We start from the raw sequence: 57,671 nt of genomic DNA on the forward strand, positions 1-57,671 counted from the left end.
CAATTTATTTAATCGTTAACTCCAAATCAAGGGATATGAAATCCTGCGAATAAGCGAGCATTCGAGAGAAAATCGTATTTAACTGAGGGAGTTCAACAAGAAAAAAATGACCGCCGTAGCGATCATATCATCCTGAATAAAAGCCCCCTTTACTTTAAGTACATTTATTCACAATCTTTGATTTTTCGACTTTCATTTCATACATCGGAATCCCATTCTCTCGGAATTCTTTTGTAATTGTAAAACCTGATTTTTCATAGCATCTAATAGCACGCCCATTATCTTTACGAACTTCCAACACCATTGATGGAGCTCTATGCTTGGCGAATACTTTGTCGACAAAATATTTTGTAATTTCGGTTCCCAGACCTTTGGAATATAGACTCTCATCACCAATTAAAATAGCGTACTCTACATATTCGTTTTTCTTCTTTAAGCTTACTCTTCCAGCAGCTTTACCATCAACAAGGATAAGGTAATAGTCTGCGTTTGGGCGGTTAAGCTTTTCTTCCCAATAAGTAACCAATTCATCCAACGTGTAAGGTTTAAAAGATTTTGCGTTTGCCGTGTAGTGGAGTTCTTCATTATTGTACCAACTAAGTAGTGACGGCATATCACTCATTTTCATGTGCCTAGTTACCCAATTCATGCAATCACCTCGCTATCATTTTTAAATAATTTCCTCTCTCATGTTTAAATACTTGACGTTTTGGATTCTTCATTGTTGATCGATAACGGATTTTTAGAAATTAATAAATTAAGTCCGAATAACGCTTTAATTACAACATCTAAATAGGCAAATACGGAAAATGAAACGGATGGCATCCATATTCCTGCCAAGGCATTTATGGATATTAGTAAAGCTAATGGGAGCATAATTTTCCCATGTACAATGCTAAATGGTATGAAATGAATCCCGATGGCTAAAAAAGCAGATAACCATATCATTCGGTAATTGTTAGTGGCAAAGTAATGCCCCCCCAATCCAACTAAAAGGATAAACATTAAAATTATTGATACAAAAGTCATATTTTTTTGAAATTTGCTCGGTTTCCCATATGATAGACGTTTGTATATTCTTCGGTTCCCAAGAATCAGGATAAACCCTAAAAAATAACCAAAATCAAATAATTTCATATTAATTTTTTGTGATCCGCCCAAAATAGTACCAATTAAAATCACAACAGAAACCCATAGGAGCCAAAGCCCACATACACGCTTTGATAAATATGAAAATTGTTCACCTTTTACATAACCAAATTTTTCGAGTATCATTTTTTACCCCCTAGTTTTCTTTCCCGATACTTCTAATATAAAGTAGTTGGAATATTTATGTAAATCATTTGTTTCGATAAAAAAGGGGCTTACTGCCATAAACTAATCCGTCAGTTATGAGGTGAATGTCAATTACACATCAAATAAAAGCCAATTAGCAATAATTTTAACCAGACATCTCTTATAAAAAAGTCCATAAGTTAGGTCAAGCTCTTAAACTGTCCTGCTCGCCCAACAAGAAAAAAGACCGCAGCCATCATTTGCCGCAATCCCATATGTAACTATAGCACCCAGTTAGCTTAAGTATTTTATTTCACAATCTTTGCTTTAATAATAAAATTGGTTGCCACAACAACCATTATCTATTCAGATAACGTCCATAATAATAAATAATTATCGATGGGTCTGCACTCTTTGTGATCCACCATTCCACCGTTCCTACAAAAGATGTCACAACAAATTGAAGTATAACCTCTTCATTCAATTCTCGATTTATCACTTTTGTTGTGTCAATATCATTTTTAATTTCTTCGATGAGAAGTTCTTGGAAGCGACTACGAAAATAAGAGGCTTGACTACTTGAGTGGTTACGATTTCGGCTTTAGTTGTCTTGAGTTTCTCGACCAATTTATTCGGAGTAATCATTTCCGCAATTATGTACGGTATTGGTTTCGGTTCCGCACAACCTTCTCTTCAAGCCGCAACCCTACGTCTTGTCAGCTCTCAACGTACAGGTGTAGCCAATGCTTCTTATTCTACTGGTGCCGACCTCGGAATCGGGCTAGGTGCTATTATATTAGGTTGGGTTTCTCAATACTCGAATTTCCATGTTTTGTTCACGGTCAGTGCTGTGTCAGTCACGCTTTCCCTCTTGATGTCCACTTTTTTTGTGAAACGTTCGTTGAAAAACAAAGACTTTAGCCCTCAGAACACTGGTTCTCTAGCTTCCAAATCAGGTTGACCTAGCCATTTTAATATCTGCTTTGGTAGTGCCCATGCTAAAAATAGTGCAAAAAAAGCCGATTTTCCTTCGTTAGTGGGATAATTGGCTTTTTCTACTATAACTTTGTGAAGGAATATACTTAAAGTAACCTGACCAGTTACTTCAATAAGAAAAAAGGCATTACCGTTGTTACAGTAATGCACCCGTTAGCTTAAGTATATTTTTTCACAAACTTTTCGATGAACCCTTTTTATCTGAACAGGTAAACTATTTAATTGTAAAACTCCATATGTGTTTTTTCCTTTTTATAATAATCCAGCCTGTCTTGTAAAGTACCCGTATGAAATTCAAACTTATGACCATCAGGGTCTGTAAAGTAAAGGGATTTTTTATCTTTTTCGTCTCTTGGACGACCTGAAAGAATGTGTACATTCAATTCCTCAAGTTTACGGTACATATCATCAAACTTAGCTTCTTCTATTGAAAACGCAATATGAGTGTATGACTGGCTGATTTCATTACGGGGAATATCTTTTTCTTCATTAAGGGCAAGCCATATACCATTCAAATCAAAATAGGCAGTGCTTCTACCCTTCACTAACAACTTTGCATCAAACACATTTTTATAAAACTCTATCGATTTCTGTAAATTAGACACAGAAAATAAAAAATGATTAAGACCTTTTACCGACATAATAACACCTCAAAAGTTGGCTTTTTGATAATCCAATCATACAAAGGAAACGAATTTTATTGAAGTATTCTGCCTCTTTAGTTCAACAAGCAAAAATGACCGCCGCAGCGATCATTGCCAGAAAACGGTCTTTCACTCACGCACCCGTTTGTTAAGTGCGTTTCTTCACAATATCAAGGAAAAGAGGGTTTGATTATTTTAATTTATTATTAACTAAATTCTCCCAGTCCTCAAATGACAACTTATCCGTAATATGGTTTAATTCATTTGGAACGTCAACATAGCACATCAATTCTAAACTATTTCCATCTGGGTCATTAAAATATACCGATGCATTTCCTTGATTTGGTCTTATAAATGGTTCTATTGATGTTCTTCTTCCAAATGGTACAGGTTCAACTTGGATGGATTCAAGCCATTTTAAAGACTCTTTTAAATCCTGATATGTGACTCTAAATGCAATATGCCTTAAAGAAGGATGGTATGGAGTTTGGTATTCCTTTCCTTCCCACAATCCCAACCAGCTTTTTCCCTCTTCTATCCAAAAGAATGCAGTGTCTTCATTACGCCAAGCTAATTTCAAACCTAATTTTCGGTAAAATTCAATTGAAACTTCTAAATTTTTCACAGGTAAATGTGCTTCATAAAGCCCCTTTATCATTTCTCCCATCTCCTATATATACAAATCATGTACTTTAACATTTTATTTTTAAAAAATATCTTCTTCAACAATCCTGCTTCATTACATCAATAACGTTATAAAAAAAGACTGCCGAAACAGTCCTTATGTTGCGAAATACGAAAGAATCCATTTGTTTTATTTAAAGATGGTTTGAATGGTTTGAATTATCGTAGGAATTAAACCCAAAATTGTTCCTATCACTTCACAAACAATTATGATAGTTACTCTTTTAACCCATTTATTTGACGTTTCTTCAGACATATTTTGTTCTTTATCCAATATTTTAACTTCCCTTTTGATTTGATATAATTGGAACAACCCAAATAGGATAAAGATAAGACCAATACAAGCAACAATTTGATTCCATTTCATTAAAATCCGTCTCCTAATCCTGCAATATTTTATTGTTATTTTTCTTTTAGCACTATCCTGCTACGTTATCTGAAAAGACAAAACCACCAAATTGCATGGTAGCTGGATCTTTTATACGTTTCATTCGATAGCCTTAATCAAGTTAATAGTTAATTTTTTTTGATGAAGGGTAAATCAGAAAAAGCTGAACCGAGTGATATAGCGAAAGGCAAAAATAAAACCTTTTGAAAATTTATTTCTGATGGTTTTTTAAAGTAGTAATAAATCAAACCGAGACAACTAATTAGGACAAAGCTAATAATGAATTTATATAATCTTTTTCTTATATCTACCCATTCAATTTTACTTAAATTTAATATCGTTCCAATTACGAAATAAAAAACAAATAATACAAGAAAAATCAAATAGCCAAGTACAAATTTAGTGGCAAATGAATTATCAATGTTTTTATAAATTATAAATAATGTAAGGATTAACCCAACAATTCCTAACGTATACATTAAAATTGCAAAAAGGTTTTTCTTCATTGAATAACCGCCTTCATTTTTTGTCTTCCAAACTCCATTTTCTCAAAATTCTACTTACTTTATCTACTGGGAATTATTACTTATTTAACTAACCTGCCAGATAGTTTAAGAACAACATTTCACAATCTTTCTCGTAGAAAAAGAAAAGGGCGACCTTCTTGTTGAAGAATCGCACTCGTAACTAAAAGCAGAAAAATTTTAAATACCCGAATTGACTAAATGCGAGAATAATCCTACCAAACCTGTAACAATTGCAATGCTTAAAAAAGCAATCGTATATTTCTTCCTATTCAGATTAAATATCGAAACTATAACACCAAGAGATAGAAGTACAACAGTTAAAACGATGTCTTTAGCAAAATACATATAATTTAGTACCCCTAAAATCACCAAAATCAAAGGCAACAAATTTATGAAAAACTTCATTCTATATCCCCCCCAATATCTCTCCTTATAATAACATAATTATCCAAATGTCAATTAAACCTTATTAAAGTAACCTGTCAGTTACTTCAATAAGAAGAAAAAGACCGCCGAAGCGATCATACTTGAGCAAAAGCCCCCCTCCGTTACTTTAAGAAGATTGAAGCGAATATAACTCCAATAATAATTACAAGAATAAGAATGCCCGTACCTTTCCAACCTAAACTGCCTACTAAATCCACAAGACCTCCACTGTTTGCTCTATTAAATGCATCGTTCAAACTACCTGTCGGATTTTTTTTAAATTCTTCTTTTCTTAATCTCTCTCTTTTTTGTTCAGGAGTTTCTTGGTTTCCTCGCACTTAAACACCCCCAAAATAAATTATTATTCTTCATATTTTACCATAAAAAACCAATCACTTGTTTAACTATTCTGCATAGTTAGTACAATAAAAAAACGGGATCGCCGCAGCCATCCCATCTTTAACATCATTGTAGAAGTAATGCATCTTAGTTTACTTACACTTATTGATATTACTTCTTAATATTGGTGGTCCTAATTTTTCATTCTTTGAGTTAGAAAGACGTCCTGCACTTTTACATTTTCCATCTTTGCTGTTATTTCATCAAATATTCCTGCCCAAGTCGGACTATCTATTTCTGGAGTAGGGTAAAGCCTGAAACGCCAACTAATTTCACTTGGTATAAAAGCGAATCCTTCATAACTGTCGTAATTGCCATAAGAGGAGGGCTTAGGAAGGTGAACTCCAAGAATACTTATATTAGTTCTAGCAAAATGGTCGCAATCGCACTTTGTAAATCAATGCAGTGCCCTTTGAATTTTCAAGTTTTTTATCAGTTGGTTCCAAGACCATACTGCAAGGGAAGGTTGATGCCTTTGATGGTAAAGGATAAATACAAAAAATTGAGATGCTAAATAAGCTTAAAATAAATCGTTTCATATTGGACCTCTAACATTTTTTTGTTTAATTTACCCTTATTTTGTTCTAAATATTGATACTCCTTCTTCAAGTAACCTGCCAGTTACTTCAATAAGAAGAAAAGAATCGCCGCATAACCCCATTTATTCACCTACTAAGCCATCACCATCTCGGTCGTCCATATATTTATAAAGCCATGAATCACGGGTAATAGGCATTTTAAAACCAGCAGCTTTAGCTTCAGCGATCGTAACTTGTCCATTATGATTGGTATCTACCTTACTAACATCTTCATCACTACTTACTGTTTCGTTTGCTGGTACATTGTTTGTTTTCGGAGACGTGCTGAACGTACCTGTCGTTTTCCCTAAATTTTTGTTCACTTCATCTGGATTTACATTATCAAATTCATCTGTAATGGTTCTACCTTGAATTTTGTATGTGAATTTATAATGGCTAGGAATTTGCGTCTGAGTATTTGGATATTGAATTACTGCTACGAAATCAGTACAACCTCCTGCATCTCGAATCACTTTTTCCATATAAGCTTGGTCGCCGTGTCGATTGAGAGTGCTGTCTTGAGGTGTAATGTTATATGCGTTAGATACTCCCCCAAGGGAGTCAGCAATCACATGTCCTTTATCCAAGGTTGGACTCTCAGTACCAGGAACATCTGCTTCATCAGAGTAATATCTACCTGATGATGTAACATGTTCAGTATTCGAATTTTGAAGTGTTATATTTTTTGCCTCAACACGAATTAACTGACCGTAATCATTTGTAAAAGCCCAATATTCTCTGTCGCCAAACCCGACATCAACTCTGACATTCGGCTGTCTATATCCTGACATATCTCCGCCATCTACTACAATGAGTTTATATTTACTGTAGTCAAAATCACCATTAATACTTGTTATCGCTGGTGTGCTAGTGGCAGGAACGCTTGGACTGACTTCGCCTTCACTAGTCGTTTTTTCGGTTTCATCGTCAAGTGTACTTTTTTTGACTTCAACAGTGGTTGCCTTCTTTTTGCTTACTTCTTGAGTTTTATTTATTTTGGTTTCTGTATTATTTTGTTGTGAACAACCAGTAAATAATATAAGTACCGAAAGGAGTGATAAAATAATCCCCCATGATGTTTGACCCCATTTTTGTTGCATATTGCACCCCTTTTTATAATTGAATTAGAATTACTTTACAATATTTATCTAGGTTAACAAAAAGCTTAGAAGAATTTTTGAGTAATAGCAAAGAAAAAATCTGTCATTGTAGAAATACCAATACTATTATACTGCTAAAATACTTCAAAAAACGAATAAATTTATATAAGATAAAAAGCGATGAGAATTTCAATCTCGTCGCTTTTTTCATGTTGATATTAGTTGTTTATCCACATATAACCTTTTTCTTATTAAGCCTTAAGTTTAAGGCTGAACATTAATCGTTATTGTTGGTTCTGGATTATCAAACGGAATGGTAGCTGATTTCTCATCTGTAACCAACAAAAAGTGTGCTTCACCGCCTTTATCAAACGTATAAGAGTTTCCTTTCCAAAGTCGGTCTGAATTTGATAGATTTAAAGGAGCACTATTATTCCATGCATCAGAATAGATTCCGATAATCCCTTGGTTAAATGCTTGTGTTGTTTTTTCATCCGCTGGAATAAAAGCGATGGTTTGTCCAACGCTCATGCTTAAGTAATCTTGACCTAATAAAACTATATCTCCGTTTGCATCCAATTTGAAATTTACTTGAACAGCACCATCAGGAGAAAGGTCAGATGATGATGTTTTAGAATCGACGAATTGTTCTCCTTGTAAAGATAACTGGTGTGTTCCAAATTGTTGATCACCGCTCAGTTTGATCGTGTTCCCCTCTTGTTTAAGGGCCATTTCGTTGATGTCGAATTTCCCCTTTAAAATACTTGCCCCACCGTCATCAATGGTCAAAGCTATTGCTTGCCCATAACCTGTACTTCCACCGCAGTCCGCTGCCACTACTGCAAGTGCTCGCTTTTGTGAGTTTGATTTGACCACTGCTATGGACTGGAATTCGTAATATGGGAAGTCTTTATTATCAGATAAAATACTTCCTGACCATTTTGTTTCCCAATTTCCAGAAACGTTGTCAAATTGCAATACAACCACTCTACCTTGAGTTTGCCATGCCCCTTGTCCTTTTTGTAATCCTGCCACAACTAAATCATGTTCGGATAATTTAATGGATTGATTCAATTTTAACACCCATCCAGGATAAAGCTTATCAATCGTGGATTGGTTAAACACTGCTGTTTTCTTTATAGAAGGTGCAGAGGTTTGACTTACCACTTTTTCGTTAGCAACATTTGAACTTTTTTGTGAAGAACTGGCTACATTGTTTTCGTTTTGAGAAAATTCGGTTGTTTTTGTTTCAGATTTTGCTGTTGCTTTATTTGTTTCCTTTGTTTGAGTAGATTTCCCTGTTTGATTTTTCACTTCACTCGTTGTATTCGAACAAGCCGTAACTAAGAAAAACATTAAACAGATAAATAGAATCTTCATTAACCTCATGACTGTGCACTCCTAAGAAAATATTTAAATATCAAAGATAACGATCAGTTTGAATATTGTTTGAAGCTATAACAAGTCGCTTTGATGTTTTAAAGTAACTCTCCCCTTTACAACTCTCTAATGTGTGTTTCCTTTTCGATTACCCTTCGCCATGTCCTGGGACATATGTATTTACAATATGTGTAACCATTGGCCCGTATTTAGCTTGCTGACTAGAAGGGTAAGTAATTTGCAAAACGTAATTAACTCCATCTTGAATGATTGATTTTTCATAAACGATATTATTAACGTCTTTATAGGAAACGACAAACCAATTACTTCCTAATTTTTGATAGGCAATGGAAATTTTTGCGTCATCAATTGCCTGTTGATATTCTGTTTGTATAGTTTCGTTGTCAAGAACAAAACTACCATAGGCCAAGATCTCACATTCCTCATTAGCGAATTGCCGACCATCATCATTAGTCGGTTCAGGACCCATTTTGAGGGTATCAGGGTATTGTACCGTAAACCCAAAACGCCCATTTTGATAGGTTTTATACTTAAAACCACCTGATGTTGTATTAGGATTTGAGGCTTGGGCACTCGATTTATTTGTAGCAGATGGATTTTGAATTGCATTTTGTGTTGAAGTTTGTTTGTTCTCATTATTTTTTACTTGATATAATAACTCTTCTGCTAGATTATTTTCCTTAATTAACGCATCTTTTCCCTTAGTTGTGTTCAGTAGTTCCTCTAAGATTTTTTGTGCGTCCTCAAATTTGCTTTGTTGAATTAATTGCTGAGCTTTAGTTATTTGATTCTCCGCTGCTTCTCTTTCTTCAATTTGGGATGTCTTGGCTTGTATTGCGGCTGCATTTTTCTTTGAAGTTTCAGCGTTATTATCTGATTTTCCTTGAGTTAGCTCCCCCTTAGTTGCTGTATTGCACCCAGCTAAAAGCAAGAATGATAGGGATATAGCAAACACTGGTTTTATTATAATTTTTTTCACTTTCTTTCCTCCTATTTTAGTGGACAGTTAGAGTCTCTGTTGTTGCTGAAGCTTTAACCGTCATGATGACTGGGTATGTCCAAGTAGTAGTTCTAGTCCCAACTTTCCATGTACATGTGATGTTGCCACTGCTATCTGCTGTTTGCGGATACCACCCAGCTGCTGTACTAAGACCTAAATTATAATCGACTTCTATTGCCCCCTCTTCTCTTGGAGTAGCTTTAATCGTTACTGAAGCATACTGCCCATGATTGACATTAAGTGAAGAACCTGTAACGGTAATAGAATCATCAGTTGCTGTTAGTTGTGTACATCTTTTTGATCTGTATTACTGTTTTCATCAACAGTGCTAGTTTGGTCTGTGGTACTGTCATCATTAACCGTACAGCTTGCAATAGTTGTATCATCTTTAAATGTGATTTGGTCATCCATGTCCATGGTATTAACGGATGAACATCAAATTCCGCTAATTTATATTTGTAGTTTTGTATTTTGTTATCTAGTGAACTATTATAAAACCCAATCTTTTGGACATTCTGTAGGAGTGTATTAAAGGAATCTTCGTTACTGCTTCCCAAATCCACCCAATAAAAAAACTACCTTGTTTCACAAATCTATTCATTATTTGAAACAGGTACTAATTTTTGCACTGCTAAAAATCCTTTCGTTTTCTTAAAGTCCATATTGTGTTCAAAGTTTGCCATTGAATCCGAACAATCAATGCGTTCCATGTTAAGACCTTCAATAACTTGCCTTTTAAAACGAACAGATAGGATACATGTTCTTGTTGTATTGCCCGTTTGGCTAGAAAACAAATCTTCAAAAGCATGAACGTAGACCTCTTTAACAGGTAACAAGGAGAACATGTCTCTTGCGATTCGAATGGCACAGCTACAAATATAATCTTGCTGTAAATCATAATACTTGGTTTTAGTCCATTCATTTAGTGAGATTTTCCCTGTTTGGGTTAATGATTTTTCTTTAAGTGGAATCATGGTTTCAGAATGAGCATCAAACTCAACTTCTATATAAGTTGGATCATCAGTAGAGAACTCAAACCCACTCCCAAATTCAGTTAAATCGCCTAATGGATCCATTTCTTGAATAACCCTAAAATATGTATCAATATCGCCTGCTAACACATTTGTTGAAAGTGCCGCTAGCTCTTTCCATTCTTCAAGATTCTTTAGGTCTTTCTCATGTGCATCCAACATTGCTTTTTGAAGCTTTTCTTTTACCTTTTCCTCTCGCTTAAATAGCCAATCGATAAATCCTGGTTTGTAGTCTATATAACGTCTAGTTGCCACTTTTTCTAAAGGTCCTACTGACTCTGTTCCGAATGGATGTGGAGTGTTTTTTATTTCCTGCCAATCCACTGGCTCATCGCACTCTTTGTGAATGGATGTTAATAGTTCAATTTGATTTTGAAAAAGCTCGAACTCAAGCTGATTCCTTTTTAATTCTTCTAATTTAGCTAATTCTTTTTGCCGTTGTTGCAGTTGCTGGCGTTGACTATAGGCTGTCGTTCTGTGATAGCCTTTGCTTGAACTTGAAGAAGAAGTTACATAGGAAATACCTGTACCAGGAATCCCAACACTCGTTGTCCTTCTTCCCTTACTGTTTACCGTATACCGCATCCCCTTTCCTCCGAAAGAAACGCTGGAGCTTTTACTGCCAACATTTACACGCACCCCTGGGGCAATCTTAAAACTTTTCCGATACCGAAATCCCATATTGAATCCCCCTCTTTTATCCTATAATCTATTATGGTTCTGTTGCCATTTGCTGTCAATTAGGTAAAATAGTAGAAGAGTTGTATTACAAAAGAATCATAGGTGAAACAAAAATTTGAGGTTTCGTTACTATCGAATTACTATTTGCCAAGTCATTTATTGATTTAACCCATCTTGGTTAAATAAATCCAAGTGTTGTTCAATATTATTATGGAAGAGACCCCTTACTTTTAGGTAATTTACCAGTTATTTCTTATATAATAAACATAGCATTTACTTTTACAAAGGAGATGTTTATTTGAAAAATAGGAGTACAAAAGGCAGTAAGAAAACCTTTATTGGGGTTTTAAGTACAATCGGGGTGTTTTTACTAGGTAAATTAAAATTTGTTTTAGTGATTTTTAAGATTCTTAAACTTCACACACTTTTAAGTATGCTAATTTCTCTAGGAACCTATGCCCTCATATTCGGATGGAAGTTTGCAGTAGCTCTTATTTATCTGTTGTTCGTTCATGAAATGGGCCATGCTTATGCTGCAAAAAGGATTAAACTGCCTGTTAGCCCAGCTGTGTTTATACCCTTCATGGGTGCAGTAATCGGCTTAAAGGAATTGCCCAAAAATGCAAAGGACGAGGGGTTTGTAGCATACATGGGCCCTTTATTTGGATTATTATCCTTTTTGCCTGCAATTCCCATGTATCTATATACAAATGAGCCCTTTTGGGGACTGCTGATTATTTTGGGTGCGATGATCAATTTATTTAATTTAATCCCTATAACTCCATTAGATGGCGGAAGAATTGCAGCAGGAATCAGTACTAAGCTATGGGGCTTAGGCATCATATTGTTACTTACCTATTCTGTTATCCATTTAAGTTTCATGGGGTTCTTCATCGTTATTATCGGATCTATGGAATGGTACAAAATATATAAAAAACAAAAAAGTTTAAATCATGACAAACGTGAAGTTCAACAACTTGAACAGTTGGTAGTCCAATTAAAGCAACAGGCCAATCATTTTGAGTCGGTTCAAGAAATTTTAAGAAAGGTCCTATGGAAAATTTCGAACCAGGAAATAAGTAAAATATTAAATACCCTGAATTCGGAAATTGAAAAAATGAAAAAGGACATTTACCTTCAACAATTAAATGGTACCCTTACTATTAGTCTACAGGATAGCAATGACAACCAGCTCATAAGTGGTATCCTCAGCCAGTTGGAGGAAAAAGTTTTAAAATTTAAAAAAGAGGTACAGAAGACGAAAAATTATTATAAAACAGATACGAGAACGAAATTACAATTATTTTTAATTTACATTGGTTTAGTTATTGGTCTTTCCATTAGTTATTTCTATGGGAATGAAATTCTTAGCAATCATCCAGAAATACAAAAGTTGCTGAATAGATAGATTAATAATTAGTTTGTCCAATGGAGTTTAAAGAAAAGGAAAACATTATAATAAAGGGAACTGTTCAATTATAGAACAGTTCCCTTTTATTATTAACATTTAAAATGCTCTATGATCCCTTTTTACCTTTAAACCAATTTGTTTGATTTTCCATTTCTTTTTGATACCTTATTAAATCCTGCCGATCTTTTAATATGGTAATAGCCTGTTCTAAAATCGTAAGTTTTTCTTTTTCTTTCTTTCGATAAAACTCACTTAACCAAAGTTCTGGTTTGACGAATTTCATTCCCTTAAAGGCAAAATCAATATCACATAAAGAAGATTTATTATCATCTAATTCATCGAATAGCAATTCCACTACAGCATCTTTATATCTAAGGAAGAATGGCAAAACTGTTACTTCGGCATCGAACATCCCTCCATGAACTGGTACAATTGTTTTATAAGGTTCACAAGCAAGCCTTTTTAGTATGATAGTTTCGGGAAGGTAGTGCTTTTTTCGTTTAGCTTTCATTCTTGTTTCCTCCGATTTTGTTACATTGGGATTTCCAATAAGTACTATTAAAATTTGTTTTAAGGACATATTGACTGTGATTCAAAAGCGATTCCTCAGATTGTCTTTACATGTCCAAGGCAATAACATTGGTAACAGTCTTCAAGTCAATGATAAACGTAGACTCATATTCGCCTAAGACCAAAATGGTTCGGCCTATTTCGTCAATGCTCTTAACTTGGCATAATGTTTTTGTAACCACTCCATGTTTTAAGGTTGTAACTTCAAGCCAGAAGCCAAGTAAAAGGCTTAATACACATAATGAATCAAATTCTTCTATTTTTGTTTTGTTTTGAATAGATTTGGTTCCACATGTTTGTGATTGGTCAGGAATGAAGATGAAGGCTGTCCGCTTCCTATTCCCTTGATTATTAATAGACAATTTCCCCATCTTCCTTTCTTAAGGATTATACAAACCCCACAAACAGAACGTACGTTCCACGTGAAACATATTTAGATAAGATAAGGGAATTATACACCTTACCTTATCTAGTATAGAATGGTATCGAGAAGTAGCCTTCAGAAAGAGATTGCACCTTTATGAGATGGGCTCCACTCCCTTGAAAGTATTGAACAATCCCTTACCTTTAGGGTGTGTTTTTAATAAAGGATCTTAGCGGTTGCTTCAATTGTCTTATCCCCTCGATACAATGAAACTAATTGAGGAGGTAGGCCATAACGAACCAGTTGGTATGTAAACCAATATCGTAGTGAATTCGGTGTTAACTTATGCTCAAGAAGAATTTGGGCTATGTCCACTTGGTTTGAGTCCTTTAAATTCTGAATCAGATAAGCTACTAATTTATCAAACCGTCGACAATACTCCTTTACCGTTAAAGCCTTTCCGTGTTGATCAATAAATAATGGATAGTATCCGTCTTCAGTCGTTTTTGACTTTAATCTTTCCATGTGCCAATCATGATAATGTTGTATCACTGGCAAAAACATTGGAAATACAACGGTACTACTATTAGTTTTCATATGGCCAGCATTAAAAACATCATTTCGCATTGGCACCAGTTGTTTAAAATTAATAATAAAGCTCGTCAATTTCCCATCCTCAATTTTGTATGTATACCCGTTGTCGTCATTTGGGCAATCGGCTTGTCTAATGTAGCAAAGTTCACCTGTTCTAACACCAGTGGTAAGTTGCAAACAAACAGGAAAACTAATATGGGGGTCATATACTTTGCTTAATTCTAAAAGTCTCCACATCACATCAGGCGGAATATCCATCAAAAATCTGCTTCTGTCCCCTCTTGGCATAATTTTTTTATTTGCTGGGTTCTTACGTTTTGTTACTGGTGTAAGATATTTATCATGCTTATGCTCAACTCCCCCGTTTAATATTGGTTTGCTAGTTTTTGAATTATTATTTTCCATTAATATCCTCTCCCTTGTTAATCGTTTATTTTTTGCGTTGAAACCTTATACTTTTGCCTCATTTGCCACATGAACTTTTCGTTTTGCCACAGTTTTTCGAACAATAAAACATCTGGAAGTAATGAAACAAATCCCCTCCTTTCTTTATAGGCTCTCAATTCTTTCATGTTGACGGACAACTTTTTTCATCAACATTTCAATCGTTAATTGTTGTGAAGTAACCTTTGTTTTATAAGCATTCAGCCGTTCGTTTAATTTCTTGTTTTCTTCGATTAGTTGTTCGTATGACAAATTTTCAAGCTCTTTGTTTGCTGGAACATTGGTTTCATTTTTTAATTCCTGATTAATTTCTTCTATCTCTCCAAGAAGTGATTGGTACCATTCATCCAAATATGCCTTTCTTTCCTTTGTATACAAACTCCGTTCTGACACATTTAAACTTTTGGCTATTTTCGTTACTACTTCCTCTTTGGTCAGTTTTTGAGTGAGGTAAATCCCTTTCTTTGCTTTTCTGTAAAATGTTCGTTTTAAGCTTGCTGCACTACGAGTCAAATCCGCATGACTAAACCTTTTATTAGCCACTGATAACACCACTTTTTAAAAATTCAGTTATTTGTGCAACTGAAGGGCTTGGAATTTTTTTATAGTACTTGCTAATGTACTGTTTTGCTTTTAAATACACTTCTTTTTCAATGGCCTTACATTCCTCGTCCGAAAAATTAAATTTTTGAAACAAAGTTTTAAACGTATCTTCAAGATCCTTTTCGATGCCATCTATCTTAGCTGGAAGCACTAATTTTTCCCTTTTATTCTTTGTCTTCTTTAAAATCGTTCCATTATGATGAGCGAAAACAATCCATCTAACAAGCTCTGCTTTATGTTCAAAAATCATGTTTTGTTCGGGTGAGTATTTATCACATTTATAGCATTTCAACGTGTGATGGAAGCATGTTACCTGTGCTTGGGCATTACAATTATGGGTTCGCATTGGGAATCCTTGTGGGATTTCTCCTTCTGGCTGTTGAAATAGATCGGAAAGTAATTCAATTTCTTTTAGCTCAGTTGAAAGTTTTTCAATAAAAGACTTTGCGGTTTCAACATCTTCTGCGACATCAACCACTAAGGAAGCCATCCCCAAAAAGGTATCCTCAGTGAGTGTTTTTACCTCCTCTTCTTCGGTGTTATTTGGAATGTCCTCAATAATAGCTTTAATCCCATATACACCTTCCTTAGCGATTCCTTCTAAGCTGTTAAGAATATCATGACCCGCTGTAAGAGTATAAGTGAATTGAGAATCCAAATTATCATGACCAAGTTTTTCGGCTATTTCTTCTTGAGAATAACCTTTCATCCGTAGATAAGTCGCACACATTCTTCTCAAATCATGAGCCGTGAAATATCTACCACCTGGAGGATTTTCGCCCCATATTTTTATTTGTAAACGCCTTAGATATTCCGTTATCGATTCTCCACGGAATGGAATATGGTTATCCGCAGCAGCTAGTAATCTTTTAACCTTTAAATCATCTCCACCTAAATAAAATTCAGAGTTAATTTCTATAGGGTCTCTAGGGGCTACGTGAAGCAATTGCTCTACCCATTTGTACGCCTCTTTAGAAATTTTTACAGTGTGCTCTTTTCCTGTTTTTGTTTTGTGAAAATGTAAAAAGTATTCACCGTATTTGTTACTCTTTAAAGCATTTTGCTTCAAAAGGGAAACTTCATGTGCTCTTTTTGCAGTTTCTAAGGCGAGTAGTGCTGCTCTTCTTTGCCTAAACTCCATGAGTTTATTATCCTCATGGTATGGGGACTGGTCATCAAGCAGCGTTTCGATTAATCTTACAGCTTGTTTGAAATCGATGTATTTCCCATACCTTTTATCACTTGTCCCTAATCTACCAGTTGGCATAACGTGTTTTTTGTTTACTTTTAAACTATTTTCAGCTGCATAAAAATCAAACCAACTGTTTATTGCCATAACATAAGATGAGAAAGAAGTTTTTTGATAGTCATCCTTTACATCAACAAAAGCATCCATTATTCTACCTTGCAGAACATCTTGAATCGTTAGTACCTCGTTCGGATAAAAATATTCCTCACACAGTATACGTAAATGCATACTGCGTCCATACCAAGTAGAACTTGAGAGCTTTTTATGCTCGATCGTCTCGGACTTACCATTTTCGTTATTGTATGTCTGAAGTTGTCCTTCGTTAACCCGATCTTTCATTTGCCCGAAAACATAATCTTTTATAGCTAGAGCAAGCTCTGACTTTAAGCCAGGAGAATCGTTCGACCAATTTTCCATTTCTAATTCAAATACGTTTTTAACTTCGTTTGAGGTAAAGAAAATGGGATTATTAACAGGAGATTTTTCTTCCTTCGATAGAAGGTAACTTAGTAACGTAATAGTTTTTAGTCTTCTAGCAGGACTTGTGATATTTTTACTTATGCTAACCACTTGATTGAGAACCTCTTCAGTTATAGGCTCATGACCTATCCCATCAATTAATCCGTAACCAGACATCCATAATCTTTCAACTAGGTCTTCAACCGCCATTTTATCCTCATTTACTATTTTTTCATCATTTTCATTTTCAGGATGCAATTTTAGATAATGTTTATCAAACATATCCGAAAACATTATAAAAATATTCAGATTCTCTAATTGAACTTCTCTTCGATTTCTCATGTTGATTGTGTATTCCAAAGGTAGGCGAAACCTTTGAAAGTAAGCTAATCTTGTTAAATAAGTTCTTAGGACTCTTTCCCTATTTGTTGGCTTCCTATCAAGTAAGCTTACAATATCAAATTTGTTTAACTGTCTAAAAGGGATATTAAACATTAACCGATCATGCTTTTTTGCTGTATAAATTGTAGTCCACTCTTCCACAGTAAAATGTTCCTGTACATACATTTTTATAGGCATTCCGTCTACAGTTACAATTTCCCCTTCATTCTTATGCAGTAACGCTAGCGTTTCCATCTTTTAACGCCTCCCTTATATCCTTATCGGAGAGTTTCAGTTGGACCATTTCCCATACCTTTTCTGGTTCCACTCCTAAGTCTGTGAGCCTTCTCTGAACAAGAGCTAGTTTTTTTATTGAATCCGCAGCTATTGGATTATCATCTGTATAATCTTTACTGTTCTGCACCAGATCTCGGTGTCTTAGAAAAAGTTTAGCTAACAAAGTAATAGCTTCCTCGATTTCTTCTCTTCTTAGGATGAAGTGATGACAACCCCAACATCGATAATAGCTTTCACAGCTCTCCTCAGTCATGCACCAGCCCATATCTCTTTTTCGTCCATACTGTTTTAAGAATGTCGAAAATTCCATTTCGGATGTTAAGGCATCAAACAACCTACTATCCTCAATCGATGGGTCGGACCACATTTCAATGATTCGCAAATAGAATTTCCCCGATAATTCCTTTTTTTCATAACCATCAATGATGGAAGAAACAAGAGTATTACGTGAGATTTTACTTTTAAGATAAGCCTCAGTTATTTTTTGTTCATGATGTCCCAAAACAAATTGGGTGGCTTTAATGTTTCTGGTTTTAACTTGTACGAACGTGGCGAGATAATGGCGAAAACCATGAGCACCAATATTAAATGATTTTCCTTCATTTTGAATCTTATAATCTTTAATTTCCTTTATTTTCGGTAGAATTTCTTCATGTAAAAATCTCCTAATAGGAGTGCCTGAAATGAGTCCATTAACCTCATCTTCTTGAAAAAGATGAATATAGGTTAGTTTGTTTCCTGGGTTTGTTATTGGTCTAAAACCTTTTTCAATGCACCTTTTCTTAAGCCGTTTTACTACTTCTATTCCGATTGGATCTAAGATAGGGTAATGGCCATGGATATTACCTGCTTTATCCCTATACTCCGAGGTTAGGCCCATGAAATTATCATTATTTATCATTGGCTTTAAGCAATCCACTGATAGATTATGGATAAAGTCAAATCGTACAGGGCATGAACCAGCAATTAACCAAAAGTCCCTACATAGGGATTCTTTTTCGCTTCTTGGCACAAAGTTATAACATTCTTCGATAATTCTTTCCGCCAATCCCTCGATTGGAAATGCGAGACCGTCACTATTTGCAGACTCCTTTTCTGAGGCACGATTTAGTTTTTTTGCTAGTTTGTCTGGAAAATCAAGAACAGTAGGAAATTCAGGAAACACATTTAATCCCCATTCAATAAAAAGACTTAATTCCCTAATGGCGTGATAAATAGTCGAAGATTTTTTGTATTTAGTCACTAAATAGTTGTAATACTTCCAAAAATCTGTTCTATCAAAACTAGAGAACTGAATCATTTGTTTATCGCTCATTTCTTCTAAAAAAGGAAGGAATACAGATAAAGACCAATTCTTTCTTGTCATAGTGCCTTTTTTAAAGTCTGCAGCTTTAAGATATTTTTGATAATCTCGAATTGGTTTCTCAAATTTGGGGAATTTAGCCGCTAGCTTATCCACAAAGTTTTGTTTGTACCTGGAGGTTATTGTTTTTTTGTTTGTATAACCAAAAGCAAACCTGATCTTTTGTATACTGTTTTTTGTAACATGCTTTTGTGTGAACGCCCAATCAATATCGCTATTTTTCAAGTCCTTATCAGTAAGTTCTTTAAAACTCTTATTCAACGTTATACAAATTTTTGCCATTGCTCCGACATAACCCTTACCAGAAAAAATCTCTTTTGCCTTTCGGAATTCATCATCGGTAATAAATTGATAATGCTTAGCGTAATCGATACATAACTTAGAAAAATTTGCATCAAATTTATACGCATGACCGTAGTAATCTAAGATCTTTTTTCTAAACTTAACATTTTTCATCAAACCCCTTTCAATTGCCCATGGCAAAATATAAGCAAAATCCTTTAATTGACTACTTTCGATTATTTTCTTTTTTTCTAAAGGCGTTTTAAGCCAGCTTTCCCCAGTCGGATACTCCTTTTTTAATTTTTCAATTAATCTTTTTAGTTGTAATTCAATCATTTTTTCCCTGCCTTCTGCTTTAGGGAATTCCTTTTCTTCAAGCCAATCGGTATTCAAAGCATTACACTCCTTTGTCGTTCCTAAAAGTGTCAATCATATCTTTTGCTGTGCTGTCTGTAGAATTATCATCTTTATCTGGTAGGTAATGGAGATAAATCTGTTTAGTTACTTTTTCATCTTTATGGCCCAGTAGCTTTGAAACGTCATAAATTGGTATACGCATAATTCGAATCAAATGAGTCGCAAAAAAATGGCGAAATGCATGCGGTGAAAACTTTTTATAATATTCTTCTGTCTCGGTTCCGTCAATAATGCTACGATATTTAGAAAAAATCGTACCTCCTGTCAAAGGTTGGCCTTTTGAATTATTGGAATTAGAATAAAACAAGAATTCGTGATCTAATCCCATTTCATCCATTACAATTTGCCTTTCTATGAGATGTTCAAGCAGTAAATTTGTTAGGTCATCTTGTGGAAATAGAAGTGGGATGGTCCGATTTATATTCGATTTAAATTGAGATTGGAAATTGGTTACTTCCCTAATCTCCACATGACAAATCCAAACATTATTGTTTTGGTCGAATGAAATATCACCAAGGTCCGCACTCAATAACCATTCTTTTGCCTCGTTGAAATCTAGGCTGTATAATTCTTTAGGAATGCTTTTAGAAGGAATCATAAGGTTTCGTGCTTCTCCTCTTCTTATTCCAAATGACTTCAAAATGTAAAATAATAGTTTAGTTTGATTATCTTTCGAAGGTATGAGCGAAAGAAAAGTCTTTACGTCTTGTTCGATCATCACATCTCTAGATAAAGGCTTTATGAAATTTGATGAACTTTTTGGTTTGCTAAAACTTGCTTTTGTCATAATGGCATGTACATCAAATATTATGTTAGAAATTTTTCTTTGGGTAACGCCAGATATTTTGTTCGTCTTATATACCACCTTAATTGGTATAGGTGCTAAGTCGATGTTTTTGTATTCATGGGTTTCATCTTGTAAAAACTTTAAATAGTCACACGCAGTTTCAATATGTGACCTAATGGTGTCAAAAGGATAATCCTCAAAGCGTTCTTGAACCATTACGCCTTCCTTGTTGAGACGAATAGAAGATAATTTTCCAAAAGCTTCTGCTTTTTTATGAATAGGTATCTTTTTAAGAAGTGACCATTCAATTGCTCTATTCGGAGGGAATCTAACTATTTTTAATAAGCGTAAATAGCATACGTACCCTACTAAAACGATAGACAGATCAACTTTGAGTAAGTCAATCTCCCAGAACTTTAAATAATCTAGGAACTTGCGTATTTCGTGGGAGTGACTACTGAGAGTGTTAATAGGGATGTCATCATATTTAGGTTTTAATAAAAAGCAAGTACTATAATAATGCAGCTCCTGAGACGGAGTGTATATGTGTATAAAGTTATTTGCACTGTTGAAATCGACATAATGTAATCCGTTTATCTCAGTGGTGGAATAAATTTTTGAAAATTCTCGTAATTGTTCTTCTTTATCAATATTGTTTAAAATAGTTCTCAATTTTACGTAATTCATGGCCTCACCGCCTGTTGAAAAACTCAAATCTTATCCCCTAAAAACAAAGAACAAACGTTCTTGTAATTTACACTTTTATTATAACTAGAACAAACGTTTGGTTCAAGCAAGAATTTCCATTTAATGCAATTTCATTACCTTCGTAATCCACTATGCTCAACATCAATAAGAGTATAGTTCATTTTATAAAAACTAAAGGTTTTGGTTTAATATCTCCTCCCTTGCATATACCAACTATTTATAAACTCATTTTAATACGTGAATAAAATAAAAAAACGGTCGCCTGGACGACCGTTTTTTAGATTTTTTTCGAATTTATTTTAATTTTTTCAATATCATCTTTATTGATTTCTACACTTTTATTATCCTTAAATATTTCACAGCAAGGAATGTCCATATCTCGAACCATCACAAATAAGTCTTCGAGCCAAAAAGGAGTTTGAAGATTAACATATCGTCTTGGTTGACGCTCGTCCAGCCATCCCCAGCTTGCCATGAATTCTTTTCTGAAATGTGCTTTCTTTGATTTAAATCTGTCTCTAATAATGTCATTTACATTTTCGTTTAAAAGGTTCCTGTATGATTGAAGGAGCTTTTCGCTTCGACCTTTTTGTTCTTTAGGTAAGAAATCTTTCAATTTGATACTTTGTTCTTCATAATCGTAAATATCTTTGACAAGTTTTGCTACAGATGTGTAATAGAACATGATTCTCTTATTTATCTCTGTTAATGGCTTATTATTAATTTCCCTTATTAACGAATCTACAATAATGTCTGCAACTTTTTGTTCATAATGAATCATATAAAAGCGAGCAGCGAAAGCAATTGCTTTCTGTATATCGTCTTGCATTGCTGTAGAACAATAATTGTAACCAGATACAAAATCATCACAAACTCGATTGTACAGTTCGTCAAAGTCTTCTGAACTAAACGAACTAAGTTCTACAGGAATTTTGATTTCGATGCTGGTCGATGTATCTTGTTCAGCTAGAACTTTAGTTTGATTTGCAATATATATGTAATCACTAAGTATTCGTTGAACCCTTTTCTGAGCCAATTTTTCTTCTTTAATATTATCCATTTTTTCTTTTATGCGATTTACAACTTCAATACTAATATATGGATTTTCAGCATGTGCTCTTGTAATGAAAGAAAATGCTGCCTCCTTTAATCCATCATACTTAAATTGTAAAAGAAAACTGTCCTCAGACTCAGAAGATACACCTTTTTTAAAATTATAAAGATGATGAAATAAAATAAGCTTTTTATCCATAGTGTAGCTATGAAATAATGATAACAATTCTTCCCAATCCATTTCTCCCCAATCAAAATCTTCCCAATCCATAATACGAACACCTCTAATTCTAATTCTAGTTGTCATAATAAAGATAAAGGAAAATTATTCATTTAGTAATGGTAATTATATCTAATGGAGGTAATGTATCAATTTCTCAAATAATGATTGTTTCTTTTCATGATGATTATTGTTTTACCCAAAGAGAGAGGGTTACTGATGTTAAAGATAAGGTCCTCGAAATTCTTTCTGCGGAGTGCTGTCCTCGCACCGAGGCTATGTCCTCCAACTACTAATTATCATTCTTCAATCTCATATAGAATAATTATTGAAGGATTCTCCCAAAAAACATAGAAGTGTAGGGGGCTAATAAGATTTAGTCAATCAACTATTCATATATGGGATGAATTTTAAACACATGCCCGAATTATCATGGGAATATGGATATGGCTATGCTCTAATATTGATGGGAATCATCGGATTATCAATGTTTCTCTTGTTTAAGAAAAAGGGCTGGTTTTAATAAACAAACATAAAAATCCCGGTATTACTACCGGGATTTTTGTATGATTTTATTTGATTGTAAATATCGGTCTTTATTATAGTTGTACTTTGACTGGTCAACTGGAACGAAACCTTTTGGAGTGTAAAACCGCAGTAAATCACCATTAACCACTTTATCAGATAGAGTCAGCTTCATATTGACAATTTGCTGGTCCTTTTCAGCAGCAGCTAAAGATTCATTAGCGAGTTCCTGTCCTGTAGCAGTGTCATAGTATTTTCCTGCATTTGCGGTGATATTCGAACTAACAAAATCCCCATTACGGAAAGGGATCAAATCATCATGCTGTTTGGATAACAAATCTGTTCCAAATTGGATGTATGGAGACGAATCAATGCCCAACAAGTGAAGAAGTGTTGGAAGAAGATCAATCTGCCCACCGTATTCATGGTTTATTCCTCCCTTCATTCCAGGAACGTGAATGAATAAAGGTACTCTTTGTAAACCTGTTCTTTCAAATGGAGTTATTTCTTTCCCCAAGATTTTTCCCATCTCTGGACTGTTTTCATTGGAGATTCCATAATGGTCCCCATATAAAATAACCATTGTATGGTCAGCCAATCCGGATTCTTTTAAGTCACTAAAAAATTGTTTTACAGCTTCGTCCGCATACCTGGCAGTTTGAAAATAAGAATCCACAGAAGAGACTCCAGTAGTAGCTGGTTCAATTGTGGCGTCTTTTTTAGCCATGTAAAACGGAAAATGGTTTGTTAAGGTAATAAACTTCGCATAAAACGGCTGTTTAAGCGTTTTCACGAGTGGCATGGACTGCTTTATAAATGGCTTATCCATTAGACCATACTCAGTAAGGTCATCAGCATTCATCTTGTAGTAACTAGAATCAAAGAACATATCATAACCAAACGATTTATAAATTTGATTCCGATTCCAAAAGCTTCCCGAGTTCCCATGAAATACGGCAGAGGAATAACCATGCTGACCCAATATAGCAGGTGCCGCCTGGTAAGTGTTTAACCCTTTTAACATAAAGGCAGAACCCTGAGATAGCCCATATAACGAATTTTCCAGCATAAACTCAGCATCGGATGTTTTACCATGCGCTGTTTGATGAAAAAAATGATCAAAATAAAGTGTATGTTTATCCTTAGACAAGGAATTTAAAAATGGCGTCACTTCTACACCATTTAATCTGTAATTAATTAGAAAATTTTGAAAGGATTCTAGATGATAATAAATGACATTCATGCCCTTGCCTTTTCCAAAATAGGCAGGATCCGGTTCAGCATAATGAGATCTTGTATAATTATCGACTTCTGTAATATCATTACTGTCAGCCATCACTCTCTGTGCCGATGCTTTGGTGCTTTGAACAACATCATTAAGCGCATAATTGTATAACCCTATGTATTTCACAAGGTAATTGTGGTCAAACTCTCTCGTTAATAATTCTGGGCGGTCAATTTCTGCAAGACCTAAATTAGTACATAGGATCGTGACCGTTAGCGCATAAAAAGCAGATATATTCTTCCGTTTCAAATCTGTCATCTGAATTTCTACAACTCTATAGCAGAGCAGTGCGATTAACAATAAAAAATCAATAAAAAATAGAAAGTCATATGGTTTTAACAAAGAAATGACACTGCCACCTAAATCTCCTGCATTTTTTGTCTGAGTTAATGTGGGTAACGTAATATAATCATTAAAGAATCTGTAATATAAAATATTGCTATATAACAGAACAGATAAAAGAAAATAAATAACCATTAACCATCTATACTTTTTTCGTCCCTTCACAAAGAAGGAAAGACCTAAAAAAAGTAGTACAGAACCTAGAGGATTAATAAATAAAAGAAACTGCTGGAATGGACTTTCCATTCCTAATTTAAACTGGGTTAGTTGAGTTAAGTATGTTTTAATCCACAGGAAGAACACTGCTAAAACAAAAAAGCCAAAATACGTATTAATATATTTTTGACCTTTTCGAAACATTTTTTTCATGGCTCACCTCTAACTCATTGGATCTCTGCCTTAATGTTTCTTTCACATGATGTATATCAGACATATTTTTTTTCGCCATAAAAAAATAACATAAAGCAGACGGAATAAGAAAAATCTGTAAGACGGATAAGCTAATGGCATAACCATTTGGTCCTTGATAGTGGTTTGAAAGAATCCCCAACAGTATGCCGAATCCCAAGTTCCCAATAGTTCTACCTAAACTATTGAAAAGATTTGCCACACTAAAGGCAGTTCCTCGATGTTCTGGAAGATTCACATCCGTTATGAGAGCAAGCCAGTTTGGCGTGTTTGCAGACTGCGCCGCAGAAGCAGCTAAAGATAAGACAAATAGTAATGCCATCCATGGATTGATGAAAATTTGTTTAATTAATTGAACAAAAATGAAAATCGCGTTAGAATCACTAGGCAGCTTTAGGTTGTCCATTGGAGTGTTAAACATCCAAATATAAAAAGGCATGGTGAGAATGACAAAAATAGACGTAAATAAAGCTCTTCCCTTATACGATTTTTTTTGAAACCTGTCACCAAGATGTCCAAAATAAACCGAAGTCATCCCGCCAATTTGAAAAATGGCATAAAGATAACCTGAAGCAATCATTGCTGTTTCCACACTATAGCCTTGCTGTTGAATTTTAAAAATAAACAGGGTAGGAATCCATATTAGACTTCCTGTTGCAATATTCATAAAAAAGGCCTGTAAAAATAGAAACACATTACTTTTTTTCCATAAGATTGAGGTGATATGCTTTGTTTCAATAAGATACGTATAGGACTGGCCCTTTTTCACAAGTTCCTTCAGTTCAGGGTCTGACTGACCACGCGATGGTTCTTCTACAAAAAAATATAAAAAAATGAGTAAAAAACCAATGAAACCTACAATTTCAAAAGGCCATCTCCAACTATGGCTAGTTGCAGTTAAAGAAGCCAAAAGAGAGCCGATGATCCCTCCCAACCCCTGTGCCATGCCCCAAAGACTTAAAACCATACCCCGTTTTTCATAGTGAATATAGTCCGTTAATATACTAAACCCTATTGAGGCGATACAGCCTAAACCAATCCCGGTGAAAATTTGAAAGAGAAGCAACTGAAAATAACTTTTGCTTATGGCTGTTAGAAAGACGGATACAACCCAAATAAGTGTTCCAATCATTATTAGTCTTTTTCGCTTGAATTTCCCAGAGAGATAGCCCCAATATACGGAAGATACTGCTGTAAATAAGATATTTACCGCAGACACAATTCCTAATTTAGAAATGCCCACATTTAGGTCCTGTGCTATATATTTAAAAAGTGGTGGAAATAAGCCAATGATGATATTATCAAATGCTGCCAGGGCAATAAATACGGCGATTGTGAAATATGTTTTGGAAACTTTACTTTTTAAATACATTTAACACCTTTATTCTAAAGATTTTATCCTTTTGTTTATTTACCAACATATAGAAAAGGTGTGGAACCCAAGAGTTCCTCACCAAAAATTTTTCTTGTTATTATTATAAAACTTTCTAGCTGCCGATTATGCAAGCTGGCGCGATTTTCTTTCAGATAGATTTTCTACATTTAATAGGAATTCAATAATCTCTTCTGCCACATGAGGCTTTATGTAATTTTTTTGACAATCAATAATTGCTTTTAATTTTTCAGCATCATTTTCAAGCAACTGGCTGATTGTAAGTTTAATTTCACTTGTTCCCTCGCATATTACGCCCAAATTTAACTTCTCTGCAAAGTTTGGGTTGTCCTCTTCTTGGCCTGGTAAAGCTCCAGTAATAATTATGGGGGTATTGGAAGAAATCGCCTCAAACATTACATTTGGGCTTCCTCTTGTAAATGCTATGTCTGATTCAAACATAAGATCTTGGATATTTTCAGTAAACCCAAATATCTCAACCTTATTTCCATATTTGTTAAGGAGCGATTCTTCTAAAATGGATTTTAGCTTTTTATTTCTTCCAGCTACAATTTTTACATGGCAATCAAAATCATTCAGCAGTATTTCAGCAATGTTCAGCATATTCCCTGAACCTTCACCACCGCTCATGATTAAGCATTTTAATGGTCCACCACCACTATAACTAATTTTTTTATTCGTGCTGCCTCTAAAAAATCTCGAACGAACTGGAAATCCTAGGACTTTAATTTTTTCTGCCGGTAAGCCATAACAGATACATTTGTCCCGCGCTTCGATCGTTGGACTGATTGTATAGTCCGCTCGTTTATCGGCCCAAAGCGGGGAAATGTTAACAAGATCGGCGATAAGAACAAAGAAAGGTATTTTAATATTTTGTTTTTCTAAAATATTTAGAATGGATCCATTAAAATTTGGATGTACAGATAAAATGATATCAGGTTTTATATCATTCAATACTTTTAAAAAGTTTTTCGTTATTTGAAGTTCGATAAAACTATTTATCAATTCTGGGTTTTTAGCAGAAAAGTTAAATACCATTTCCCATAAATTTTCTGACATTCTTGTTATAGGTCCATATGCCTTACCAATTTTCATCAAAAAATTTCCACCAAGTGAAAAGCCATCTATTACGCTAACCTCAATATCAGTATCTTGATTAAATTTTTCATTCAAAGATTCTGTAATACTTTTATGTCCATGCCCCGTATTATCAGAAGAAATTATTAATACTTTTTTTATCATAAATTTTACCCCACCTAAATCCAAATATCACCATCTATTAGTTTACTATCGTATTGAAAAAAATTTATGTAATAAACACATTTAACATGGTAAATATCCAAATTTATTGCTCTAACATTTTTTTCTAATCCCTAACCTTTAATATATACACTATTTATGTAAAAAAAAAAGTAATTTATATTAATTTTGCATTAATATTTTATTAAAATGGCAAAAATGAAAACGTTAGGAGTATCTTCCTAAATAGAATAAAACAAATGGTATCATTCTGTCATTAAATAAATGGCATGTTAGTTCAAATAATAATAGTACACCCTCCTTTAAAAGATTAGGTATAATAAAATTGAGCAAATTTAGAAAGGGGTCCTAAAAATGGGGCTAATAAATCCAGAGGAAACAACCAAGTTGATAGCTGATTTAGTATCGATTCCGAGCCCATCTGGCAATACGAACGAAGTTATTACCTTTGTTGAAAATTTCCTTAAAGAATTACAGATTCCTGCCTATCGAAATCGCAAAGGCGGCATCATTGCCACAATTGAAGGACAAGATACCAGCAAACACCGAATGCTGACCGCACATGTTGACACCCTTGGAGCCATGGTAAAGGAAATAAAAGCAAATGGAAGATTAAAAATAGACCTCATTGGCGGTTTTAGGTATAACTCCATCGAGGGTGAATACTGTCAAATTGAAACCCAAAGCGGCAAAAAATATACAGGAACCATTCTTATGCATCAAACCTCTGTCCATGTTTATAAAGACGCCGGCAAAGCCGAACGAAATCAGGACAATATGGAAATAAGAATTGACGAAAAAGTACATACAGCTGAAGAAGTACGGACACTCGGCATTGAAGTGGGAGACTTTGTTTCGTTTGATCCACGGTGTGAAATCACTCCAAGCGGCTATATTAAATCACGCCATTTGGATGATAAGGCGAGTGTAGGCATACTACTGCAATTGATTAAGCAACTTGTTGAAGAAGGAATTACATTACCGTATACCACCCATTTCTTAATATCTAACAATGAGGAAATTGGGTATGGTGGCAACTCCAATATATCCCCAGAAACGGTGGAATACTTGGCAGTTGATATGGGAGCAATAGGTGACGGACAGTCTACCAATGAATATACCGTTTCCATTTGTGTAAAGGATTCCAGCGGACCCTATCATTATGGATTACGTAAACAATTGATCCATCTTGCCCAAGAAAATAATATCGGGTACAAACTTGATATATATCCCTTCTACGGCTCTGATGCCTCTGCGGCGATTCGTTCAGGTCATGACATTGTACATGGCTTAATCGGACCGGGTATCGACTCATCCCATGCGTTTGAACGGACACATATTTCTTCCCTTGAAAATACAGCTAAACTTTTATATTTCTATGTTCAATCCGAGTTAGTGATTTAATCCCTTTTTCTCCAAAAACAACAGCCGGAGTTCTTACTCCAGTTGTTGTTTACATCTTTAACTAAACCATCTAGAATTTTTTCCTCCAGAAAGCGTTTCTCATTTAATTCTCATAAATGCCCTTTATAATCATAAAAAATGGAAAAGGAGGTGTGATAATCTTGAAACAGGATTCCCTTTCACAAAGGAAAAATGGCTTCTTGGCTAACTCTATCCCTAATCCAAAAGAACGAAAACTAATTAATCATTTTCTAATCATCACATTTGGATTGTTTACTATTTACCGAAGTACTATTTGTCTATTTGTATCGTAATCAATTAATGACACAAGATTTCAGACAATATAAAGGAACCTTTAAACAGTTTGGTTCGATTGCACAAATCGGTTTCTATGCTGCCCTCTCTATTTATCCAATCTTTCTAATAATGAAAAATAAACAGTTGAAAAGTCTAAAATGGGGAGCGGTTGAGTTAAATACCATTTTACAATTTGTTGGAAAGTTAGTCCGTAAATGGCATGTTCCGTTTGCTCTACTTTCAACAGGAGTTGTGTTACTCCATGTCAATTTAGCGATTTTGAGAGGATTTAAACTGGACTTTTCTTATATTTCAGGAATGGTTGCAGCCCTAGGACTTCTTCCATTACTTTATATGGGGCTCAAGCGCTTTAAACGAAAGGATCATAATTGGCATTTCATACTCGCAATGATTTTCTTCATTTTATTTTTTATCCATGCCAATTTTTCGTAACATTTCCTTACTAGAACGATTAATGAAATCGCGTTATAATGACATATGATTGAATAATACTCATCACTAGGAGATGAAAGAATGTTTTCTAACATTGGTGTTCCAGGCTTGATTTTAATTCTTACAGTGGCATTAGTTATTTTTGGACCTAACAAACTCCCTGAAATTGGACGGGCATTCGGTAAATCGATTCGCGAGTTCAAAAAAGCGACTGAAGGCATTGCGGATGATATCAAAGAAGAAATCAAAGAAGATATTATTGAAGCTAAAAAAGAACCTATCAACTTAAAAAAATAAGGATAACAAGAGGCATCCCATTTTGAAAAGAGATGCCTCTTTTTTTTACCTCTTATGATTATTTTGCTAATTTTTCTTTCATTAACTGATTTTGCTGCTTGGTTTGCTCTAACAACTTGTTTAAAAGAATGGCTGCCTGTTTGCTATCCTTATTATCAACAGCAATCCTTAACTCATGGAAGGTTTTCCAATGTCCCATCTCTTTCCCTCCATGTGCTTGTTTAATGAACTCCTCTTTTGTGATCTTACCTGCTTCAAACTGTTTTTTTAATTGTTCCATTTTTGCCATTCTTTCCTTTTTCCATTGCTCACGCTTGGCTGCATTTTTCGGACTCATCCATTGGCTGCGGAGATTTTTCTTTTCCTCGAGCACTTTGGTCCATTCTGCCTTTTTTTCTGGAGTATATTGGTTTACCCAGGCAAGGAGCTTTTGCTCTCTTTCAGCCATCATGGCTTGCCAATCTTTATGGGTCCTCTTCTGGTATTTCCCATCCTGACAATCACACGGTTTTTCTTCATGATTGACTGGAACCATATCATTCGCTAATGCAAATGATGGCATTATTAAAAAAGCTAATGTAAAAACTAATCCCTTCAGTTTCATCACATAACTCCTTCCATTAGTCAAAAAACTCTCTTAAGTACGGGATTATCATGCCCTTTTTTTAAAAAAATTTACCAAATTGACAAATTTTTTGTAAAATACACTTGAGAAATTTTATTAAATGACGTAATCTATAATCATAAATTAATTGTGAATATTTTCACAAAAGGTTAGAGTTCTGCTCGTTTTTTTTAACGCTTTTAATGTGAATTTTTTCACAAATAGATAGATAAAAAAGGTTTGGAGTGGGGAGTTTATGAAAAAGCCAAAAGTTGTTATCTTAGGTGCCGGATATGGCGGGGTTATCACAACTACTAGTCTTGAAAAGTTATTAAAATCAGAAGAAGCAGATGTTACCCTAATTAATAAACATCAGTATCATTACATTACAACACAGTTACATAAAACAGTTGTTGGAACAGCCTCTGATCGTCAAATTGCGATGTCTATTCCTGAACTTATTAATCCTAGAAAAACTCACTTTTTACAAGCAACCGTATCATCCGTTGACACTAAAAACCAAGAAGTACACCTTGAAGACGGAAACACGGTTCCATATGATTATCTTTTAATCTCATTAGGATTTGAAGTTGAAACATACGGAACACCTGGTATTAAAGAAAATGCATTCCAGATTAGAAGTTTTAGAAGCTCAAAAGCTATATATAATCAAATTATTAAACAATTCAACTTATATAAACAAGATCAAGATCCTTCCCGTTTAACCTTTGTCGTGGCAGGAGGCGGCTTTACTGGTATTGAACTGATGGGTGAGCTTGCAGATGGTCTGCCAAAACTATGTAAAGAATACCATATTCCATTTGAAAAAGTTAAAATCGTAGCAATCAAGGCAGCTCCATCTGTGCTTCCGTTCTTCCCTAAACAGTCCATTGAGTATACAACTGAAGTATTAGAGAAAATGAATATCGAATTAATTACAGGTAGAAAGATTCTTGAATGTACTCCTGAAAAGGTTGTTATCGAACCCAATTGCGAGATTCCAACTAAAACATTAATTTGGTCTTGCGGTGTAAAGGGAAACACGATTGTTCATAATTGGGGGTTGCCAATTGTAAGAGGTAAGATTGCCGTGGATCCTGATCTTCGGGTTAAAAACATGAAGAATGTCTTTAGTTTAGGAGACTGCTCCCTATTTATGAAGGATGAAAAGAATGCATTAGCTCCTACTGCTCAAGTTGCACTTCAGCAAGCACCTGTTTGTGCCAAAAATATCGTAGCACTGATTCGCGGTGAAGCTTTACAGAGATTTGAATATCACAATAAGGGTTCTGTTGCATCCATTGGACTCAAAGTTGGTGTAGGTCGTGTTGGCAACATCTGCTTATCTGGCATTATCGGAGCGTTCATGAAACACGTCATAGAAGCTCGTTATCTCTTCCATTTAGGCGGTCCAGCGTTAATGATGAAGCAGCATTTTGGTGTCAATCGTACACCAATCCAAGTAACTGTAAAGAGTAAAAATCATTAATGTTCGTTTTCTGGCGTAGGATCCCCCCTCCTATCAGCCATCGATTAAATAGAACATCCCAAAATTAATTGCCTTTCCCCCTAGATTTTGAAGGCAAAAAGCCCCATTCCACTACAGTGTGGATGGGGCTAATTTTATTTATATTAGATAGCATTTCGACTTCGAAAATTGTCCAGCTTCAGGCGCCATCGGCTCGAGGTCACAAGCCAATCCGTCCAAAAGGTTAAAGAACAACCTTTCAGCCGGCTCGTCTTGTGCTTGTCGCCGATAGGCAGGCGCCTTACGCTTTTCTTATTAGCAGAAGGTTCTTATTAATCCCACTCGATAAATTCTAGACGGTTTCCAAACGGGTCAAAGACATAGATTCTACTTGCACCAGGAAGATGACCATCTTCCGCAAAGGCAATGCTGTGTTCTTTTAGCTGACTTTTTAATTCTTCTATATTATCAACCACAAAGGCTGGGTGTGCCTTTTTAGCAGGTGAAAAGGGTTCTTCCACCCCAATATGAAGCTGGAAGGTACTAAACTCAAACCAAACCCCACCTCGCTTTTTTAACTCTTCTGGCTTATCAACCTCAGTTAAACCAAGGATGCCAGAGAAAAACTTTCTGGCAGAATCTTCGCAACCTTTCGGACCAGCTAATTGAACGTGATCAATTTTTTTTATCGCAAATGCCATTTAGACCCCTCCCTTTTGGGCTTCATCATTATTTTATAAAATTATTAATTTTCCATCAAATTATAAGGTGGAAATCGCTACATTTTCAACGTTTGACTTCTAAAAAAGCTATTCCTGCATCAACAGGAATAGCTAGGATTTAATAAACATCTTTTTTTGTAAATACCGTAAATGAAACAATCAATGCCAATGCCCACCAGATGAATAATACCATCATCGAGAAGGAAAGAGTCATTCCTTCAATTGGCGGTGCATTTCCGGTCATATAATCTGTTAACCGCAGATTGACCATAAAAAAGTATTTTGCTGATTGCCAAGAAGATACCATATTACTTAGTATGGCACCTGAAATGAGTGCTGCAAGCATGACTCCCATTCCGGCCGCGGTGCTGCGAATGAGGACAGACAACATAAACGATAAGGTACCAACCACAAGAGCTACAAACCATACCAAACCAAAATCCATTAAAAGAAACTTCCAAAGGCTGAGTAGTCTTACATCCTCAGTGTTTAAACCTGTATCAGTTACATTAAACCCAGTTAAGATGGGCGCCCCCCATCCCTTATAACCAAAGACTAATCCCGAAATTACATAGGATAGGATCCCTGCTATCGCAATAATCAACGAAACGGCTATGCAAAGTGTAATGTATTTACTTAGGAGTACCTTCCACCTTTTTACCGGCCTTGTCAGCAGCAGCTTAATGGAACCGAGGCTGTGTTCTGAAGATACCAAATCACTTGCGATCACCATGACCATTAAAGGAATAAATAAATCAATTGAGTTTTCTAAAAAGATCCGCATGAATGTTGGTGCACCCGGCTCCGATGGATTGATGTTATGATCCAAATAATATTGTTGCTGCTGCAAAGAGATTTGTAGTTGTTTTTTCCATTCATCAGATATCCTGCTGCTGCTAAGACGGTTAGTTGTATCAACGATTTGCTGCTGCAAAATGGTCCGCCAATCACTTGTTCCTAATTTTTCTCGCTGTGTTTGGACCTGCTTATATTGTGCGTATGTAAATAGCATGACTAGAACACCAATAATCAAAGCAATAACGACAAGCCTCTTTTTGGCGATCAGTTTCATCATTTCATTTTGAATCAATTTATTCAATCGAGTCACCCCCTGTAAGCTCGAGGAATAAATCTTCCAATACTGGCATTTTCCGATTTATTTCTGTAACAGACACACCTGCTGTGACAAGCTGTTTATTCCATTCCGATGTTTTCTGCTCATTGAATTCTGTTACAACTGTTCCATCTTCTTTTACTTCAATAGCAGTCAATGATCCCAGTACTTGCTTTCCTTTTTCAAGCGGAGATATTCGCCAAACAACTCGTTCCCGGTTTGCAAGGAGCTGCTCTACCGTATCTATTTTAATAATCGTTCCTTTAGATATAATGGCAACTCGGTCACATAACAATTGAATTTCACTTAACAAATGACTCGAAACAAGAACGCTTAGCCCCTCCTGTTCTGCCAAAAAACGGATAAACTGACGCATCTCACGAATTCCTGCTGGATCTAATCCATTGGTCGGTTCATCTAAAATCAATACCTTTGGGCGACCTAAAAGAGCTTGAGCAATCCCAAGGCGCTGACGCATTCCTAATGAATAGGTTTTGACTTTATCATGAATCCGATCTGTTAAGCCGACCAGCTCAGTAACCTCCTTAATGCGCTCCTCCCCTATCCCTTCAAGCATTCGGGCAAAATGAAGCAGATTATTATAGCCTGATAAGTATGGATATAATTCCGGATTTTCTACAATACAACCAAGATTGCTCATGGCATCTTGAAACTTTTCTGCTACATTACTACCGCATATATAGATGGTCCCTGAGGTGGGTTTTATAAGTCCCACCAGCATCCGAATGGTTGTTGTTTTCCCAGCTCCATTTGGTCCTAGGAACCCAAATACTTCTCCTTCATGCAAATCAAATGTGAGACCCTTAATGATTTCTCTTTTTCCTATGACTTTTTTTAGATTTTCTACAGCTAAGGTTATTTTTTTTTCCATAATTTCTTCTCCTTACCAGGTAAGCAGTGAGGCTACACGTTCAGCAATTAAACGATACCCTTTTGAGTTCGGATGAAATTTGTCTGAATAAAGATAGTCATTAACCTTTAGTTCAAACAAATCAAATGTTGGTACAAAAACAATTTTGGGGAATTCTGCACTTATTTCAGCACTGTCATAATTCCAATGGCGGACTACCTTTGACATTTCCTTTCCCTGCTCTAATTCAATAAACGGATTGTATAAGCCAATAAAAAACACATTGGCCGTTTGGTTGTTCTTTCGAATCTGCTCCAAGATATACTTCAAATTAGCAAGATATTGTTTTTCGATTTTTGCTACATTGGCGGATGAATAATCGGTTAATCCTTGCCCGCCTCGGAACAAATCATTTCCACCAATGGTGACTAACACGATATCCGCTTTTTTAATCTGACGGGCTACTTCTGTTTGTTGAACTTGTTTACGAAGCTGGTTTGACGTTTGACCATTAATGCCTAAATTGGTTAACTGTACCTGCTTTTTGGTTTTTTTCTTAATTTCATCAGTTAAATCTCCAACATACCCTTTTCCAGTTTCATCACCGGTCCCTCTTGTTAACGAGTCTCCTAGTGCTACGATCGTTAGACCCTTTGTGTTTTCCACCTTTTGAGTAGCAGTATTTGCAGCTGGAACCTTATCCGGTTTTCCAGCATAATATTCGCTTACAGCCCAGGCAAGTCCACTCAGCCAGAGGAGACAAAACAATCCCCCAACAGCCGTAATGGTCCGGATGGTATTCTTACCCATGTATGACACCCTTTCTGGCCTTTTTCTATTATTTAATCACAGTTGCAGTTTGAAACAAACTTTTCAAGGGTTTTTCAACATTAAAATTTCGTGAATTTGACAAAGAAAAGCGTAAGGCGTTTAGCTTTCGGCGACAAGCACAAGACGAGCCGGCCGAAAGGTTGTTTTTTAACCTTTTGGACGGATTGATTTAAAAGTGGAGGCGACTGTTCTGGGACTTTAGGCTAAGATATCCCCTGTAAGAAGGCGCTTTTTGCCTTCTTCAGGGGGCAGCTTAGACTACGAGTCCCAAGGAGCCGCAACTGGATAAGCTTGTGACCTCGAGCCGATGACGCCTGAAGCTGGACAATTTTCGAAGTCGAAAATTCTTACCTTTTATATAAAAAACAAGCCGACTTCCATATGGAAATCGGCTTGCTTTTTTGTTTTTATTCTAAATTCCCCTTAGGGCCAAAGAATTCAAAGTGAATTCTGCTTTCATCTACACCTAATTCTTTTAAAGAACGATTGATTGATTTCATAAATGGCACTGGACCACAGAAATAAAATTCTGCATCCTCAATCGAAACATGATCCTTTATCCAGTCACCTGTTACAAAGCCTTCTACATCAAATTGTTCATTTAAACGGTCCTCATCAGTCGGTGAATCATAGAAAACAAAGGAATTGACATTGTCACGAGCTGATATCTGTTCAACCTCGTCTCTTAATGCATGCACATTGCTATTTGCTGCTGCATGAACAAATGTCACGTTCCGTTCAGGTTGTACCTCAACAACTGTTTTTAACATACTTAACATTGGTGTTAATCCGACACCTCCGCTTAGTAAAACAACAGGGTTTGTTTTTTCTGTATCTAGGATAAAATCACCTGCAGGTGCACTTATTTTCAGAATGTCTCCTTCAGTTACATTATCATGTAAGTAGTTTGAAACCATCCCATCAGGATTAGCTGTACCTGCCTCACGTTTTACACTAATTCTGTAGTAGTCATTTCCAGGTGCATCTGAAAGGCTATATTGACGGATGTGAGTAAACTTCTCACCCTCCATTTCTAGTTTAATACTAATATATTGCCCTGGCATAAAACTAGCTATTTCACGTTGATCTTCTGGTTTTAAGTAGAATGAAGTTATTACTTCACTTTCCTTTACTTTACGTTCAACGATGAATTGACGGAATCCATCCCAGCCTCCACGCTGGTGCTCAGCTTCATCATACATTTCTGCTTCCACACTAATAAAAGCATCAGCAATCACGCCGTAAGCCTCTGCCCATGCGTTAATAATTTCATCTGTTGCAGCATCACCTAAAACATCTTTAATAGCCATTAAAAGATGTTTTCCTACAATTGGATAGTGTTCTGGCTTGATCCCAAGACTTCTGTGTTTATGGGCAATTTGCTTAACGACTGGAAGGATTGCTTCAAGATTATCGATATACATTGCCGCTGCATAAACGGTTCCGGCAAGCGCTTTTTGCTGTCTTCCTTGTTTTTGATTAGCGTGATTAAAGATATTTAATAATTCAGGATGATTGCCAAACATTAATTGATAAAAGCGGGTAGTTATCGTTTCTCCATGCATTTCTAAGACTGGTACTGTTGATTTAATAATGTCAATATTCTTTTGATCTAACACTTTGTAACACTCCTTAACTATTTATCACTATTTCCATAGTGATTATATGATAAAAAAATAGGTGACTATGTGATCTAAATCACACTTTCATATGTTTGTATAATAAGTTTACTAGATTCTTTTATATTTTCACAAATTATTCAAATTTAACATGACAAATATAACTAGTGAAACTGTTTTCATTATAGTAATGTTAATTATAGTTTTCCGAACTTTATTTTGAGAGTATCTACGGAGGAAGAGAATTAAGATGAGCAAAGCAAAAATTGCGTGGATAACTGATTCAACTGCTACCTTAAGCAAATCATTTATTGAAAAACATCACATATATGTGATTCCCTTACATGTTGTCATAAATGATGAATTTTATAAAGAAACAATTGATATATCAGATCAGGAATTTTATGAGCGGATGAAAACCGAGGAAGGGAAGTTCCAGTCGTCCCAGCCTTCTATTAATGATTTTGTTGAGCTCTATAAGAAATTAAAAGAAGATTACGATTTCGGAATCGCGATTCATGCTTCTAGTGTGTTAACAGGGACTTATCAGTCATCCGTTATGGCGGCTAATATGGAAGATTTCAAATTATATGCGATCGACTCCCAAATTGGTTCTTACCCGCTTTCTCATTTGATTAAAAAAGGGATTGAACTTGTCGGGCAGGGCTTGGACGCTGAAGAAGTTGTTTCTGAACTAAATGCTTTACGGAGCGAAACTCGTTTGTATTTGGTTCCATCCAATTTGGATCAACTTCACAAAAGCGGGCGGGTTTCCGGAGGACAAAAAATATTGGCTTCCCTATTTAATATTAAACCGATTTTATCGATTGAAGCTGGAGCTGCACAGATTAAGGAGAAAGTTCGGACAGATAAAAAAGCCATTGCCTGGCTGGCTTCTAAATTAAGAGAAGATCTTGAAACGAAAACAGTGGAAAAAGTAGCGATTGTTCATGCGAACGATCTCAATAAGGCTGCTGTTATGGAAGAAAACATTAACGAAAACTTCCCAGGAATCGAAACAGAAATAATGATGCTTATCCCGGTTGCAGGCGTCCATACCGGTGTCGGGACGATTGGACTTTCGTGGGTGTGCGAATAAAGGACTGATTATCCGTCAGTCCTTTTCTTGTTTTATAAAATTTCTTTGGCTTTGGCTTCCGTTAGCCAACTCGGAAACTCATTTAGCAATTGGTTATACAAATCTTCATCGGTTGTTTTTTCAATATCCTTAATATGAAAAAAGTTAGCATTGTCTACAAAGCGACCTTCCATCGTATCTAATTTTTCTAGTACTTCAAAATTAGAATCCCCAATTCCTACAAATTGCCAAAAGATTGGTTTGTTGGAAGATTCAACTACAGGTTTCTTAATCGTTCTTTTACATCCTCCATCATTGATAAAAACGATAAAAGCAGGCTCCGGGGAAGGTGACTCAACTGTATACTTCTTTATAACATCTTCCATCACTGGTGGTTCATCATTTCTTCCAAACTTATGTATGAGATCATTATTTAAAATATACTCTTCCACATAATTTACAAAGTCCCGCTCTGTTACGGATTTCAACCTAGAAAATTCGTTATCATAGACCCAAACATCTAATGTACCGTCATCATCAAATTGACTGGCAACCGCTAGAATCCTCTCCACAACCTTTTGGACAGTACCATTTTTATATAAGCCTCTCATCGAACCTGATATATCCAGCACTAATCCAACTCTCGCAACAACTTTGGAAAGCTTCTTTTTTTCTAAAACAACTCCTGCTTTTTGTTTCAATAAACTTATGGATGACATTATATATTCCTCCCACTTAAGTATGGTGCGATTCCTAGAATATTAGCATCTTCTGTTATTATACTTCATTTGAAAAATATGTTAGATTATTTTGTATAATATAGTTTTATAAAATTTGTGAAATGGGTTTGAAAAAATGAAGAAAAATAAAAGCTTGTTACGATTATTAAATATTTTTATTGGATTGGGGCTTGTATATGCAGTCTTTTTACAAGTAAAAATTTACCAATATAGTAACCTAAAAGCTCCTAGGAATGCAGATTATCTTATCGTTCTTGGAGCAAGGGTAAACGGCGTGGAACCATCATTGGTTTTAGCCAGCAGGATTGATACTGCAGCAAAGTACCTAAAAGAAAACAAAAAATCGGTTGTGATTGCTTCAGGCGGAATGGGACCAGGTGAAGATATTTCTGAAGCGGACGCTATTAAAAGAGAACTCGTTAAGCAAGGGATCAATGAATCTCGTATTTTATTAGAAGACCGTTCTACAAATACATACGAAAATATTAAGTTCTCCAAAAGGCTCCTACCCCCCCAGGAAAAAAGTATTGTAGTTGTGACCAGTAGTTTTCATCTATATCGTGCGATATCTTTAGCTCAGTACCAAGGGTTGAGGGTAAAGGGCTTATCTGCGGAGACACCATGGATGGCGGTGTTTAAATCATATTCTCGTGAATATTTAGCGATTACAAAATACTATTTAGATAGATATCTACTAGGTTTTTAGCAAAGAAAACTCGAATTTTGGATTGGAACAGATGAAAAATGTCCTTCATCCCTGTTATGAAGGACAAAACTCGATTGGGCAACATGGAAAATGTCCTTCAACCGTGTATGAAGGGCAAGTCCTCTTGTGATTTTCCTGTGAATTAAATGGCGAAGTGATTGACCTGCTTTTTACAGTTTGCGCCCATTTGTAAACCCATTACAATGGATGTCGAGTTTTCTTTTATTGGATTTTTGCATAGATACAGGTATCACGGAGTTCTTGTCGATCTGCAGAAATGCCGTCATTTTTTAAAATGCCTTCTAGAGTAAATCGTAATTTCTCAGGGATTGCTCGGCTTTTGGTATTTTTACTATCACAACGGATTTCTACACGTTTGGCATTTAGTTCTCGGAAGGCAAATTCGGTGATTGCCTTGGTTGATTCTGTAATATAACCATTTCCGCTATGGCGTGAATCAATCCAGTAGCCAATTTCAAACTTTGGTACATCCCAGTTCATCCGATGAAGTCCTGTTGCCCCGATAAATTGACCGGTTTCCCGATTGAAAATATGAAGCCTAAGGTCTTCTCTTGTTAAAAATTTAGCATGTGCGTCCCTTAGGTTGGCTTCAACTTCTTGTTCGGTTTGCTCCCTATTAGCCCAAGGCATCCATGGTTTCAGATCATTAATAGATGCCATCATGGCTTCATATACTACTTTTCCATCACCAGGCATCACTTTACGAATAAATAGTCTTTCCGTATAAATTTCTTCTGGAAAATCTATTAATATTGGTTTCATGAATATATTTCCCCCTTCTGAATAATTAAGATTCTCTATTGAACTTTGGTTTTCCTTTATTAATTAGATAATTCGTATAATGCAACGTTTTGAGGAATTGTTACCTGATTTTTTCTTTGTGCTTGTCCTCATGAACCATCCATGAGGACAAGGATCCCTATTTTTCCCCAGAGACTGTCCTCATAAACCTTCCATGAGGACAAGTTAACCCGCTTTTTCCCTGAGTTTGTCCTCATAAACCTCCCATGAGGACAACTTACACCGTTTTTTCTCTAAGATGGTCCTCATAAACCTTCTATGAGGACAAGTTATACCGTTTTTTCTCTAAGATGGTCCTCATGAACCGCCATATAACAATGTGCTCCAGTGCCCATAAATAAAAAGACCCTTCCATAATGGAAGAGCCCTTAAATATATTTTAGTAAGCCTTTGCCCAGTAAACCATTTTGTCTGCTTCTTTTCCACAGCAGACACATTTGTCAGCCACTTGTTCTTGCTCAAATGGAATACAACGAGAAGTTGCGCCCGCTTCCTCTTTGATCTTTTCTTCACAGGCTAACTCGCCGCACCACATTGCTTTGATAAACCCTGGTTTCGCTTCAAGAGTATCCTTTAATTCACCAAGAGTGGCCGCAACTGATGTTCTCTCTTCTCGATGATTTAACGCCTTATTATAAAGGTTAGATTGAATATCATCTAACAATTCAACAAGCTTGGTTTCTAATTCGTCTAAAGAAACAATGACCTTCTCTAAAGTATCCCTTCTTACTAACACAACTTGCTTATTTTCAATATCTTTAGGTCCCACTTCAAGACGAACAGGGATCCCCTTCATTTCATACTCATTGAATTTCCAGCCTGGCTTTTTATCGCTTGCATCAATATCGACACGAGCAACAGAACCTAGTGATTTTTTCAAATCATAAGCAAAATCAAGTACGCCTTCTTTATGCTGCGCGATTGGAACAATCATCACCTGTGTTGGTGCAGCCTTTGGAGGAATCACCAAACCGCGGTCATCACCATGTACCATGATTAAAGCGCCGATAATTCTAGTTGTAAAGCCCCAAGATGTTTGATGAACATATTGCAGTTTACCTTCTTTGTCCGTGTACTGGATGTTAAATGCCTCCGCAAATCCTGTTCCAAAGTGGTGAGAAGTTCCAGATTGTAATGCTTTTCCATCGTGCATTAAGCTTTCAATCGTAAAGGTAGCTTTTGCCCCAGCAAACTTCTCCTTCTCTGTTTTTTGACCCTTTACAACCGGAATCGCAAGAATCTCTTCACAAATGGCTGCATACACATTTAACATTTTAATCGTTTCTTCCATGGCCTCTTCATCTGTCGCATGGGCAGTATGGCCTTCCTGCCATAAGAACTCTAATGTTCTTAAGAATGGGCGGGTTGTTTTTTCCCAGCGGACTACGTTCGCCCATTGGTTATATAATTTTGGAAGATCACGATAGGAATGAATGATATTGCTGTAATGCTCGCAGAATAACACCTCTGATGTTGGTCGGACAACTAATCGTTCAGTTAATGGTTCCGAACCTCCATGTGTCACCCATGCTACTTCTGGTGCAAAACCTTCGACGTGATCTTTTTCCTTTTGCAGCAGGCTCTCAGGAATAAATAATGGCATATAGACATTTTCATGCCCTGTTTCTTTAATACGACGGTCTAACTCGTTTTTAATATTATCCCATAATGCATATCCATAAGGGCGGATAATCATGGAACCACGAACACTGGAATAATCAATTAGATCTGCTTTCGTTACAACATCTGTATACCACTGGGCGAAATCCTCGTCCATACTGGTTACATCTTTTACAAATTCCTTAGCCATTTTGACACCTCATCATTTTTTTAAAATATAGCAAGAGATCTCAAGCAATAAGGGTGACTACGCTTTAAACACAAAAAGACCCTGATCCAAAAAAAGGGACCAAGGTCTGGCGGTACCACCCTAAATTCATAAAGCAACAGCTTTAAACTCTCTCACATGATAACGGATTTTATCCGCATGTATCTTCAAATTCAAATCATAATCCGATACAGAACTCAGAGGCAGGTTCAAATGATTGTCTTAAGAAACCTCACACCACTAGTTTCCTCTCTTGGTAAGACTAAATCAATTTACTAATCCCCATCATCGTTTCAAATAGTATTTTTGAAAAAATTATATATTTCTCTATAATAAAAGTCAAATCATTTATGGATTATTTTACTCCGCAACCAAAATCAGGACAAAAAGGGGTCCCCAAATGACCAAAGAAAAGAAAGAATATGAAGAAGAGGAAAAGGAAAAAGAAGTTTTACTCGAATACATGAAACTTCAAAATGAGGCCTTAAAAAGAATCTTTAAGAACACTTTAGATAAAAACAAAAATGACCAACAAGAGTCATAAAACGTTCATATTAATCAAAGGAAACTTCCATTACAAAACAATTTTTACAATTATAATACTCTTATGTTGTTAAATTATGAAGCCACATAAGAGGAGACGAACATGAAAATATTTTCAATTATTTCCGCCATTATTGTTGCTATCGGCACAAGTTTTTCTATTTTTCTCGTTTACCGAAATAAACGCAAACTGAATAATACACCTGGAATCCTGATAAGTATGGTGATTGCCGTAATTACTGGTTTACTTGTCGGAAGTATCGTCGGAATGATTTCCGGTGAGACGTTCCTAACAGTTGGTGTCAGCATGATTATTGGGTTTGTTTTCGGATTCTTAGCGGGACACCCCGTAGGGATTTTAGCTATACTGATGGGGGCCATTTCTGGATTAATGGGTAGTATAAATGGAGCCATTCTTGGACTTTTCCTGCAATATATTAATCCAACAATCTTGCTAGGGATCCTATTAGGTTTTTTCATTGTCATAATCGGCTTTGTTATTGTTTATATTTATGTTACCACCAACTCCAAGTTTTCTATTAACACAGAAGAGCTGTCGCCATTTGCGATCATTGGAGGAGGAATTGTCCTTGTTTCTTTATTTTTATTTATGTATAGCAGTGACATGGTAAAGATTCCAAGTAAAAACGATACGGCACAAACACAAGCAACAAGCAGCCAAGAAACGTCCAGTTCGGAAGTAAATGTAACCACAGAAAGCAAACCAATTGTAAAAATACAGATAAAAGAAACGGGCTATTCGCCTAACGTAATCCGGGTCAAAAAAGGCGTTCCTGTAGAACTCGATATTATAAACCCTTTAGATAGCAGTAACTGTTTATCAACTTTTATGATCCAAGATTTCAATATCAACAATTTAAAGCTAAAGGCTGGAACGACCAAGCTTTCATTTACACCAGATAAAACAGGAGAATATACGTTTAACTGTGGAATGAACATGTTTAGAGGAAAGATCATTGTCGAATAACAAGAAGAACACGAGCCAAAACTCGTGTTCTTTTCCTTAATTACAATGGTTCTATCATATCTGCTTGGCGCTTTTTGCGTTTTGATTCTGCTGCTAGTACCTTAAATGATAAATAGACGCCCGTACCTGTTAATGCCATCATGGCAAGTGCAATTAAATCAATTAACCATTTAATATCTGTATTACCGATTCTTCCTTCGTGGAGACCGCGAATGATACCCATTGCTGAGGTTTGACCCATTCCTTGCCTGTTCATCGTCATGCCAGCTGGAAAATTCCCTGTACCGTTAAAATTACCACGTCCTTGAAATTGGCCATTTCCATTAAACCTCTGATATTGACTACCATTTTGCCCTTGTGTTTGACCGCCTGTTTGGCCAGAGTTTTGGGTCATTCCTTGTCTGGATTGTCCCTGAGTTGTTTGACCGTTGTTAAATTGGCTTTGATTCATTTGACCTTGTTGAAAATTACCTTTACCGCCTTCAAGTGAAGTTTGGCCGATTAACCATGGTTCATTCATTAATAAACCGGTTAATGACTCCATAAAAATAAAAATAGACGCAATTAAACCAATCCATAAATGAGCTTTTCTGGTTTGTTTCATCCTATTTCTCCTCTCAAATTCATAAAGCAAGTTTTAAGTTGACAAGAAGATTATGAAACTGTTTCCTTAAGTTTTTCTTAAGATTCGAAGAAGCCCCAAAATTATTTTTGGGACTTCGGAAAAGTTATTTCAATTTTTGTTCCTTGACCAACAATACTGTGAACCTTAATCTTTCCATGGTGCTTATCAATAATCCATTTTGCTATCGATAAGCCCAAACCCGTTCCTTCAGCTTCCGTCCGTGCTTTATCACTTTGATAAAAACGGTCGAAGATTTTCGGAATATCCTTTTCAGGAATTCCAATTCCCGTATCCTCTACTTTTAAAGATATGGAGGAATGACTTTGAGTACAGGAAAGTAAAATATCTCCACCCTCTTTGGTATACTTTATCGCATTATCTAATAGAATGACGATTAATTGATGAAATCTTTCCTTATCCGCCAAGAAGGCAACAGGTTCAGGTGCCTCTAAGCGCAGAGTTTTTTCTTGATACATCGCAATCTCTTCATACTGTTGTAGAATTTCTTTTAATAGTTCATCCAATTGAAACGTAGACTTTTTCATTTCAAGTTGATCCGAATCTGATCTGGCCAGTGTTAATAGATTTGTCACGAGTTTTGAAAGTCGTCTGGATTCTTTTGAAATCGTCGACACATCTAATATTTTTTCCTGAATAGTTGCTTGAGGGGCTCTAAACAGAAGATCTGTTTTAGCTTGAATGACCGCTAAAGGTGTTCTTAATTCATGTGAGGCATCTGAAACAAATTGCTGTTGCTTTTGCCATGATTTTTTAATCGGTACCAACGCCCTGCCCGCTAAGAAATAACCAGATGCAACCGCACAAATAATCCCTACCCCACAGCCAATTAGGATGATTAATAACAGCCTATCTAATAGTTCTTTTTCAGAATTGACGTTACGAATAACTTGAACTGTTATTTTCCCGACTTGAGGCAATTCCGTCTTAAAAGCGACATATCGAAACGAAAAGTCCTCTACTTGGACATCCTCTAACGTGCCGTATTTTTTCGGACGGATAAGCTTTTCATTCCCTTGAAATATCATGGTCCCACGATTTTCCCCTGCGAGTAAATTTCCGTTTTCATCCCAAATTAACGTTAATATTCGCGGATCTCTTCCCATAAATTTTGGTGCCTGGTCACCTTCTCCAAGTTTGCCACCTTGCGAATCCTCCGGACCGTCTGTATTCTGATAATGATCAACGGATTTCAATAAGGATTGGTTCACATCCTCATATAATTTATTATCCGTATAAAAATAAATAATGCTCCCTAGAATACTAATTAAAACGATAAAAACAATCGAATTGATGAAAGTAAGCCTAATGTGTGTTTGACGAAACATAGCTTCCCCTACTCTTCATTCAGCATGTAGCCGACGCCTCGTATGGTTTTGATATCCGAATGGTATCCAAAGGGCTCTAATTTTTTACGAAGATGATGCATGAAAACCTCTACAATGGCTACGGTTGTATCAGAGTCAAATCCCCAAACGCGATCATAGATTTGTTCTTTTGTTAATATGACGCCTTTATTTTGTATTAAATATTCTAAGAGTTCATATTGTTTGGCCGTTAGTTTAATGGATTCCCCATCCACAATAATGTCTCGCTCTTTGCCTAGTAATTCAATTCCACGATACTGAATCGTTTGGTTAGTCGTTAAACTGCCGCTCCTCCTTAGTAAGGCACGTATCCTAGCCTTTAGTTCAGCAGCTTGAAACGGCTTTGTTAAATAATCATCGCCACCAGTATCTAATCCCTTAACGCGATCTTCTAATGAGTCTCTTGCCGTTAGGAATAAGACAGGAATCTTTAATCCTTCCTTCCGAATCGTCCTTAATACCTCAAAGCCATCTATTTCAGGAATCATGACATCTAGCACAATCGCATCGTGAATATTTTGCATCGCTAGAAATAAGGCATCCTCACCATTTGCTGCTTGATCGACCTCAAATTCATCTGATAAAAGTTCAACAATTGATTCTAATAAAGAAAGGTTATCCTCTACCACGAGTAAACGCATTTCTATCTCTCCTTCAAACAAAATAATTCCTTTCATTATATAGGAAATGAAGCGGACGCAACAGGAGCGTACCGCTTCTTTTTCCCAATGTATTATTCATATCTTAAAGCCTGAATTGGATTTAGCTTGGACGCTTTATTCGCTGGGAATACACCAAATACTACTCCAACTACTAATGAGAACAAGAACGAGAATAGGATAACGTTCGTAGAGAATGAAACGCTTAGGCTGAATAAGGAAGACACTAGCTGGCCTATCCCTAATCCTGAGATAATCCCTATGATCCCGCCGACACCACTCAAGACAACCGCTTCAATTAAGAATTGGACTAGCACATCTCGTCTCTTTGCTCCAATGGCTTTACGTATACCAATTTCTTTTGTTCGTTCAGAAACGGATACAAGCATAATATTCATGATTCCAATTCCGCCGACTAACAAGGAAATACTAGCAATTCCACCTAGCATTAAGGTCATCGTATCAGAAACGGAGCTCATCGTATCCATAACATCCTGTTGATTTGTTACACTATATGAATCACTTTGATTTGGGAAAAGGGAAGCCATTTTATCTTGAACCAAAGTCATTACAGCATCCATTTGGTCTTCGCTTTTTCCTTGTAAGTATACTGTGCTGATTGTTGTACTTCCAATTAGACGCTGACCGGTACTAAGTGGGACGATAATTGTATTGTCCCCACCTTGACCCATTGAGCTACCTTTTGAGACTAGTACACCGACCACTTTATAAGAAGTCCCTTCAATTTGCAGATATTGACCAACAGGGTTTTCTGTCCCAAAGAAGGTAGTAGCTGTAGATGATCCGATCACGGCAACTTTTTGCCTATATTCAATATCGAGATCAGTGATAAATCGACCGGAACTTACCTTGGTATCACGGACCGATGAATAAGCTGCATTCGTTCCTGTGATGCTAACTTGTGAAGTGGTTCGGTCTTTTTTCACATTTACCCGCCCACTTACAACCGGTGACACTGCTTTTACACCATCGATTTTACTTAGTTCAGTAATTTTCTCCTCTGTTAAGGCCACATCTGTGCTAAATGTACTTACCGTTAATAGATTGGAACCTAATTGATTGATTTGACTTGTCACATTTTTTGTCGAACCTTGAGCAATGGAAACAAGAACGATAACGGATGAAACCCCTATAATCATGCCCAGCATGGTTAAAACAGATCTAAGTTTATTTCCCTTTATACTTTTAAGAGCCATTTTAATGGATTGCAAGATGCCCAATGAGTTCACCTCCATTTTCCTGTAATTGTCCATCCTGGATACTGACCATTCGTTTTGCTTGTTTGGCAATGTCTAGATCATGGGTAATCAGGATAATGGTATGGCCCAATTCATTTAATTGTTTCATAATTTGCATGATTTCCTTACTGGTTTTACTATCTAGTGCGCCGGTTGGCTCATCGGCTAATAGAATGGCTGGATTTCCAGCAAGTGCCCTAGCAATGGCAACCCTCTGCTGTTGTCCGCCTGAAAGCTGGTTTGGCAAATGCCCTGCCCGATCTTTTAATCCCACTTTTTCTAATGCCTCAAGAGCCTTCTCTTTACGTTCCTTTGCAGGTACCCCGGCATATAATAACGGAAGTTCCACATTTTCGATCGCTGTTAATTTCATTAACAGATTAAAGTTTTGGAAAATAAAGCCGATTTTTTGATTCCTAATGGTCGCTAACTCATTGTCATCCATTTGGAAAATATTTTTTCCATCAAGCAAATATTTTCCCGATTGTGGTTTATCAAGACATCCAATCATATTCATCAATGTAGATTTACCAGAACCTGATGGACCAATAATCGCTAAGAATTCTCCTTTTTGAATCTCAATGGAAACATCATTTAAGGCATGGACGATTTCACCGCCGAGCTTATACGCTTTTTTTAGGTTACTAATTTGCATAATCGGTTTAGTCATTAGTTTCCACTCCTTCCACTAAACTGTCCAGTACCGCTGCTACGATACATTCCTCTCATAGTACTTGTTCCGCCCATACCGCTAAATAAACTATTTCCCTGTGTTGTAGTGGTTGTTGTACTTGCTTTAGCTAATTTGGGAAGTAGTACGGTATCTCCCGCTGAAAGTCCTTCCGTAATTTCTACATAATCTTCATTGGCAATGCCTGTTGTTACAGTTTTCTTTGTTGTGTTTGAAGTATCAACTGATGAAACAACATTGACATATTTTTTACCATTTGATGTATGGACTGCATCGAGTGGAACATAAATGACATTTTGTTTACTTTCCGTTAAAATACTAGCCTCCACGCTCATCCCTACTTTAAGGTTTGCAATCTTATCAATTGTGATTGTCACCGTAAAGGTAGAAATACCGTTTGAAGAAGTACCTTCTTTTGAAATATCGGTTACTTTTCCAGTGTACTTTTCGTCAGGGAATGCACTTACCTTTAAGTTGACCGTTTGCCCTTTTTGGATTTTTGAAATATCAAGTTCATCAATTTGAACTGCTGTTTGTAATCCACTATAGTCCGTTACATGGGCAACAACTTCGCCGGAAGTAACACTATTCCCTGCGGAAACTGAAACGCTCGTTATTTTTCCAGCTGCAGGCGCTGTAATGGGGTCACTGCCATCTGTAAATGTAATGAGGACTTCCCCTTTTTTTACCTGATCACCTGTCGCAACTAAAACCTCATCAATTTCATCATTATTAAATGTGGACATGATTTCTTGGCTGGTCACCGCCTGAACTGCACCGGCACCACTGATGTTTACATCTAATGTCCCTTTTTTAGCAACGGAGGTCCGAACCTCTGATGTTGTCTCGGCACTGGTTTTGGATGCGTACCATTGATAACCGGCAATACTAATGACTAAAGCAGCGACCGCTATTAATATCCATTTTTTCATATGTGCTGACTCCTTTTCTAATACGGTTTCACTTGAATAATCCTATTATTATCTTTGTTTCTTAACTTTTCCTTAAAGGAAATGATTGACGGTCATTTTCTTTTTTTATATAGTTAAACAAGTGAATAGTTAAACTGTTTAACTAATTTTCAAAAGAGGTGAACAACTTAGTGAATAACCTAACCATAAAGGAGCTAATCGATCGCTATTGCTCTCTTTCTTTTCAAGTTCATAAAAAAGGCGAGGCCCTAATAAAAGGACAAATTAGCGAAGAATTAACAAATGACCAGCACTACATATTAAGGTACATTTCCCAAACAAAAGAATGCACTTCATCCGAATTGGCCGATGCATTTGAAGTCAATAAAAGTGCCATTACGGCTATTATTAATCGGATGGCTGACAGAGGATTAATAGAAAGAACCCGTGATCCAAACGACCGGAGAGTTGTATACCTTACTTTATCAGAGGAAGGTAACTCCCTTTATCAATCCTGCCAAGAAAAGATTGAACAGCTAGTAAGGTCAATCATTACTCAATTTGACGAAACTGAAATCAGTCAATTTATCCACACATACGAAAAGTTAGCACTTATTTTAGAGAAAATGAAACAGGAAAAATGGGGGGAATAATGTGTGAGAGCCATTATTAAGGGTAAATGGTTTATTCTTATTACTTGGTTAGTTGTTATCGTTGGGTTATTTATGGTGGCACCAAATATGGAATCACTCGTCCGTGAAAAGGGACAAATTTCTGTTCCAGATGGATATTCATCAACACTTGCATCAAAGATTCTTAAGGATGTTCAGTCACATGAAAATAAAGGCAGTGATTTACAAACAGCCCTCGTCTTCCATAGTAATAAAAAGCTAACGGAAGATGATTATAAAATTGCCGAAAGCGCCGTCAACACACTTGAAGCAGAGAAAAATAAACTAGGCATAACTGAAATTCTTACTCATTTTAAGCAAGAGGAATTAAAGGATCAATTGGTTTCAAAAGATGGGAAAACGATTCTCGTCTCTGTCAAAGTAACGGCTAATGGACGAGAAGCAAAAGAAATTTCTAAGGAATTGTATCAAGCTATTGATAACGTTAAACTGGATCATTATTATACCGGAAACTGGATCATTAGTGAGGATTTAGTTACAAATTCACAGGAAGGCTTAAAAAAAACGGAAGGGATTACAGTGGGTTTCATTTTAGTAGTTCTTTTGCTAGTGTTCAGATCAATAGTAGCTCCTATTATTCCATTGGTGACAGTTGGATTCACCTATTTAACGGCACAATCCATTGTCGGGTTATTAGTTGATCACTTCCATTTTCCTTTATCAACCTTTACACAAACCTTCTTAGTGGCGATTCTATTTGGTATCGGAACAGATTATTGCATACTACTCTTAAGCCGCTTTAAAGAAGAAATGGCAACCCATGAAAGTGTTACAGATGCTATAGTAGAAACCTACCGGACAGCAGGAAAAACAGTGTTCTTCAGCGGTATTGCTGTCATGATTGGATTTGCATCGATCGGTCTTTCCACCTTCCAGCTTTATAAGTCGGCAGCTGCTGTAGCTGTTGGAGTCGCCGTTCTGTTACTTGCATTATTAACAATTGTTCCCTTCTTTATGGCTGTACTTGGAAAGAAACTTTATTGGCCATCAAAGGGTCAACTTGAACATAGTGAAAGTAAAATCTGGGGCGCCATGGCTAAATTTGCATTATCACGCCCTTTATTGGCATTTATCCTTGTTGTGGTTGTTTCAGTACCCTTTTTATTTACCTACCAAGATCAGATATCATTTAACTCCCTAGAAGAAATTAGCGATAATTATCCATCAATAAAAGGATTCAATCTTATCGCCGATTCTTTTGGACCAGGTGAATCAATGCCAACCCAAATCGTCATTAAGAATGATGATAAACTAAATACTTCCGACTATATTTCATTAACTGAAAAAATCAGCCAAGAACTGTTAAAGGTAAACAATGTAAAAACAGTTCGTTCTGTCACGCGTCCAACAGGCAAACCAATTGATGATTTTTATCTATCAAAGCAAGTCGGAAGTGTCGGGAATGGTATAGGTCAAGGAAATGATGGGATTAGAAAAATTAGCGACGGACTTGCACAGGCCGGCAAGCAGATGGCGGCAAATCAGCCTAAAATGCAAGAGGCTACAGATGGAATCAGCCAATTAATCACCGGAACAAACCAACTTAAAACCGGGATGGGCTCCCTTCAAGATGGACTGACCAGAATTCAAAATGGATTAAAGGACAGCACCATGGGGACATCCGAAGCACGCAAAGGTTTAGAAGAGATTAAATCTCAATCTGAAAAACTACTAACCGGATACACACAATTATTAGAAGGTTACAGGGCTGCAAGTAAAGGCCTTGGCACACTTAAAGGCCATTATGATGAAATTGCCGGCGGACTAAGCGTTATCCACCAAAACCTCGTGAATACAGACCAAGCTTTTGCCAACCTAGAAAAACAATATGCAGACATCGCTCAAAATAAAAGCTATCAAACTATAAAAATGACCGTTGCAGGGGTAAAAACGGCTACCGATGCTTCTGTGAAAGACCCGAGGATATCACTTGTAACAAGTTTAAAGACCTTAAATGCCGGATTAAAGAGTGCACAAGATGGGATTGATATCGCCAATCAGAACCTATCGAAAATGATTGTTGGTCAAGGACAGTTGATTAATGGAATGAATCAGTTGATTAATGGGATTAACCAACTCGAAAATGGACTTGATCAAATGGAGAAAGGTCAAGGAACCGCCATTAGCAACCTGCCTAAATTTACTGACGGTCTAGATGGAATCCAAAATGGACAGCAGCAGCTTCTTACAGGGTTCCAAGACATTGGTGGACAGATAACTAAACTATCAGACGGATTAAACCAAAGTGCAGACGGGTTAAAAAGCGTCTCAAATGGTCTTAATTCTGCACAGGACTATCTATTAGATGTTTCGAAACAAAAGCAAAATGGCTTTTATATTCCTCAGACTGTCCTAGATGGTAAGGATTTTGAAAAAGTACTAGATTCCTATATGTCCAAGGATCGGAAAGTGATGACAATGGATGTCATCTTTAATAAAAACCCATACTCCAATGCAGCAATTAACAGCGTATCAGACATCCAACAGGCGGTATATCGGGCTGTGAAGGATACAAAGCTTGAAAACGCAAATATTGAAGTTGGGGGGGTATCCAGTTTGCAACATGACCTTAATACAATCTCAAAAGCTGATTATTCACGCACTGTCATTTTAATGCTTGCAGGGATTTGTATTATTTTGATTATCTTGCTTCGCTCACTCATTATGCCATTATATTTAATTGGGTCCCTAGTACTAACCTTTTATACCTCCATGGCTATTTCAGAATCTATTTTTGTTAATATACTTGGATATTCAGGTATAAGCTGGGCTGTTCCGTTTTTTGCCTTTGTTATTTTGATAGCACTTGGGATCGATTACAGTATATTCTTAATGGACCGCTTCAACGAATATAGGGATTTGCCAGTCCAACAAGCCATTCTCCTATCTATGAAAAAAATGGGAAGTGTAATTATTTCGGCGGCAGTCATCCTAGGCGGTACCTTTGCCGCCATGATGCCTTCGGGAGTCCTTTCTTTAGTAGAAATTGCAACCATTCTCTTAATTGGTTTGGCCTTGTACTCTCTTGTCATACTTCCATTATTCGTACCTGTCATGGTTAAAACATTTGGTCAAGCGAACTGGTGGCCATTTATCAAAAATGATGATCGCAGCATGAATCATAACCAATAACAATAAGCACACTGTCCTAGTTGGTCAGTGTGCTTTTCTTTTGCCAATTTTGAAACTAAATCCACTCTTGATTCGTACAGAAAAGAGCAGTATTAATCAAACTACAAATTTTCCTCTACAAGCATTTACGTTTATAATGTACATAGGAACAAATTGGAAAAAGGAGTGAAACATAGTGGGTGTTACTCTAAGTAAGGGGCAAAAGGTCGATTTAACGAAATCTTACCCAGGGCTTGAGAAAGTAGTAGTCGGACTAGGATGGAATATAAGCCATGCTGGTTCTAATTTTGATTTGGATGCCTCCGCCTTTTTATTAAGTGCTTCAGGACAAGTTAACAGTGACCAAGATTTTGTTTTTTACAATAACCCGTTGGGTGGAAATGGTTCGATTGTATATAGCGGTGATAACCGGATTGGTTCAGGTGTTCGTGATGATGAGCAAATAAGGATCGATTTACTAAAAGTTCCTGACCATATCCATCGAATTGCTTTTACCATAACCATTCATGATGCTCAAGCAAAACAGCAAAATTTTGGCCAAATCTCGGATTCTTATGTTCGTATTTTCAATGAGCTTACCAATGAGGAGTTATTGCGTTTTAATCTTGGCAGAGATTTTACGGTCGAAACAGCCATTGTCGCGGCAGAAATATACCGCCATCAAGGTGAATGGAAGTTTAATGCGATTGCAAGCGGTTTTCAAGGTGGACTAGCAGCGTTATGCCGAAACTTTGGCGTTACAGTGGATGACCCGCCTCAAAATACACAAGCAAATCTGCCAATCCATCAACAGGTGAATAATAATCAACCAAATTATGTTAGCACAAATCAACAAGGCCAAACCAACTTTGATCCCTACCGACAAAACCAGTTCAATCAAAGTTCAAACCAGCCAGCATATGGGTATCCGCAAACGAACTATTCTGCACCACCTAGCCATTCCTCTTATGCTGGTGATGATATTATGTGCCCGCGCTGCCATTCAACCAATGTAAGTACTGGAAAAAAAGGGTTCGGTATAGGGAAGGCAGCGATTGGCGGGTTAATTCTTGGACCAGTAGGATTACTAGGAGGTTTTCTCGGAAAAAATCAATTAAAGTTTACCTGTAATCACTGCGGCAGTTCATGGTCCCCTTCTCAAACAGATTATATGGAATGGGCCAATAATCAAAAAAAACGAGCACAAGAATTGTTCTATCGCTATAAAAGTCAAGACCTCCTGGATGCGGTCGTTGCGGCTTGTGCATTAGTGGCGATGGCGGATGGTCATTTAGATCCATCAGAGCGGCAGAAAATGATGGATTTTGTCAATCAAAGTGAAGAGTTACGAGTATTTGAAACCGCCAAGGTGATTCAGAAATTCAATCATTTTGTGTCAAGAATGGAACAAGACAGGATGATGGGCCGTGCGGATGCATTCCGTGCTTTGGCTAAAATTAGGACAAAGCCTGAAATTGCCCGGTTAGTTGCCCGATACTGCATTGCCATTGGCTATGCCGATGGGAACTTTGATCAAAATGAACAACAAATGGTTTCCGACATTTGCCGAGAGCTTGGTTTAAATCCTGCAGAGTTTCTTTCTTAAAAACTGGAAAAAGCCTCCCTGCAAGGAGGCTTTTTCCTATTTACTTAATCCAGATTCGTTTATTTTCAACGCGCTTGGTGAGCCCTTTTGCATCTAATCTTTCTAAGAAAGGGATCATGTATTTTCTTGACAGATCGAGGACTTCCTTTGCATCCCCAACTTCAAATTCTGCGCCTGTCCCTCTTTGAAGTTTTTCAACTGCTTCATTATATACATCCCCATGATAAGCAAATTGCTCATCCAATGCGGTAAGCAGGTTTTGGTCTTCCAGGAATTTTTTCAAATCATATGCAACCGCATTCGGAATGCCTGAAGCGGTAAAATAATCATTTAGGTTGCGTACCTTCAGTCCATCCCTTTTCAAATCACTTAGCAGTCCTTCAGTCCGCTTTGCCCAGCTTTTAGGTATATGGGGTACAAAGTCAGTTAGTAAGACAAATTGTCCCTTACGCTTAAAGGCACCATTACTAATTCCGTTTTCCACGACAAAATCAAGCAGGGATTTAGGAAACTTTTTTTGAAGGGTTTGAATTAACTCCGCTTTATTGATTCCCATCTTCATCGGGTGGGTTTGATGAAATTCTTGAAGCTGGTCAAAAATATCTTCTTCCATCGATTCGATTAAGAGTTTAAGGGTATATTCCTTTCCATTGTACAGGACGAATTCCTGGTTAGCTAAATGCTTCTTTAATGTTGTTTCTTCAAGCGCAGTACGCTTAATCAGTTCAGTTAAAGAAAGACTTTTGGCCTCCATAAGTGCGGCCATAATCCGTTCTTTTGGCGTTCCTACTTTCTTCTTTTCAAGTTCTTCTATTGTCTGGTTACCGAAACGATATTTATTTCCGCGCGGGTCAATGACCCACCCTCCCCCAATGGTTTCTTGAGGACTTGGACGCCTGAGAATAAAACGATCCCCGCGCTTTGTCAGAATCTCATCTTCCAGTCGAAGCTGGCAAAGAATCTCGCCATTTTCTTCTTTAATTTCATTTCGGTCAAAAAATACAATCCGCCCCATTACTTCAGCTGTTCCAATATGAAGTTTAATGGGCATGCGCTGCTTAATTAAATGTTCAAGTTCCTCGACTACCCGAATCACAACATCAACCGTTTTCGTCACAATAAAATGTTCAGAGGAAACTAAAACATCTCCCCGCTCTATTTCTTCCTTCGAAACACCCGAAATATTAATTGCTGCCCTTTGCCCTGCGAACGCCTTCATAGCCGGATGATGATGGACCTGAATTTGCCTTGCTCTTACTTCAAGACCTTTGGGCATTATTTTTAAGACTTGTCCCTCTTCAACGTTCCCTTCATATACCGTACCACGTACTACGGTCCCTTGCCCTTTTACAGTAAACACCTGATCAATCGGCATGCGAAACGCCCCTTTGGCATCACGCATTTCTTGTTCCTTTAATGTGTTAATTATTAATTCTTTAATTTCATTAATCCCTTTTTTCGATAGACTATCCACTAAAACAAAAGGGGCACCCTTAAAGACAGTCCCAGTTAACTCTTCTAAAATATCATCTTTTACGAGATCTATGAATTCTTCATCCACCCGGTCTATTTTAGAAATGGCTACAATACCACTTTTAACACCTAAAAATTTTAATATATTAAGATGTTCCTTTGTTTGCGGCATCACACCTTCATCTGCTGCAACGACCAGTACCACCAGGTCGATTCCTGCTACACCAGCAATCATTTGACGAATAAAACGTTCATGCCCTGGAACATCAATAACAGAAATTTGAATTTCTTGGTCCTCATATAATGGAGCAAAGCCCAATTCAATCGAGATTTGCCGCGCCTTCTCTTCTTTTAAACGGTCCGTATCGACATTAGTCAATGCCTTTGTTAAGGACGTTTTTCCATGGTCAATATGACCAGCCATCCCAATCGTAAAATAACGTTTTTCCAAGATTAGCACCTTCTTAATCATTCTACCATTCTACTGTAGCCTTTAATGGGGATTCTTTCAAGCAACTTTTTCACACAAATGAACGCTTTTTCACGATTCCTCCACATTATCATCGTCCACATTTATTCTTGATATGCTATGTTGAAGTAGTGAGACTTATACAACAAGGGACGAAGACAAATGAAAAAAATATTGATAACAATGCTGACTTCTATCTTACTCTTTGCCGGCTGTCAGAGCCATGATACGAAGAAAAGTGATACTAACCTTCCCAATGCAGTGCACAAAAAAACAAAGGAAACCAGATCTCTCCAATCTTTTCCATATCCAAATTTACTTGCGGAAGACGACAATATCTATTCACTTTTAGTAATTGGAGCAAGTGATGAGCAAGCACCCATTGAACAAAATCAAAATATCACCAAACATGTAAAAAGTATTTTGAGTTTACCCACTGCAGAAATGGCACATCAAGCCTACCCGAAACTTGAATTCAACACGAAGATTTCCTACATGCTCTTTGACAACAGCAGGTTGGTGTATCAATCAAAAAACTTAAAAGACTAACTACCTATTTAGTAAAAAATTCTTCAGTTCACTAAAACCAAAATCTTCTGGTCAGATTGTCGAGAAAGGGTATATTTCTCGGCAAATTTTTTATTTTGTCAGTATCTAAATACTAAATCATTGATTGCCACACACTTGGGCCTGTTGATTTCCGCTCCGGACACTCGCTTTCCGCGGGGAGGTCGTCCTGGAGCCTCCTCGGCGCTTTGGCGGAGGGCACTGAAAAAGTTCTTTTCTGTTTAATAATGAAATTTCCGAAAAACCTAATCCCAAAATTTCACCGTTTTCCAATATCAAAGTGGGGGAATTCA

56 protein-coding genes, 1 pseudogene and 1 other annotated feature are annotated in these 57,671 nt (G+C 36.5%); of the genes and pseudogenes, 16 read left to right on the top strand and 41 right to left on the bottom strand.

Translation table 11 applies throughout. From position 1 onward, the window contains the following. Window positions 1–154: 154 nt before the first annotated feature. Together JOC76_RS19365 and JOC76_RS19370 are read right to left on the bottom strand one after the other, a co-directional pair. On the bottom strand, window positions 155–649 hold the full coding sequence (locus tag JOC76_RS19365) for a GNAT family N-acetyltransferase (RefSeq protein WP_205180426.1): 495 nt from the start codon (window positions 647–649) through the stop codon (window positions 155–157). A gap of 44 nt (window positions 650–693) precedes the next feature. Further along, entirely contained in the window at window positions 694–1,275 is a 582-nt protein-coding gene (locus tag JOC76_RS19370; RefSeq protein ID WP_205180428.1) for a DUF6609 family protein, read from the bottom strand. A gap of 583 nt (window positions 1,276–1,858) precedes the next feature. On the opposite strand from JOC76_RS19370, the gene JOC76_RS19375 reads away from it, so the two are divergent. Further along, window positions 1,859–2,236 carry an MFS transporter gene (locus JOC76_RS19375; RefSeq protein WP_205180430.1) on the top strand — a complete coding sequence of 126 codons (378 nt, stop codon included), beginning with the start codon at window positions 1,859–1,861 and terminating at the stop codon, window positions 2,234–2,236. A 253-nt stretch (window positions 2,237–2,489) separates the two neighbouring features. On the opposite strand, the gene fosM is transcribed toward JOC76_RS19375, so the two are convergent. The 10 genes and pseudogenes from fosM to JOC76_RS19420 all read right to left on the bottom strand — a co-directional run bounded on the left by fosM (window position 2,490) and on the right by JOC76_RS19420 (window position 9,397). Further along, window positions 2,490–2,912 (bottom strand): FosM family fosfomycin resistance protein, encoded by a 423-nt coding sequence (fosM, locus tag JOC76_RS19380; protein ID WP_205180432.1) that lies wholly within the window; start codon window positions 2,910–2,912, stop codon window positions 2,490–2,492. Between the two features lie 193 nt (window positions 2,913–3,105). Beyond that, window positions 3,106–3,573, bottom strand: coding sequence for a VOC family protein (locus JOC76_RS19385; protein ID WP_205180434.1), 468 nt, complete (start codon window positions 3,571–3,573; stop codon window positions 3,106–3,108). A 156-nt stretch (window positions 3,574–3,729) separates the two neighbouring features. Next, the gene (locus tag JOC76_RS19390) at window positions 3,730–3,966 is read right to left on the bottom strand and encodes a hypothetical protein (RefSeq protein WP_205180437.1); all 237 of its coding nucleotides are present in this window, start codon (window positions 3,964–3,966) and stop codon (window positions 3,730–3,732) included. Between the two features lie 149 nt (window positions 3,967–4,115). Next, window positions 4,116–4,493 (bottom strand): hypothetical protein, encoded by a 378-nt coding sequence (locus tag JOC76_RS19395; protein WP_205180438.1) that lies wholly within the window; start codon window positions 4,491–4,493, stop codon window positions 4,116–4,118. Between the two features lie 198 nt (window positions 4,494–4,691). Then, on the bottom strand, window positions 4,692–4,919 hold the full coding sequence (locus tag JOC76_RS19400; protein WP_205180439.1) for a hypothetical protein: 228 nt from the start codon (window positions 4,917–4,919) through the stop codon (window positions 4,692–4,694). A 143-nt stretch (window positions 4,920–5,062) separates the two neighbouring features. Continuing rightward, window positions 5,063–5,278, bottom strand: coding sequence for a DUF6366 family protein (locus tag JOC76_RS19405; protein WP_205180440.1), 216 nt, complete (start codon window positions 5,276–5,278; stop codon window positions 5,063–5,065). A 153-nt stretch (window positions 5,279–5,431) separates the two neighbouring features. Beyond that, window positions 5,432–5,878 (bottom strand): annotated as a pseudogene (locus JOC76_RS30115) (YoqH family protein). A 122-nt stretch (window positions 5,879–6,000) separates the two neighbouring features. Continuing rightward, a complete protein-coding gene (locus tag JOC76_RS19410) occupies window positions 6,001–7,017 on the bottom strand; it encodes a DNA/RNA non-specific endonuclease (protein ID WP_205180441.1) in 1,017 nt (338 codons plus the stop codon). A gap of 264 nt (window positions 7,018–7,281) precedes the next feature. After that, window positions 7,282–8,406 carry a hypothetical protein gene (locus tag JOC76_RS19415; RefSeq protein ID WP_205180442.1) on the bottom strand — a complete coding sequence of 375 codons (1,125 nt, stop codon included), beginning with the start codon at window positions 8,404–8,406 and terminating at the stop codon, window positions 7,282–7,284. A gap of 139 nt (window positions 8,407–8,545) precedes the next feature. Further along, window positions 8,546–9,397 carry a hypothetical protein gene (locus JOC76_RS19420; RefSeq protein ID WP_205180443.1) on the bottom strand — a complete coding sequence of 284 codons (852 nt, stop codon included), beginning with the start codon at window positions 9,395–9,397 and terminating at the stop codon, window positions 8,546–8,548. Between the two features lie 62 nt (window positions 9,398–9,459). On the opposite strand from JOC76_RS19420, the gene JOC76_RS30550 reads away from it, so the two are divergent. Next, window positions 9,460–9,582 carry a hypothetical protein gene (locus JOC76_RS30550; protein WP_275591379.1) on the top strand — a complete coding sequence of 41 codons (123 nt, stop codon included), beginning with the start codon at window positions 9,460–9,462 and terminating at the stop codon, window positions 9,580–9,582. A 115-nt stretch (window positions 9,583–9,697) separates the two neighbouring features. Here the strand turns inward: JOC76_RS30550 and JOC76_RS19425 are convergent, their stop codons facing one another. Both JOC76_RS19425 and JOC76_RS19430 read right to left on the bottom strand, forming a co-directional pair. Further along, window positions 9,698–9,835 carry a hypothetical protein gene (locus JOC76_RS19425; protein ID WP_205180444.1) on the bottom strand — a complete coding sequence of 46 codons (138 nt, stop codon included), beginning with the start codon at window positions 9,833–9,835 and terminating at the stop codon, window positions 9,698–9,700. A 176-nt stretch (window positions 9,836–10,011) separates the two neighbouring features. Continuing rightward, the gene (locus JOC76_RS19430; RefSeq protein WP_205180445.1) at window positions 10,012–11,130 is read right to left on the bottom strand and encodes a DUF4236 domain-containing protein; all 1,119 of its coding nucleotides are present in this window, start codon (window positions 11,128–11,130) and stop codon (window positions 10,012–10,014) included. A gap of 337 nt (window positions 11,131–11,467) precedes the next feature. Here JOC76_RS19430 and JOC76_RS19435 point away from each other — a divergent pair, with 337 nt between their 5' ends. Then, entirely contained in the window at window positions 11,468–12,538 is a 1,071-nt protein-coding gene (locus JOC76_RS19435; RefSeq protein ID WP_372441976.1) for a site-2 protease family protein, read from the top strand. Window positions 12,539–12,647: 109 nt separating this feature from the next. Here the strand turns inward: JOC76_RS19435 and JOC76_RS19440 are convergent, their stop codons facing one another. The 8 genes from JOC76_RS19440 to JOC76_RS19475 all read right to left on the bottom strand — a co-directional run bounded on the left by JOC76_RS19440 (window position 12,648) and on the right by JOC76_RS19475 (window position 22,383). Next, a complete protein-coding gene (locus JOC76_RS19440) occupies window positions 12,648–13,052 on the bottom strand; it encodes a hypothetical protein (protein WP_205180447.1) in 405 nt (134 codons plus the stop codon). A 106-nt stretch (window positions 13,053–13,158) separates the two neighbouring features. Continuing rightward, window positions 13,159–13,473 (bottom strand): hypothetical protein, encoded by a 315-nt coding sequence (locus tag JOC76_RS19445; RefSeq protein ID WP_205180448.1) that lies wholly within the window; start codon window positions 13,471–13,473, stop codon window positions 13,159–13,161. A 218-nt stretch (window positions 13,474–13,691) separates the two neighbouring features. After that, the gene (locus tag JOC76_RS19450) at window positions 13,692–14,474 is read right to left on the bottom strand and encodes a site-specific integrase (protein WP_205180449.1); all 783 of its coding nucleotides are present in this window, start codon (window positions 14,472–14,474) and stop codon (window positions 13,692–13,694) included. Between the two features lie 144 nt (window positions 14,475–14,618). After that, on the bottom strand, window positions 14,619–15,056 hold the full coding sequence (locus JOC76_RS19455; RefSeq protein ID WP_205180450.1) for a hypothetical protein: 438 nt from the start codon (window positions 15,054–15,056) through the stop codon (window positions 14,619–14,621). Continuing rightward, on the bottom strand, window positions 15,049–17,460 hold the full coding sequence (locus tag JOC76_RS19460; RefSeq protein ID WP_205180451.1) for a tyrosine-type recombinase/integrase: 2,412 nt from the start codon (window positions 17,458–17,460) through the stop codon (window positions 15,049–15,051). The genes JOC76_RS19455 and JOC76_RS19460 overlap by 8 nt, the downstream gene beginning before the upstream one ends. After that, window positions 17,435–19,540, bottom strand: coding sequence for a site-specific integrase (locus JOC76_RS19465; RefSeq protein ID WP_239557834.1), 2,106 nt, complete (start codon window positions 19,538–19,540; stop codon window positions 17,435–17,437). The genes JOC76_RS19460 and JOC76_RS19465 overlap by 26 nt, the downstream gene beginning before the upstream one ends. A gap of 4 nt (window positions 19,541–19,544) precedes the next feature. After that, window positions 19,545–21,065 carry a tyrosine-type recombinase/integrase gene (locus JOC76_RS19470; protein ID WP_205180453.1) on the bottom strand — a complete coding sequence of 507 codons (1,521 nt, stop codon included), beginning with the start codon at window positions 21,063–21,065 and terminating at the stop codon, window positions 19,545–19,547. Between the two features lie 271 nt (window positions 21,066–21,336). Continuing rightward, the gene (locus tag JOC76_RS19475) at window positions 21,337–22,383 is read right to left on the bottom strand and encodes a hypothetical protein (protein WP_205180454.1); all 1,047 of its coding nucleotides are present in this window, start codon (window positions 22,381–22,383) and stop codon (window positions 21,337–21,339) included. A 352-nt stretch (window positions 22,384–22,735) separates the two neighbouring features. On the opposite strand from JOC76_RS19475, the gene JOC76_RS19480 reads away from it, so the two are divergent. Then, entirely contained in the window at window positions 22,736–22,855 is a 120-nt protein-coding gene (locus JOC76_RS19480) for a CorA family divalent cation transporter (RefSeq protein ID WP_205180455.1), read from the top strand. Between the two features lie 27 nt (window positions 22,856–22,882). Here the strand turns inward: JOC76_RS19480 and ltaS are convergent, their stop codons facing one another. From ltaS to JOC76_RS19495, 3 genes are all read right to left on the bottom strand, one after another. Continuing rightward, entirely contained in the window at window positions 22,883–24,853 is a 1,971-nt protein-coding gene (ltaS, locus tag JOC76_RS19485; RefSeq protein ID WP_205180456.1) for a lipoteichoic acid synthase, read from the bottom strand. Beyond that, window positions 24,816–26,264 (bottom strand): MFS transporter, encoded by a 1,449-nt coding sequence (locus JOC76_RS19490; RefSeq protein ID WP_205180457.1) that lies wholly within the window; start codon window positions 26,262–26,264, stop codon window positions 24,816–24,818. Before JOC76_RS19490 ends, ltaS begins: the two co-directional genes overlap by 38 nt. Before the next feature lie 126 nt (window positions 26,265–26,390). Continuing rightward, complete coding sequence (locus tag JOC76_RS19495; protein ID WP_205180458.1) at window positions 26,391–27,527, bottom strand: MGDG synthase family glycosyltransferase; 1,137 nt, start codon at window positions 27,525–27,527, stop codon at window positions 26,391–26,393. Window positions 27,528–27,899: 372 nt separating this feature from the next. Between JOC76_RS19495 and JOC76_RS19500 the strand changes: the two genes are divergently transcribed. From JOC76_RS19500 to JOC76_RS19510, 3 genes are all read left to right on the top strand, one after another. Then, window positions 27,900–28,949 carry a M42 family metallopeptidase gene (locus tag JOC76_RS19500; RefSeq protein WP_205180459.1) on the top strand — a complete coding sequence of 350 codons (1,050 nt, stop codon included), beginning with the start codon at window positions 27,900–27,902 and terminating at the stop codon, window positions 28,947–28,949. A 264-nt stretch (window positions 28,950–29,213) separates the two neighbouring features. Further along, complete coding sequence (locus JOC76_RS19505) at window positions 29,214–29,699, top strand: hypothetical protein (protein ID WP_205180460.1); 486 nt, start codon at window positions 29,214–29,216, stop codon at window positions 29,697–29,699. Window positions 29,700–29,780: 81 nt separating this feature from the next. After that, entirely contained in the window at window positions 29,781–29,996 is a 216-nt protein-coding gene (locus JOC76_RS19510) for a twin-arginine translocase TatA/TatE family subunit (protein WP_205180461.1), read from the top strand. Window positions 29,997–30,054: 58 nt separating this feature from the next. On the opposite strand, the gene JOC76_RS19515 is transcribed toward JOC76_RS19510, so the two are convergent. Then, window positions 30,055–30,600, bottom strand: a complete 546-nt coding sequence (locus tag JOC76_RS19515; protein WP_205180462.1) for a hypothetical protein — start codon at window positions 30,598–30,600, stop codon at window positions 30,055–30,057. Between the two features lie 256 nt (window positions 30,601–30,856). Here JOC76_RS19515 and JOC76_RS19520 point away from each other — a divergent pair, with 256 nt between their 5' ends. Then, complete coding sequence (locus tag JOC76_RS19520; RefSeq protein WP_205180463.1) at window positions 30,857–32,089, top strand: NAD(P)/FAD-dependent oxidoreductase; 1,233 nt, start codon at window positions 30,857–30,859, stop codon at window positions 32,087–32,089. 311 nt (window positions 32,090–32,400) lie between these two features. On the opposite strand, the gene JOC76_RS19525 is transcribed toward JOC76_RS19520, so the two are convergent. The 5 genes from JOC76_RS19525 to hmpA form a co-directional block, all read right to left on the bottom strand. Further along, entirely contained in the window at window positions 32,401–32,769 is a 369-nt protein-coding gene (locus JOC76_RS19525; RefSeq protein WP_205180464.1) for a VOC family protein, read from the bottom strand. 139 nt (window positions 32,770–32,908) lie between these two features. Next, window positions 32,909–33,889: an ABC transporter permease gene (locus JOC76_RS19530; RefSeq protein ID WP_205180465.1), complete on the bottom strand. Its 981-nt coding sequence runs from the start codon at window positions 33,887–33,889 to the stop codon at window positions 32,909–32,911. Next, a complete protein-coding gene (locus JOC76_RS19535; RefSeq protein ID WP_205180466.1) occupies window positions 33,882–34,796 on the bottom strand; it encodes an ABC transporter ATP-binding protein in 915 nt (304 codons plus the stop codon). Before JOC76_RS19535 ends, JOC76_RS19530 begins: the two co-directional genes overlap by 8 nt. Before the next feature lie 12 nt (window positions 34,797–34,808). Then, window positions 34,809–35,585 (bottom strand): SGNH/GDSL hydrolase family protein, encoded by a 777-nt coding sequence (locus JOC76_RS19540; protein ID WP_205180467.1) that lies wholly within the window; start codon window positions 35,583–35,585, stop codon window positions 34,809–34,811. Window positions 35,586–36,013: 428 nt separating this feature from the next. Continuing rightward, window positions 36,014–37,225 (bottom strand): NO-inducible flavohemoprotein, encoded by a 1,212-nt coding sequence (gene hmpA, locus JOC76_RS19545; RefSeq protein WP_205180468.1) that lies wholly within the window; start codon window positions 37,223–37,225, stop codon window positions 36,014–36,016. A 250-nt stretch (window positions 37,226–37,475) separates the two neighbouring features. Here hmpA and JOC76_RS19550 point away from each other — a divergent pair, with 250 nt between their 5' ends. Next, complete coding sequence (locus JOC76_RS19550; RefSeq protein ID WP_205180469.1) at window positions 37,476–38,324, top strand: DegV family protein; 849 nt, start codon at window positions 37,476–37,478, stop codon at window positions 38,322–38,324. A gap of 32 nt (window positions 38,325–38,356) precedes the next feature. Here JOC76_RS19550 and JOC76_RS19555 read toward each other — a convergent pair whose 3' ends face one another. Then, entirely contained in the window at window positions 38,357–39,022 is a 666-nt protein-coding gene (locus JOC76_RS19555) for a vWA domain-containing protein (protein WP_205180470.1), read from the bottom strand. Window positions 39,023–39,158: 136 nt separating this feature from the next. Here JOC76_RS19555 and JOC76_RS19560 point away from each other — a divergent pair, with 136 nt between their 5' ends. Beyond that, window positions 39,159–39,749: a YdcF family protein gene (locus JOC76_RS19560; RefSeq protein ID WP_205180471.1), complete on the top strand. Its 591-nt coding sequence runs from the start codon at window positions 39,159–39,161 to the stop codon at window positions 39,747–39,749. A 222-nt stretch (window positions 39,750–39,971) separates the two neighbouring features. Here JOC76_RS19560 and JOC76_RS19565 read toward each other — a convergent pair whose 3' ends face one another. Continuing rightward, entirely contained in the window at window positions 39,972–40,532 is a 561-nt protein-coding gene (locus JOC76_RS19565) for a GNAT family N-acetyltransferase (RefSeq protein ID WP_205180472.1), read from the bottom strand. A 418-nt stretch (window positions 40,533–40,950) separates the two neighbouring features. Continuing rightward, window positions 40,951–42,381: a proline--tRNA ligase gene (gene proS, locus JOC76_RS19570; RefSeq protein ID WP_205180473.1), complete on the bottom strand. Its 1,431-nt coding sequence runs from the start codon at window positions 42,379–42,381 to the stop codon at window positions 40,951–40,953. Window positions 42,382–42,472: 91 nt separating this feature from the next. Next, window positions 42,473–42,697, bottom strand: a binding site (T-box leader). A gap of 102 nt (window positions 42,698–42,799) precedes the next feature. Between proS and JOC76_RS19575 the strand changes: the two genes are divergently transcribed. Next, complete coding sequence (locus JOC76_RS19575) at window positions 42,800–42,943, top strand: hypothetical protein (protein ID WP_205180474.1); 144 nt, start codon at window positions 42,800–42,802, stop codon at window positions 42,941–42,943. A gap of 102 nt (window positions 42,944–43,045) precedes the next feature. Continuing rightward, on the top strand, window positions 43,046–43,930 hold the full coding sequence (locus JOC76_RS19580; RefSeq protein ID WP_205180475.1) for a cupredoxin domain-containing protein: 885 nt from the start codon (window positions 43,046–43,048) through the stop codon (window positions 43,928–43,930). A 40-nt stretch (window positions 43,931–43,970) separates the two neighbouring features. On the opposite strand, the gene JOC76_RS19585 is transcribed toward JOC76_RS19580, so the two are convergent. The 6 genes from JOC76_RS19585 to JOC76_RS19610 form a co-directional block, all read right to left on the bottom strand. After that, a complete protein-coding gene (locus tag JOC76_RS19585; RefSeq protein WP_205180476.1) occupies window positions 43,971–44,534 on the bottom strand; it encodes a PepSY-associated TM helix domain-containing protein in 564 nt (187 codons plus the stop codon). Between the two features lie 101 nt (window positions 44,535–44,635). Then, on the bottom strand, window positions 44,636–45,901 hold the full coding sequence (locus JOC76_RS19590) for a sensor histidine kinase (protein WP_205180477.1): 1,266 nt from the start codon (window positions 45,899–45,901) through the stop codon (window positions 44,636–44,638). Window positions 45,902–45,909: 8 nt separating this feature from the next. After that, complete coding sequence (locus JOC76_RS19595; protein WP_205180478.1) at window positions 45,910–46,581, bottom strand: response regulator transcription factor; 672 nt, start codon at window positions 46,579–46,581, stop codon at window positions 45,910–45,912. Between the two features lie 92 nt (window positions 46,582–46,673). Further along, window positions 46,674–47,840, bottom strand: coding sequence for an ABC transporter permease (locus tag JOC76_RS19600; RefSeq protein WP_239557835.1), 1,167 nt, complete (start codon window positions 47,838–47,840; stop codon window positions 46,674–46,676). After that, window positions 47,818–48,528, bottom strand: a complete 711-nt coding sequence (locus JOC76_RS19605) for an ABC transporter ATP-binding protein (protein WP_239557836.1) — start codon at window positions 48,526–48,528, stop codon at window positions 47,818–47,820. Before JOC76_RS19605 ends, JOC76_RS19600 begins: the two co-directional genes overlap by 23 nt. Further along, window positions 48,528–49,481, bottom strand: coding sequence for an efflux RND transporter periplasmic adaptor subunit (locus JOC76_RS19610; protein ID WP_205180479.1), 954 nt, complete (start codon window positions 49,479–49,481; stop codon window positions 48,528–48,530). Before JOC76_RS19610 ends, JOC76_RS19605 begins: the two co-directional genes overlap by 1 nt. 170 nt (window positions 49,482–49,651) lie before the next feature. On the opposite strand from JOC76_RS19610, the gene JOC76_RS19615 reads away from it, so the two are divergent. The 3 genes from JOC76_RS19615 to JOC76_RS30755 all read left to right on the top strand — a co-directional run bounded on the left by JOC76_RS19615 (window position 49,652) and on the right by JOC76_RS30755 (window position 54,869). Next, window positions 49,652–50,113 (top strand): MarR family winged helix-turn-helix transcriptional regulator, encoded by a 462-nt coding sequence (locus JOC76_RS19615; protein WP_205180480.1) that lies wholly within the window; start codon window positions 49,652–49,654, stop codon window positions 50,111–50,113. A 3-nt stretch (window positions 50,114–50,116) separates the two neighbouring features. After that, entirely contained in the window at window positions 50,117–53,284 is a 3,168-nt protein-coding gene (locus tag JOC76_RS19620; protein WP_205180481.1) for an MMPL family transporter, read from the top strand. A 175-nt stretch (window positions 53,285–53,459) separates the two neighbouring features. Next, entirely contained in the window at window positions 53,460–54,869 is a 1,410-nt protein-coding gene (locus tag JOC76_RS30755) for a TerD family protein (protein ID WP_205180482.1), read from the top strand. 40 nt (window positions 54,870–54,909) lie between these two features. Here the strand turns inward: JOC76_RS30755 and selB are convergent, their stop codons facing one another. Continuing rightward, window positions 54,910–56,793, bottom strand: coding sequence for a selenocysteine-specific translation elongation factor (selB, locus tag JOC76_RS19630; RefSeq protein WP_239557837.1), 1,884 nt, complete (start codon window positions 56,791–56,793; stop codon window positions 54,910–54,912). Between the two features lie 201 nt (window positions 56,794–56,994). On the opposite strand from selB, the gene JOC76_RS19635 reads away from it, so the two are divergent. Further along, complete coding sequence (locus tag JOC76_RS19635; RefSeq protein WP_205180484.1) at window positions 56,995–57,360, top strand: hypothetical protein; 366 nt, start codon at window positions 56,995–56,997, stop codon at window positions 57,358–57,360. Window positions 57,361–57,671: the final 311 nt, after the last annotated feature.

Source organism: Neobacillus cucumis (assembly GCF_016908975.1).
Taxonomy (GTDB): Bacteria; Bacillota; Bacilli; order Bacillales; family Cytobacillaceae; genus Neobacillus; species Neobacillus cucumis.

Bases quoted from the DNA above. Each gene is read 5' to 3' on its own strand.
- JOC76_RS19365 (WP_205180426.1), bottom strand. From the start codon at position 649: ATGAATTGGGTAACTAGGCACATGAAAATGAGTGATATGCCGTCACTA.
- JOC76_RS19370 (WP_205180428.1), bottom strand. From the start codon at position 1,275: ATGATACTCGAAAAATTTGGTTATGTAAAAGGTGAACAATTTTCATAT.
- fosM (WP_205180432.1), bottom strand. From the start codon at position 2,912: ATGTCGGTAAAAGGTCTTAATCATTTTTTATTTTCTGTGTCTAATTTA.
- JOC76_RS19385 (WP_205180434.1), bottom strand. From the start codon at position 3,573: ATGATAAAGGGGCTTTATGAAGCACATTTACCTGTGAAAAATTTAGAA.
- JOC76_RS19390 (WP_205180437.1), bottom strand. From the start codon at position 3,966: ATGAAATGGAATCAAATTGTTGCTTGTATTGGTCTTATCTTTATCCTA.
- JOC76_RS19395 (WP_205180438.1), bottom strand. From the start codon at position 4,493: ATGAAGAAAAACCTTTTTGCAATTTTAATGTATACGTTAGGAATTGTT.
- JOC76_RS19400 (WP_205180439.1), bottom strand. From the start codon at position 4,919: ATGAAGTTTTTCATAAATTTGTTGCCTTTGATTTTGGTGATTTTAGGG.
- JOC76_RS19410 (WP_205180441.1), bottom strand. From the start codon at position 7,017: ATGCAACAAAAATGGGGTCAAACATCATGGGGGATTATTTTATCACTC.
- JOC76_RS19415 (WP_205180442.1), bottom strand. From the start codon at position 8,406: ATGAGGTTAATGAAGATTCTATTTATCTGTTTAATGTTTTTCTTAGTT.
- JOC76_RS30550 (WP_275591379.1), top strand. From the start codon at position 9,460: ATGATGACTGGGTATGTCCAAGTAGTAGTTCTAGTCCCAACTTTCCAT.
- JOC76_RS19425 (WP_205180444.1), bottom strand. From the start codon at position 9,835: ATGGACATGGATGACCAAATCACATTTAAAGATGATACAACTATTGCA.
- JOC76_RS19430 (WP_205180445.1), bottom strand. From the start codon at position 11,130: ATGGGATTTCGGTATCGGAAAAGTTTTAAGATTGCCCCAGGGGTGCGT.
- JOC76_RS19440 (WP_205180447.1), bottom strand. From the start codon at position 13,052: ATGAAAGCTAAACGAAAAAAGCACTACCTTCCCGAAACTATCATACTA.
- JOC76_RS19450 (WP_205180449.1), bottom strand. From the start codon at position 14,474: ATGGAAAATAATAATTCAAAAACTAGCAAACCAATATTAAACGGGGGA.
- JOC76_RS19460 (WP_205180451.1), bottom strand. From the start codon at position 17,460: ATGGAAACGCTAGCGTTACTGCATAAGAATGAAGGGGAAATTGTAACT.
- JOC76_RS19475 (WP_205180454.1), bottom strand. From the start codon at position 22,383: ATGGATTGGGAAGATTTTGATTGGGGAGAAATGGATTGGGAAGAATTG.
- JOC76_RS19480 (WP_205180455.1), top strand. From the start codon at position 22,736: ATGAATTTTAAACACATGCCCGAATTATCATGGGAATATGGATATGGC.
- ltaS (WP_205180456.1), bottom strand. From the start codon at position 24,853: ATGAAAAAAATGTTTCGAAAAGGTCAAAAATATATTAATACGTATTTT.
- JOC76_RS19490 (WP_205180457.1), bottom strand. From the start codon at position 26,264: ATGTATTTAAAAAGTAAAGTTTCCAAAACATATTTCACAATCGCCGTA.
- JOC76_RS19495 (WP_205180458.1), bottom strand. From the start codon at position 27,527: ATGATAAAAAAAGTATTAATAATTTCTTCTGATAATACGGGGCATGGA.
- JOC76_RS19500 (WP_205180459.1), top strand. From the start codon at position 27,900: ATGGGGCTAATAAATCCAGAGGAAACAACCAAGTTGATAGCTGATTTA.
- JOC76_RS19510 (WP_205180461.1), top strand. From the start codon at position 29,781: ATGTTTTCTAACATTGGTGTTCCAGGCTTGATTTTAATTCTTACAGTG.
- JOC76_RS19515 (WP_205180462.1), bottom strand. From the start codon at position 30,600: ATGAAACTGAAGGGATTAGTTTTTACATTAGCTTTTTTAATAATGCCA.
- JOC76_RS19520 (WP_205180463.1), top strand. From the start codon at position 30,857: ATGAAAAAGCCAAAAGTTGTTATCTTAGGTGCCGGATATGGCGGGGTT.
- JOC76_RS19525 (WP_205180464.1), bottom strand. From the start codon at position 32,769: ATGGCATTTGCGATAAAAAAAATTGATCACGTTCAATTAGCTGGTCCG.
- JOC76_RS19535 (WP_205180466.1), bottom strand. From the start codon at position 34,796: ATGGAAAAAAAAATAACCTTAGCTGTAGAAAATCTAAAAAAAGTCATA.
- JOC76_RS19540 (WP_205180467.1), bottom strand. From the start codon at position 35,585: ATGGGTAAGAATACCATCCGGACCATTACGGCTGTTGGGGGATTGTTT.
- JOC76_RS19550 (WP_205180469.1), top strand. From the start codon at position 37,476: ATGAGCAAAGCAAAAATTGCGTGGATAACTGATTCAACTGCTACCTTA.
- JOC76_RS19555 (WP_205180470.1), bottom strand. From the start codon at position 39,022: ATGTCATCCATAAGTTTATTGAAACAAAAAGCAGGAGTTGTTTTAGAA.
- JOC76_RS19560 (WP_205180471.1), top strand. From the start codon at position 39,159: ATGAAGAAAAATAAAAGCTTGTTACGATTATTAAATATTTTTATTGGA.
- JOC76_RS19565 (WP_205180472.1), bottom strand. From the start codon at position 40,532: ATGAAACCAATATTAATAGATTTTCCAGAAGAAATTTATACGGAAAGA.
- proS (WP_205180473.1), bottom strand. From the start codon at position 42,381: ATGGCTAAGGAATTTGTAAAAGATGTAACCAGTATGGACGAGGATTTC.
- JOC76_RS19575 (WP_205180474.1), top strand. From the start codon at position 42,800: ATGACCAAAGAAAAGAAAGAATATGAAGAAGAGGAAAAGGAAAAAGAA.
- JOC76_RS19580 (WP_205180475.1), top strand. From the start codon at position 43,046: ATGAAAATATTTTCAATTATTTCCGCCATTATTGTTGCTATCGGCACA.
- JOC76_RS19585 (WP_205180476.1), bottom strand. From the start codon at position 44,534: ATGAAACAAACCAGAAAAGCTCATTTATGGATTGGTTTAATTGCGTCT.
- JOC76_RS19590 (WP_205180477.1), bottom strand. From the start codon at position 45,901: ATGTTTCGTCAAACACACATTAGGCTTACTTTCATCAATTCGATTGTT.
- JOC76_RS19595 (WP_205180478.1), bottom strand. From the start codon at position 46,581: ATGCGTTTACTCGTGGTAGAGGATAACCTTTCTTTATTAGAATCAATT.
- JOC76_RS19605 (WP_239557836.1), bottom strand. From the start codon at position 48,528: ATGACTAAACCGATTATGCAAATTAGTAACCTAAAAAAAGCGTATAAG.
- JOC76_RS19610 (WP_205180479.1), bottom strand. From the start codon at position 49,481: ATGAAAAAATGGATATTAATAGCGGTCGCTGCTTTAGTCATTAGTATT.
- JOC76_RS19635 (WP_205180484.1), top strand. From the start codon at position 56,995: ATGCTGACTTCTATCTTACTCTTTGCCGGCTGTCAGAGCCATGATACG.